The following is a 54,476-nucleotide window of genomic DNA, read 5'->3' on the forward strand; positions in this document are numbered from 1 at the left end:
GCAATCAACTGTCAGGCACAATCACGCGAGCAACTATTAAGAACAACATTGACCGCACTATCAAAGTATGCATGCATCAACTGGATTGCCGTGGCGACTTCTAGTCGAGTGCACGAAATTGAATTTATTGAATAAACGCCGGGGACGTGCATTGCTCTCATTTTGTACGGTGTTTATTTGGCTCGGGAGCCAACAGGCATATGCATATCTGTCAAATACACTCGGGTATGAAGGTAGTGGGCAGGCTTTCCCAGCAGAAATCGAAACTGGGGCACTAGCCGAGGACGCTGCTTCTGAGCAGATGATTTTAACAGCTTCTTCCAATGAAACTAATCTCGCTGAGTGTTACGGCGACGAATTGGAAGTCTCTTTGCGTACAGTGATTGATGCTGACGGTAATGTACTTGAGCGTACGGTTTTCGCGTTCCCTAACCCGAGTGGCTGGCTGGTAACTGTCCTCGGAACCGGCGGGCAGCTTTTGAATTTCCTGCCCTGCCAAATCGAACCGATAAATGCAACTGGCCTTTGGGGCGGTTTCATTGATCCTAGGCTGAGTCACGGGAAATTCAGCATAGCAGGCATCGAGGGTGTGCGCGTCAGATCTGTAAGGTTTTCCTCGCCTGGAACAAAAGCTGCCGAAGACAGCGAAACCCGGCGGAATGGCACCATTCTAGCAGAAGGTGTCGAGGTATCTGATGGGTTTGTTAGGCGTTCGGGGGAAAATGCTACTCCAATTTCCGGAGGTTGGCTCTTCCCAGAAAGCTATACATCACCGATTGGAACGCGGATAAGGATTGGCTGCGGAAGTAGGACTTGTTCTGTGCAGTACCGTATGAGGCAGAACCTTCAGGTCCGTTACGAACTTTGGATAGAAGGCAACTCCGCACCTCCAGATTGGATCTTGATCGATCAATACGTGCGCGAAGTCATAGTTAGCTGGATTGAGCAGAACTGATTGTGCCCTTTTAAGCAGACATCTGGCTCTTGAGAGTGAATGGCAGGTTTGTCCGCACAGCGACCATTCTTCAAGCCTTCCAGTATCGCTTCGCAGAAGGTGACGGAATTGTCCGCGATCCAGAATACGCTCAACAAAGCGAACCGTAGTCAAAACTCGAGTAAGAATCCTCGAAAGGCCTCTACCACACGCGCATAAACATCACGTTTGAAGGGCACGATCTCTTCGATCAGCCGGTTCGGCTCCTGCCACTTCCAATGTGTAAATTCGGGATGGTCCGTTTCAATATTGATCTGATCGTCGCGGCCGGTGAACCGCAGCAGATACCATTTCTGTTCCTGCCCGCGATAGCGACCTTTCCAGATTTTGGGTACGATATCGTGGGGCAGATCGTAGGGCAGCCAACCGTCGGTTTCGGCGACGACCTCGACCAGATCGGCAGTAACGCCTGTTTCCTCCCACAGTTCTCGCAAGGCTGCATCGCGCGTGTCTTCGCCCTTGTCCACGCCGCCTTGGGGCATCTGCCAGGCATCTTTGTGGCGGTCATTGCGCTGGCCGACAAATATCTTCCCGTCGGCATTCATCAACATCAGCCCGACGCAGGGGCGGTAGGGCAGTTTGGCAATTTCTTCGGGGGTCATGTTCGGCCTCGTGCAAGTGGGGTGGCACGTCTCTACCAAGCCCCGGGCCCGGCGCAAAGAGTTTGACGTTAGGTTTCGCGTGACAACGTTGACGCGAAGGTCAATCTAAGCGGCAAATACGCGAGGGAGAGTTCGTCATGACTGCGTACCCAAACATGCTGGCCCCGCTGGATCTGGGCTTTACCACGCTGAAGAACCGCGTGCTGATGGGCTCGATGCATACAGGCCTTGAGGAAACCGGCGACTGGAACCGGGTGGCCGAGTTTTATGCCGACCGAGCGCGCGGGGGTGTGGCACTGATGGTCACGGGCGGCATTGGTCCGAACCTCGAAGGCTCGGTTCTGCCCGGCGCGTCGATGATGACCAATGACCAAGAGGTCGCGAACCACTCCATCGTCACGCGGCGCGTGCACAAAGCAGGTGGCAAGATCGCCATGCAGATCCTGCACGCGGGTCGATATGCCTATGGTCCCAAATGCGTTGCGCCCAGCCCGGTGAAGTCTCCAATTTCGCCGTTCCCGCCGCATGAGCTGGACGAAGAAGGCATCGAAAAGCAGATCAGCGACATTGTCAACGCCGCGGTGCTGGCGCAGCAGGCCGGTTATGACGGGGTCGAGATCATGGGGTCCGAGGGGTATTTCCTCAATCAGTTCCTGGTGACCCACACGAACAAACGCGCCGACCGTTGGGGCGGGTCGTATGAGAACCGGATGCGATTGCCGATCGAGGTGGTACGCCGTACGCGTCAGGCGGTCGGCACCAACTTCATCATCATCTACCGCCTGTCGATGATTGATCTGATCCCCAACGGCTCCACCCATGACGAAGTTGTGCAACTGGCGCAGCGGATCGAACAGGCCGGGGCTACGATCATCAACACCGGCATTGGCTGGCACGAAGCCCGTATTCCGACCATCGCCACGAGCGTACCGCGTGCGGCATTCGCGTGGGTGACGCAAAAGCTGATGGGCAAGGTCGGGATCCCGTTGATCACATCGAACCGGATCAACACACCCGAAGTGGCCGAAGAGGTTCTGGCAACGGGCTGTGCCGATATGGTCTCACTGGCGCGACCGATGCTTGCAGATGCGGATTTCGTCAACAAGGCCATTGCCGGTCAAGGCGCACGCATCGCACCCTGTATTGCCTGCAACCAGGCCTGTCTGGATCACACTTTCGGCGGCAAACTGACCTCATGCCTTGTGAACCCGCGTGCCTGTCATGAAACAGAGTTGGTAATCGGCAAGGCCGAGACACCGAAGAGCGTCGCCATCGTCGGCGCTGGTCCCGCCGGATTGTCCACCGCAATGACCGCAGCCCAGCGCGGCCACAACGTGACCCTTTTCGACCGCGCGCCAGAGGTCGGCGGCCAGTTGAACATGGCCAAACAGGTGCCAGGTAAAGAGGAGTTCTGGGGCCTCGTCGACTGGTATCGCACCATGATGTCCGATCTGGGCGTGCAGGTGGAACTCAACCGCGAGGTGAAGGCCGACGACCTGACCGGCTATGACGAGGTGATCATCGCCACCGGTGTTACCCCGCGCGACCCGCAAATTCCCGGGCAAGAACGCGAAAATGTCCTCAGCTATGTCGATGTGTTGCGTGGCAAGGCTGCCGTGGGACAGTCCGTTGCCGTCATCGGCGCTGGTGGGATCGGATTTGATGTGTCGGAATTCCTGCTGGAAGACGGTCACAGCGTCACCACCGACCTGCCCGCATGGATGAAGGAATGGGGCGTCACCGACCCGGCCGAGCACCGCTCGGGCCTGGCCCCGGAAGGCCCGCAACCTCAGGCCCCGGCGCGGCAGGTCACCTTGCTGCAACGCAAGGCGCAGCGGCACGGCAAGGGGCTGGGCAAAACAACCGGCTGGATTCACCGCGCGACGCTGAAGATGAAGAATGTCGAGTTTGTCGGCGGCGTGAACTATGAGCGGATCGATGACGACGGGTTGCATATCAGTTTTGGTGAAACGCGCGAAAACCCGCAGGTGGTGGCAGCGGATACGATTGTTCTGTGCGCAGGACAGGTATCTGATCGCAGCCTTGCCGACGACCTTATCAAACTGGGGATCGAACCGCACGTGATCGGCGGCGCCGACGTGGCCGCCGAGCTGGACGCAAAGCGCGCGATCAATCAGGGCACGCGGTTGGCGGCCTCACTATAAAGCGACAACTACATTGGCATTGAGGGAAGCCGTCTCAATTGAGGCGGCTTTTTTGTGCCGCTTGACTCAAATGGTAACAATATACATATGTACGCCCATGAGACGTAATATAGAACGCACCCAGACGGGGATTCGAATCGAGAAGCGTTTGCTGAAAGTCCTCAAGGGACTGGCAGAGTCGCTGGACATGACGCTTGGCGATCTGATCGAAGGTATCGCCCTGCACAGTTTTGAAAACAAACCGGCGTTTTCCGAAGAGACGCTTAAAAAGATCAAACAGCTCAAAAATGTCTACGACCTCGACTGGACAGCGGAAGACAGCCACCGTTTCAAGGAGGACGAGGAATGAGCGCCGACATCACCCGCGCGTTCGAGGCACACGCCATAGACAACTCGACATTCGGGCATGCCGAACATGTGCGGGTCGCATACGATCTGCTGCACAAGTATGACTTCATTGATGCCGCCGCGACGTACGCCAAAGGAATCCGCGCGCTGGCTGCGAAGGCAGGCGCTCCGGACAAGTTCAACCTTACGATCACCTACGCGTTCATGAGCCTGATTGCAGAGCGCCTTGCCACTACCAAAACCGACGATTTTGAAGACTTCATTCTGGAAAACCCCGATTTGATGACCAAGACTGTGCTTAACCAATGGTATTCAAATGAGCGGTTGAACTCGGGCCTGGCGCGCGGGGTATTTCTGTTGCCCCCAGCTGCATAGTTAATTCGGCGGAACGGCCACGCAGCCTATTCCACTGTAATTGTTATCACCTCGGACACAATCGGCGTGGCGTGCGGCACGTGGCCGGCATCGCCCAGCACCAGTTGCAGCGTATGCTCGCCCGGCGCCAGGTCCAGCGTGACCTCGGTCTGACCACCGCCGAAATGAAGGTGATTGTCATCTGACGGCAACCCATAGGCGAGTTCATCCGCGCCGTCCTCACCTTCGCCCAAAGGTGGGCGGTCGACCAGAAGATGGTGGTGCCCGGTATTTTCCTTCTCGGTCCCTGCAGGGGCCACGCCCATACCGCTGAGGCCAAAGACGACTGTGACTGGCGATGTCACGGTGTCGCCGTCCGACAGGTTCACGAAATAGACCTTCGCGTCGGGGTTCGACGGTGTTTCGCCTCCGGCCATTGCAAAACCGGCCATCAGGATCATCGCCAGGGATGTCAGAATTGTTTTCATCTTCTCCTCCGTGGTCACAAAAATGCCATTCTCAACATAGCACATTTCAGGCGATTGCCTGAAATCTCAGCATTTTTATAAGCCCAAATCGTGCTGGGTCGGTGTTTTCGGCGTTTCCCAGTCGCAAACGATCCGATTCAAAACCCTGATATTATCCCATGTCTGCCCAGTTCTCGCCCAGATTGATCGCGAAAGTGAGACAACGAACAGAAGACCTGGGGAACGAGAATGGATCGACTGACCGAAATGGAGGCCTTTTCCAACGTGGTGGACCAGGGTGGCTTCACCGACGCGGCCAAGAAGATGGGCATCTCCAAATCGGCCGTGTCCAAGCACGTGTCGAGCCTTGAGGCGCGATTGGGTGCAAGGCTGCTGAACCGGACAACGCGCCGGGTATCACCAACCGAAATTGGCTTGGCCTATTATGACCGCGCGCGCCGTGTCCTGAACGATGCAGGCGAGGCTGACGCGCTAGTCACGTCGATGCAGTCGGCACCATCTGGTCTGCTGCGGATCAGCGTGGCCACGGATTTCGGGGTGAACCACCTGTCGCCGGTTCTGTCGGACTTTCTGTCCGCCTATCCCGAGATCACCGTGAATATGGTGCTGAACAACCGCTATGTGGAACTGATTTCCGAAGGGTTTGACGTGGCCGTGCGCATTGGCGAGTTGGAGGACAGCACCCTGCGCGCCCGCAAGCTGACCGAAACGGTCAAACGCATGGTCGCATCGCCGAAATACATCGAACAGTTCGGTCATCCGCAAAAGATCGACGACCTGAACGAACACAAGCTGCTGCATTACTCGAGCCAGTCGTCCGGAAATGTCTGGCGACTGACAGCCCCTTCGGGTGAAAAACGTCAGGTTCGCACCGCTGGCTGGCTGAGCGTGAATGACGGGCAATCTCTGCTGAATGCCGCCATCTCGGGCCTCGGTATCGCCTATTTGCCCAGCTATCTTTATGCCGACGCGTTGAAAACCGGCGAAGTTGTGGACGCAATGCCGTCGCTGCCGGACGAGGTTCAGGGCGTCTTTGCAGTCTACCCACCGGGGCGGTTTACTCAGCCCAAAGTACGCGCGTTCATTGATTTCCTTGTCGAGTCCTTCTCCGAAAAGGGACCGATGAACTGGTAAGATTCTCCCTACGGTAAACTAACGGCCTGCGTTGAATTTCGCGGGCCTCTTTTTTATGTGCGAAAGTTAAGCGTACAAAAAGGCGCTGCCGGGTGTCGTTCGCCTCAAGCGACCGCAATGAGCCCGCTGCGGAGGTTCAGGTAGGGTCTGAAAAGGATGTGTTGGACCCCGCACGTAAGATTGCGGATCGAAGGCACTTAATTCAATACACACGGTTGTCTTGAAAAAGCTTGCAACATTTTTTGCGCTGTAATCTGAGTTAACGGCAAGTTGCAATTGATTGTCCACCCACATCCAATGTAACCACATCGCGGATTTTGGGGAAACAACATGACCGACCGACAAGGCGATCCGCGCCACCTTGAAACGCTTGATCGTGACCTGGATCGACTATCGAGTCTTGAACGGGCCACAAGTTATGTTGGACGGCCATTGGTCGGGCCCGGTATTTCGCTGGTTTTTGTCGTCCTAGCTGGGCTGGCGGCGATGTTGTTGTTTGGACAAACCAACAACTCAATGATTGTTGTCGTGGCAGCTTGTTTCGGCGCTTATATGGCGCTGAACATCGGTGCAAATGATGTTGCCAACAACATGGGTCCGGCGGTTGGCGCAAATGCACTGAGCATGGGTGGAGCCATTGCGATAGCGGCTGTATTCGAAAGTGCAGGAGCGCTTATTGCCGGTGGAGATGTGGTTTCAACTATCGCGAAGGGCATCACCGAGCCTGAAAGCATGGCCACAGCCGAAGTATTTATCTGGGCAATGATGGCAGCGCTCCTCTCTGCTGCGCTGTGGGTGAACCTGGCAACTTGGGTTGGTGCACCAGTATCCACAACCCATTCTGTCGTTGGCGGAGTGATGGGCGCGGGCATCGCTGCGGCCGGTTTTTCCGCGGTCAACTGGTCGACCATGAGTGCGATAGCAGCCAGTTGGGTGATTTCACCTGTCCTAGGTGGCTTGATTGCCGCGCTATTCCTGGCACTGATCAAATCGCGGATCATCTATCAGGACGACAAAATTGCCGCGGCACGCAAATGGGTACCTGTACTTGTTGGCATCATGGCCGGTGCGTTTGCAACTTATCTTGCTTTGAAGGGTCTAAAGAAGATCATCAAGATTGACCTGCCAACCGCACTTCTGATCGGTGTTGTTGTCGGTGGCATCATCTGGGCGGCAATGGTCCCTGTCATTCGCAAGCAATCACAAGGTCTGGAGAATCGTAACAAGTCTTTGAAAGTCCTATTTGGGATTCCCTTGATTGTTTCTGCGGCTTTGCTGAGTTTTGCGCATGGTGCAAACGACGTAGCCAACGCAGTAGGCCCTCTTGCAGCGATCGTGCAGGCCTCAAAGTCCGGCAACTTTACCGACGCTATTACCATCCCCGTTTGGGTGATGGTTATCGGCGCATTCGGTATATCGTTCGGCTTGTTCCTATTTGGTCCGAAACTCATTCGAATGGTTGGCAGCCAGATTACGAAGCTGAACCCAATGCGTGCTTATTGTGTGGCTCTTTCAGCAGCGATCACGGTCATCATAGCAAGTTGGCTAGGCTTACCCGTAAGCTCGACCCATATTGCTGTAGGCGGTGTTTTTGGCGTCGGATTTTTCCGTGAATGGGATGCCGAGCGTCGTATTCGAAAGGCCCGAATTGCCATGCCATCTCGCCCTGTCTATGCCCCTGAAGAACGGCGCCGTCGCAAACTCGTTCGCCGGTCTCACTTTATGACCATCATTGCGGCATGGGTGGTAACGGTGCCTGCCGCCGCCATTCTCTCAGCGATTATCTTCTTTGTGATTACCTTTGGAATGGGGCTTGTTTAGAAAGCTCTGTGATTGAGCGCCTTTCGCCGCGGTGTTGATCGAACGCAGTAACTTAAGCTTCGTGCGGTTCCGCTCGATCGAATAAAGGGGTGAGACAATGACTGCACGAAAGTGCGTTTCGCCCGCAAGGAAGTCACGAAAGAATTTATGGCGAATGAGGGTGGCCTTGCCGCAATGAATGGCTGCTTTCGATGACTTGACGGTCTCAAGGTCCGACCGAGCATTTCGAAGGGCACATCACTGCATCCAAGAGGTTGAGCCTTTTTGTCCGCCTCACCGGTCGCCCCTGAATGTGAGCGGTCCAAGAAATTTGGGGAAGCGATCCGCCACCCTTCCTTTGAAAGGCAGTATCAGGGTCAGTTGACCAGCAGAACGGCCTCGACCCTACGGTTGGTATCGCGGCCTTCGGGGGTCGCGTTCGACGTGATCGGCGCCAGGTATCCAACGCCTTGCGCCTCAATGCGATCGGCGGCGATTTCATGTGCATCGATCAGTCGGGTCCGAACCGCCTGCGCACGTTTCGTGCTGACCGCAGTATTGGCCTGAAGGCTACCGGTATCATCCGTGTGCCCAACCAGAGCCAGTCTGACCTGCGGATTTTCGGCCAGGTAACCTGCGAGGAGTTTCAGCGACGCAAATGGCCCCGGACCAAGCGCTACCTCGCCTGTTGAAAAGTGCAGATCGTCCAGGATCACATGCCCGTCGCGTTGCAACACCCGCAAAACGTCGCCCGGATCGCTGACCGCGTCCTCAACCACCAAAGGCGGCGGCGCGGACGCGGCAACCGGACTCACCCGGATCAGCTGAATGAAACCATCAGGCGGGTTGCGGCTGATCAACAGGCTCAGCACATCCTCGCCGCGTGTGGCGGACAGAAACCGATAGTCCTGAATGGCCACATACATATCGGGGGTCGGAACCACCTCGGTCCCGAAGCGGAAATCGAACCCGCCGCAGGCACGCGCCTCGCATTCGAACAGAATGTCATAACCCTGCGCCTCAAGTTGGGTGCGCAGCGGGGCGAGGATTTGCAGCGTCGTGCTGGACCCGGATTGCAATCGCCAAGTCGTGCGCTCGACGCGACCTTCGACGGTGCGGGCTGGCACCGCATCGTCGGTATAAACACCCGTCGGCAGGTCGTAGCTGTCCAGCGGGCTGATCCGCTCGCTGATCTGGCGCGCGTTGTTTGGCAGGCTCAGGTCTTGCGCAATAGCCGCTTGGGCCAGCAGGACGAGGCAGAGCGACAGCGGCCGGATCATCGGGATTGCGCGTGGTATTCGGGGTTCGGCACCATGCCCGTTGCGCTGGCCACCCGGTTGGTCATGTTGAAAAATCCGACCACATTGGCGATATCCCAGATGTCGCGGCCAGAGAAACCCGCATCCCGCAGTCTTTGACGATCAGAGTCCTCAATCTCGGCACTGCCCGTTGTCATTTTGGCGGCAAAGTCCAGCATGGCACGCTGCCGCACGTCCAGAGGTGCAACGCGATAGTTCATCACCAGCATCTCACCCAATTGCGGATCACCCGACAATTGCCTGACCGCGGCGCCGTGGGCAACCAGACAATAGTAGCACTTGTTGATCGATGACACGACCACCGCAATCATCTCGCGTTCCAGTTTCGACAACCCACTGTCGGCCAGCATCAGGTCGTTATACATCGTGGTGAAAGCGTTCAGCTTGTCGATGTCGAAGGCATAGGCCTTCAGCACATTCGGCACCATGCCCAGTTTCTCGACACAGATGTCGAAATATTTCTGTGTCTCAGGCGGCAACGGATCCACCATGTGCAAATTCAGCGCGGTGGGCTTGGTCTGGTCTGTCACGGTGGCTCAGTCTCCTTTGACGCGATAGTGGTACTCTCCCACGATCCGCATGCCGAGTGAATGGTAAAGGCCGTTCGCGCCGACATTCGCCTTGGTGCAGATCACCCCAAGGGTATGAGCACCTATATTCCGCGCCCAGATGGCCGCGGTGCGCATGGCCCATTGCCCCAGCCCCTGACGGCGATGCGCAGGTAGGATCTCCAACGCGTGAACAACGGCAACACCATCGTGAATCGCGACAAATCCAGTGCCCGCCGATTGGTCTTTCGACCGCATCAACAAGCCGGTTTTTGGCCCGGGCGCACGTTCCATCACCGCCACACGTTCAGGACCAATGCCGCCCTGCGCCCATATTTCACGCATGATCGCCAGTGGCTCCCAAATGGTGAATACCGTGACGCGCGGGATCGGGATGTCAGTCAGATGTTCGACCGGGCAGGTGTAAATATTGACCGGATCCAGTATGTCGTAACCGCGCTGCGCCAGTTGCGCGTCCAGATCCTCGTCGCCCGGGCGCAAGCAGAAAATACGCCGCTGACCCATGGCCAGCATGGCCTGTTCTGCAGCCTCTACATCCTGCACCGTGAACGCCCCGACCGGATTGGCCGCGGACACGCGCGAGCCACCGCCCTGCCCTGCGCGCAACTGAAACGGGCCGAGCCTTTCATATCGCGCCGCGGGCCAGGTACCGTCGACAATATCCGCCCAGTTGGTGCTCACTGATCCAGCTCGCGGGCCAATCTGGTCATCGCCGCGTCGATGCGACCGCCTTCGGTTCCCCGGATCACGACATTGGCCCCGAAAACACCGTTGGTCTGGAACGGATAGCACCCGATAGACAGATCGCCATAATCCTCTGCCAACGACGAAAGGGTCGCCGCGATATCACCTTCGCCCCGATCCACGCGCAGGGTTTGTGACAACAATGGCGCGCCACCCGTCAGGGTCGGCAGAACACTGGCAACCATCGCCTGAAAGACCAAAGGCACCCCGGCCATGACGTGCACATTCGCAAGAGTGAAGCCCGGCGCGGTTGAGACCGGATTATCGATCAGCGTGGCGCCATCAGGTATGCGCGCCATGCGCAGGCGCGCCGCGTTCAGCTCAAGGCCCGACTTGTCGTAATGCGCCTCAAGCAGCGCGCGCGCGTCGGCGCGGACGTCAATCGCCGCGCCAAAGGCCCGCGCGATACAATCGGCAGTGATGTCGTCATGGGTCGGACCGATCCCGCCGCTGGTGAACACATGCTCGAAATTTTCGGACAGGGCTTTGACCGACGCTTCGATCGCGGGCGCGTCATCGCTGACGATGCGAACCTCTTTCAGATCGATACCGTGTTTTGTCAGTTCCTGCGCAAGAAAGTGCATGTTGGCGTCGCGGGTGCGGCCAGACAGGATTTCATCGCCAATGACCAGCATGGCTGCGGTTGGGTTCGGCATGGCGCGTGCTCCCCTTGATCGACCCTTTCCGCAGGTATAGGCCCTGAGACATGCGATTTGAAACCCCCCTTGTTCCCGCCCGCCTTGTCCGCCGCTACAAACGCTTTCTGGCCGATTGCACCCTGGAAGACGGGCGCGAAGTCACCGCGCATTGCGCCAATCCCGGCTCGATGTTGGGGCTGGCTGAACCGGGTGAGAAGATCTGGTTGGAACCCAACGACGATCCGAAGAAAAAGCTGAAATACGGCTGGCGGCTGGTCGATCACGAGAACGGCCATTTCACCGGCGTCGATACCTCGGTCCCCAACAGGGCGCTGCGCGCGGCGCTGGAGGCACGTCAGATTCCCGAATTGGCGGCTTATGAGACCGTGAGGCCAGAGGTCAAATATGGCGAAAACAGCCGTATTGATTTCCTGCTGACCCAGCCCGGGCTGCCCGACATCTATGTCGAGGTCAAAAGCGTCACCCTGTCTCGCCAGCCCGGTCTGGCCGAGTTCCCCGACAGCGTCACCGCGCGCGGCACCAAACATCTGGGTGAACTGGCAACGATGGTCGCACAGGGGCACCGTGCGATCATGCTCTACCTGGTGCAACGCACCGATTGCGACCACTTCGCGCTGGCTGCGGATATTGACCCGGCCTATGCAACGGCGTTTGACGCGGCGCAGGCGCAGGGGGTTGAGAGGTTGGTCTACGGGACGCGGGTATCGCCGGAAGGTGTTAAGCTGGGGGACCGCTTCGAATTCTAATTAGTGGAACAGTTTGATCGGCGATTAGCCTCAGCTACGCGATAAAAGGACAATCATCGACCGCCATCAGCCATTCCGGCCCCTTTGCTTTCCACAATTTTTGCTTGATCACGGCCCAGCGCGGGTGAATGTGGACCATGTGTTTGTCGCGCCGCGCTCTTCTTTGCCTTTCGCCCCAGAATGAACCCGGCTGCACAAACGCCCAAAAGAAGCAGCACCGACAAAACGACTAAAGATTGACCAAACTCAACTGAAACTCCAAGTCAAAATTGCTGCGCGGCAAAAAAACGAACTGTCTGCCGCCCTCTGATCAAGTCGTTGTGACAGTAATTCACTGGTCTTAGAACACAATATGAATCGACTTATCTGATACGCTTGACCGGTACCCTCTGGAACTTTCTGCACAAGCAGCGTAAAAGGAATGCTGCGCGCAACATTTGGAGTTCAGCGTCGATGAAGGAACATCGTGGCCGTCTGACCAAGGACGGGATCCGCATCTATGAACAAGGTGACTTTGCCGGGATGCACGCGGCAGGGGCCTTGGCTGCGCGGATACTGGATGACATTGCCGAGCATGTGTTTGTCGGCCAGACAACCGGCGCCATCGACGGGATGATCACCCAGATGGTCGAAGATGCTGGCGCGACCTCGGCCACGATCGGCTACAAGGGCTATCAGCACGCCAGCTGCATCAGCGTCAATCACGTGGTCTGCCACGGCATCCCCGGCGACAAGAAACTGAAGGATGGCGATATCCTGAATATCGACGTCACCGTCATCGTTGATGGCTGGTTCGGCGATACGTCACGCATGTACGTGGCCGGAAAGCTGCCGCGCAAGGCCGAGCGTTTGATCCAAGTGACCCATGACGCGCTGTTCAAGGGGATCGAGATGGTCAAGCCGGGCAATACGTTCGGCGATATCGGCCACGCCATTCAGGCCTATGTCGAAGCGCACCGGATGAGCGTCGTGCGCGACTTCTGCGGCCACGGGCTGGGCCGGGTGTTCCACGCGCCGCCGAATGTTCTGCATTATGGCCGCCCGGGGACGGGCGCGGTGCTGGAAGAAGGTATGTTCTTCACCATCGAACCGATGGTCAATCTGGGCCGTCCCGAAACCAAGACACTGGCTGATGACTGGACCGCCGTGACCCGCGACAAGTCGTTGTCGGCGCAGTTCGAGCATTCTGTTGGCGTGACCGCAGACGGGGTTGAGATTTTCACCCTGTCACCTGGCGGTAAATATCACCCGACTTATTCGTCCTGATCGGCAGCCTGATCACGCGACAGCTTGAGCAGTAGCGTCTCATCCCGCCAAGGGATCACCGCATCATGGATGAATACCGGCGCACGCATCGGCTTGGAAGGCGGGCCAGTGGTGGTGTCACTGTCCTTCGTAAAAGCCCAAAGTGGCAGTGTGATGGCGTGTTCCATGCGGATACCATAACATGTTTCGCGGTCAGAGTCCCAAGAGCGCGGGCACCTGTGACATATCCGTGAAAACCTCTGCGCCCAGCGCGCCCAGGCCAGCTCCGTCATCGTGGGCGGCATAGGCGAGGCACCGCATATTGGCCCGCATCGCCGCGGTCACACCGTTCTCGCTGTCTTCGATGACAACAGCGGAATTGGCGTTGAAGTGCTGCGCCGCCGTCAGAAACAGCGCCGGGTCGGGTTTGCTCGTGCCCAGCACGTAGGCCGAGAACATCACGTCGCTGAACCTGTCCCACAGCCCGTTCTGGCCCAGTGTAATCTGCATTTTTTCAGGCCGACCATTCGAGGCGACGCAGTAGGGAATGCCGTTTGCATCCAGATGCGCCAACAACTCGCGGATACCTGCGACCAGTGGCGTACCAGCTTTCAGTCTCTCGTAGATTTCCGCGTAAATCTGATCGGTCCAGTTATCCGGAAGGTCCGCCCCCAGACCGCGCGCCTTGTCGCGTACACCGGTCATGGTGCCGCCGACAAACATCGACATGCATTCTGTCAGGGACAGATGCAGACCGTAGCCCGCCAGATTATCGACCATGACCTGATTGGACAGAACCTCGCTATCGACCAGCACGCCGTCGCAATCGAAAATCACCAGATCATGCATCCGGGGCACCCTTCCACATCAAAGAGATATGCGTGTCGCCATATTTCCGCGCGCTGTGCAGGTTGAAACCGTCGGGCGTGGCCATGGGTGCGTTTTCTTCCCAAACCAGCAGTGCGGTTTCAGCGACCCATCCACCGGCTACTGCGGTTGCAACCGCCTTTTGCCCAAGGTTCTTGCCATAAGGCGGGTCCAGAAAGATCAGATCAAACGGGTCGTCGGAATTCTCGGGCAATCGGGTGGCATCCCGGCGGATCAGGGTGGTGCGATCGGTGCTGCGGGTCAGGTCGATATTCTTGCGGATCAGACCCTGCGCGATACGACCGTCATCCACAAAGGTGACATGGGCAGCCCCGCGCGACAGCGCCTCGAGCCCCAGCGCGCCGGTGCCCGCGAACAGATCCAGCACGCGCCGCCCTGCAAAGTCGATCTGATGGGTCAGAACGTTGAACAGGCTTTCGCGCACGCGGTCGGTGGTGGGGCGCAAATGCGCGCCCGCGTCCCCCTTTCCGACCGGGGCCAAGGCCCGTCCCCGGAACTCTCCGGCGATAATCCTCACGCCTTGAGCAACGGTTTCAAATCCGCATCCGGATCGGCCACCACTGCCGGATCGGCGGTCTTGCCGGCCTCGATCAGGCGTTTGCCGACCATATAAGCGCGAGGGTCGTTCATGGCATCCACGGCAATCAGCTTATCGCCGCTGTAATACCAGAACGATACGGTCGCGCCTTCGCCCTGACGGGTCACGACGCGGTCATATCCGGTGTTCAGACCGGCGATCTGCAATTTGACGTCATACTGATCCGACCAGAACCATGGCGTCGCGACATAGTCCTTTGCCGCGCCCAGCATATTCTGCGCCACGATCTCGGCCTGATCAATGGCGTTGGGTACACTTTCCAGACGGATGCGGTCGCCCTTGTGCGGGAACGAGGCGCAATCGCCCGCCGCCCAGATCGAGGGGTCTGAGGTGCGGCCATGGGCGTCGGTCTTGATGCCGTTGTCCAGCTCAAGCCCGGCCATCTCGGCCAGTTGGGTCGAGGGTGCAATGCCGACGCCGACAACGACGAAATCAACGTCCACCTCGCTGCCATCGGTCAGAACCGCGGCAACCACCTTGCCGTTGTCGCCGATCAGGCGGTCGAGCCCGACGCCTTCGCGGATGTCGGCACCATAATCCGTATGCAACGTGCGAAAGTAATCACTGGTCTCGGGCGCGGCCACCCGTTGCAGGATACGCTCGGCCATTTCTACCAGCGTCACCTTGACGCCACGCTTGGCACAAACCGCTGCAGCCTCGAGGCCGATATACCCACCCCCCACAATCAGGGCGCGCGCGCCCTCCTTCACACGCGGCTCCATCTCGTCGATATGGGCAAGATCGCGCACCACATGGACGCCGCCAAGGTCCCCACCGATTGCTGCGGGCAGGCGGCGCGGATCAGACCCGGTGGTCAAGGCAAGTTCGTCATAGGAGATCACATCATCGCCAACCGTCACTGTCTTGGCTTGCGGATCGATCGCCGTCACACGCTGACCCAGTCGGAGGGTGATGTTGTTTTCGGCATAGAAACTCTCGGGCCGCAAAAACAGGCGGTCCAGCTCCATCTCGCCCAGCAGGTAGGCTTTGGACAAAGGCGGGCGCTGATAGGGCAAATGCGGCTCGGCGCCGATCAGAGTGATGCCCCCTTCAAACCCGTCCTTGCGCAGTCTGGCGACAAGCGAGGACCCCGCCTGCCCCGCGCCAATCACGACAATATGGCTCATGTTTCTCCTGCCCTGTCGAATTCCCGTGGTCTCCTCCACGCGACCACCTATATTGCGGATAAGCCCGACTCTGCAAATCCTAACGACAGGAGCTAATAACTATGATTTCAACAGGTGATACGCTGCCCGACGCCACGCTGACCCAATTGGGCGCGGAAGGCCCAGAAGAGGTGCGGGTTTCAGACAAGACCAAAGGGCGCAAGGTCGTTATCTTTGCAGTTCCCGGCGCTTACACGCCAACCTGCCATTCGGCCCATGTGCCCAGCTTCATGCGCACCAAGGACCAGTTTGCCGCCAAAGGTGTGGACGAGATCATCTGTGTCTCGGTCAACGACCCATTCGTGATGAAAGCCTGGGGCGAGGCCACCGGCGCAACTGATGCAGGCCTGACCATGCTGGCCGATGCCGCATCCGAATTCACCAAAGCCATCGGCATGGATTTTGACGCACCACCCGCCGGTCTGATCGCGCGATCCAAGCGCTATGCGATGCTGGTCGATGATGGCAAGGTGGTTGCGCTGAACCTCGAAGAAAGCCCAGGCGCATGCGAGATTTCCGCAGGCGAAGGTCTGCTCGAGGTGATCTGAGTTCGTCGGGTCCCGGTCCATCCGGGACCCGTCATTTTGCAATTCACTTGATAGAGCACCCCGTTCAGCCAATAGTTGAAGCATAGAAATGGGGAGAAGTATTTATGAACGCCAAGTTATTCACATTGACCCTGACCGGCGCCGGCCTTCTGGCCGCTTGCGGACCGGCCCCGACGCCTCAGCAACAAGCCGCCCGACAGCATGAGATCGCCTGCATGGCCGGTACCCTGGGCGGTGCCCTGATCGGCGGCGCGATTGGCAATCAGTTTGGCGGTGGTTCCGGCAAGACCATCCTGACCGCTGCAGGGGCTGCGGCAGGCGGATTTGAAGGCCAAAGATTCGCGTGCTGAGGAGAAACGGTATGAAACCTGCAATATTCATGATTGCCGCGATGGTCCTGACTGGCACCGCCAGTGCCGAAACCGTAGCGGAGCTGAACGAGAAAGAGCTGAACGCGATCGACGCCAACAATGACGGCTTCTTGTCCCGTGACGAATTCAATGCCTTTTCCGACTATGCGTTTCAGGAAATGGATGAGGACAAAAACGGGACACTCGGTCTGAACGAGGCAAAACCGTTTCTGGACATCAAGCAGTTCCAGGATGTTGACCGAAACGGCGATAGCCTTATTTCACGAGGAGAGTATGACGCGCAGATGTCGGATGACTTCGACGCGGCAGACAAGAATGGAAACGGCCAACTTGATTAAAGCCCGGAGATTGGCATGAACAAGTGGATTGGAATAGGCGCTTTGGCGCTGGTTGCGGCCTGCGATGTACCGCAAGCGCCGGTGGTTACGGGCCCGGACGGGCAGCCGCGCATTCAGATCAACCCCAATGGCCTGACCTGTTATGAAAACCGGTGCCTCGAGATTAACCCGGCGGCGCGTTCGGTTCGGTCCGTCGGCACCCGCACAATTCGCATTCCCGGCGACATCAATGTCAGTGATGGGACGGTGACGCCCGCGCAGTTCAGGCAGATGGGCGCTGCGACATTGCTGGCTGGCGGGACCGGATCGCGGGACGATCGCGACTAAAGAAGACTGTCCATCTTGCGCGCCAGCTTGGCATCCAGCGCAGACAGCCCCCCGACATCATGGGTCGACAGCACCACCTCGACAGTGCGGTAGACGTTGGACCATTCTGGATGGTGGTTCCATTTCTCGGCCCAGATCGCCACCTGCGTCATCCACCCGAATGCGTGGACAAAATCGTCAAAGATGAAGGTCTTGGTGATCGCGTCCCGCTGTTCCGCCATGGTCCAGCCGTTCTTGAACAGCGGGTCCAGCAGTGGCCCTCGGGTCTCGGTCGACAAAAGTTCGGTCATTGCTGTTCCTCCGGGTTCGATTTTCTGAACGGGCCGTAATCCGTCAGAATCTCGATCTCTTCTCCCACTGCGCGGGCCTCGGCGTCCAGAAATTTCTGAACCGCGTCCGCAAAACCGGGATCTGCGACCCAATGCAAGCTATGCGTACGTGTCGGCAAATAGCCACGCGCCAGTTTGTGTTCGCCCTGCGCGCCAGCCTCGACACGGTTCAACCCGTTGGCAATGGCAAAATCAATCGCCCTATAGTAGCACAGTTCGAAATGCAGGCAGGGGTGGTGCTCGGTGCAGCCCCAATATCGGCCAAATAGCGTTTCGCGCCCAACAAAGTTGAGCGCACCCGCCACCGCGTACCCGTTCCTTTCAGCCAGAACCAAAGCCATGTCGTCAGCCATGGTTTCCTGTGCGATATCAAAGAATTGACGCGTCAGATAAGGTGAGCCCCATTTGCGCGATCCTGTGTCCTGATAAAACTGCCAGAACGCGTCCCAATGCTCGGGTCGCAGTTCATCGCCGGTCAATGTGCGAATTTGGCCACCGAAGGCGCAGGCTTGGGCACGTTCCTTGCGGATATTCTTGCGTTTGCGCGACGATAGTGCAGTTAGGAAACCGTCAAAATCTGCATAAGCGTCGTTCAGCCAGTGAAACTGCTGCGTGTGGCGCACCATCAGCCCCATCTGTTCACCCGCCTGCGCCTCATCCTCGGTGCAGAATGTCGCGTGCAAGGATGAGACCCGGTTGTCGGCGGCCAGTTGCACGGCTCCTTGCACCAGCGCGGACATGCCGATTGCCTCATACCCGGGCCGCACAAGAAACCGGCGCCCGGTGGCCGGCGTAAAGGGGACCGAGATCTGGAGCTTGGGATAATACCGTCCACCTGCGCTTTCGTAGGCATGCGCCCAGCTATGGTCAAAGATGTACTCGCCCTGACTGTGCGATTTGGCATACATTGGCGCTGCCCCGATCAGCACGCCGTCCAGATAGGCCGTCAGATATTGCGGCTGCCACCCCGTGCCACGCCCGACCGAACCGCTTTCCTCAAGCGCCGAAAGAAACCGGTGCGTTGTAAAGGGATCAAAGGGACGGCCACCCTCGGCCGCCTCGGGACAGGCACAGGCATCCCACTCGACCGCAGAGATCTGTGAGAGCGATCCCAGAACCTGAACCTCGATCTGTGCCTGATCCATTTGCCCTCCGCGTCTGACCCTTATCTGTGATTGCACAGGGCGGGATCAAGCCAGGTAGCCCTCAAATGTCACGTTATCAGCGATCTTGCGCGCTTTGGCCTCTTGTTCGGCGGACCGAATCGTCCATGTCAGGATCGGAACCCCGCGCGCCTTCAATTCTGCCACGCGAGGACGGTCGAGGTCGGCGGCCTCGTGACTGACAAAACTCGCGCCGACGCGATCGAAATCAGGTATTTCCCGCAGACGGTCGCATACGTTCTGCGGCAGCAGTTCCACCTTGGGCTGATAAGCCCCGGTTACAAGTCCGCGCGGCAGGTGCGGTGCCAGCCGCGCCAGTTCCGCTACGGAATGCGGATTGAAGGACATCAAAGCCACAGGCCCGTCATAGCCCTGCAACGACTGCACCGCATCCTGTTCCAATTGTCCGATGGCTGACCCCATGGCCCCGTCCTGATCCTTCAGCTCGATCAGCAGCGGAACCCGACCTGCCACCATATCAAGAACCTCGTCCAGCGCCGGGATGCCGTCATCTGCATGCAACAACGCCGTCTCGGCCGCCTGCGCCGCGGTGATCTGCCGAATCGGACCTTGCTGACCGGTCAGGCGCTGCATGTCGTAGTCGTGAAACACAACGGCCCGGTTGTCCGAGGTCAGTTGCAGATCAAGTTCAATCCCATACCCGGCCTCGACAGCGGCGCGGATCGCCGCCCGGCTGTTTTCCGGGCGGTTCTCAGACTTGTCGTGCAGCGCCCGATGCGCGATCGGAATTTGCAGAAACGCATCTGGCAGGGGCGGTATCATTGAACTTCGAAGATGCCTTCGATTTCGACGGCCACACCCAAAGGCAGCGACGCCGCGCTGACGGCAGAACGCGAATGACGACCGGCGTCACCCAGCACCTCGACCAGAAAATCCGAGGCTCCGTTGATCACCTGCGGCTGCGCGGTGAAATCAACAGTCGAATTGACGAACCCGGTCAGCTTGATCACCCGAACCAGTTTGTTGATGTCGCCCTCACAGGCGGCTTTGACCTGCGCCAGCAGATTGATGGCACAGACCTTGGCAGCCGCCGCGCCAGCGTCCACATCCATATCTTCGCCCAGCTTGCCGGTGATCAGGTCATCCGTCTTTGAGATCTGGCCCGAAACATAGACGATATTGCCCATACGGACGAAGGGTACGTAGTTGGCTGCCGGTGCGGGCGCGTCCGGCAAGGTGATGCCCAGGCTTTCCAGTTTATCGGCGATGCTCATGTCATGATCCTCAGCTAAATGCGACTCGGGCGGACGCTAACCGGGAACGGCGGTGCCGAAAAGCGTTAATACGGCAAATCGCTACCATATGCAGGGTCGGCGTTTCTTCTCTTGTTCAGAATGTGTTGATGTGGTGCCACTTTACCTTCCACTAACAAGCAGGTTAAACGCGAGGAGTTTCAAAAATCGGTCGAACCGTTTATGTGAGATCGAATGGCGCCACCACAGCGCATCGGATGTATTGATTTTGACCCCGGCGACATTGCCGGGCGGTATTTGGAGTAACGAGACCCGTGCCCAGCCGAATTCGCCTGAAACATTTGATCGTACTGTCGTTGCTGACGGTCTTGTCGGCCTGCGCGACGCAACCGGCAGACGAGGCAGCGCGGGGTGAGGTCTTTGACCCCTACGAACGAACCAACCGCGGCATTCACAGCTTTAACCTCGGTGTGGACCGGCTGTTGTTCCGCCCGGCCTCGAAGGGCTATGTAAAGATCGTTCCCGACCCGATGGTGACCAGTTTCAGCAATTTTGCCGAAAACCTGACGATGCCCAGCCAGGCGCTGGACTACCTGTTGCAAGGCAACCTCAAGCAATCCGGCAACGCGCTGCTGCGTTTTGTGATCAATTCGACCGTAGGCGGGTTCGGGCTTTCAAAACCTGCTGACGAACTGAACCTGCCGCCTGTCGACACCGATTTCGGCGAAACCCTGCATGTCTGGGGTGTCGAAGAAGGCGCCTATATCGAGCTGCCGTTTTATGGCCCATCGACGGCGCGCGACGCGGTGGGCGTCGTGTTCAACCTGTTCTCGAACCCGATCAACTTTTCACCAGTGCGCCCGGTGGACAACATTGGTGTCTATGCCGAGATCGTGCGCCGCATGGGCGACCGGGGCAGGTTCTCGGATACGGTGGATTCGATTCTTTACGAAAGTGCCGACAGCTATGCGCAGGCACAGACCATTTACCTGCAAAATCGCCGCTTTGAACTGGCACGCGACGATGAGGGCGCCTATCTGGGTCTGTATGATGACCCCTATGCCGAAACCGGGACCGACCCAGTCAGGGACCCCTACCTAGACCCCTACGAGGACCCCTATGCCGAATAACCCCCTGAATCGACGCGAATTTGTCGCCACCGGCATTGCCGGATTGGCGCTGACCGCGCTACCCGCCTTTGCCCAGACCGAAGCCAGCGCAAAAGCGTTGGTTGTCAGCGTCGTGGACGAAATCAACCGCGTGATCGCCTCGGGCAAATCCGAAAACGCGATGATCCGCGATTTCGAGAAGATCTTTGTGAAATATGCAGATGTGCCGATCATGGCACGCTATGTGCTGGGTGCCGACGGGCGCTCGGCCAGCGCCTCACAGATCAAGCAGTTCACCAGGGCATTCCAAGGGTATATTGCCAGCAAATATGGCCGCCGCTTCCGCGAATTCATCGGTGGGCAGGTAACGGTGCGCAATGCTCGCAAGATCAAGGCAGGTTACGAGGTCCGCACCTCGGTCAAACTGCAAGGCTCCTCACCGTTCGAGGTGACATTCCTGGTGTCGGACAAATCGGGCCGCGACAAGTTCTTCAACATGTTCATCGAAGGGGTGAACATGCTGCTGACCGAGCGTACCGAAGTCGGAGCAATGCTGGATGCGCGCGGCGGCGACCTGAACCGTCTGATCAAGGATATGAAACGGACCAGCTAAGGCCCGTAGCATCTGAACAAGAAGCGCCGCGCGACCCGGTCGCGCGGCGTTTTTCGTCAGTTCAGCCGTTCGCCGGTTTCCTTCGCGAAATACGATACCTTACTCATGTCGAAGGCCAGGTTCAACACCTTGCCTGCCTGCGCGCTGGTTTCTGCGTGCAACCGCGCCGTGACATGTTTGCCGCCCAGTTCGGAAACGACATAGGTGTCGGCACCAGCGGGTTCGACCATGTCGATGAGGCACTCGGCCTCTTGCACGCCAGCACCGGCGCGGAAACCGGCCTCGGCAATGTCTTCGGGGCGCAAGCCGAGGATGACATCCTGCGGCAGCGACAGGTCTCGGGCATCGTTCAGCACCAGCGTGTCACCGGTTTCGCGGGCGATTGAGATCTGCGTTCCCGATCCATTGTTCGACGCCTGCGCGGGGATCAGGTTCATCGCGGGCGAGCCCATGAAGTCGGCCACAAACAGGTTGGCGGGATTGTTGTAGATCTCGGCCGGTGTTCCGATCTGCTGCACGATGCCGCCTTTCAGAACCACAATCTTGGTTGCCAGTGTCATCGCCTCGATCTGGTCGTGGGTCACATAGACGATCGAAGCGTCCAACGTCTGGTGAAGCTTCTTGATCTCGGTCCGCATTTCAACCCGCAGTTTGGCGTCGAGATTCGACAAGGGCTCGTCAAACAGGAACAGTTTGGGGTCACGCACCAGAGCCCGGCCCATGGCCACGCGCTGTCGTTGACCACCGGACAACTGGCTGGGGCGGCGGTTCAAAAGCGGTTCGATCTGCAGCAGCGCGGCGACCTCTTTCAGCTTTGCGTCCTGCGTAGCCTGATCGACGCCTCGCACCTTCATGCCGAAGGTGATGTTCTTGGCGACGGTCATGGTCGGGTAGAGCGCATAGGACTGGAACACCATAGCGATGTCGCGGTCCTTGGGGCTGACATGCGTCATGTCATTACCACCGATGGACAGGGTGCCACCGGTGATCTCCTCCAACCCCGCGATACAGTTCAGCAGGGTGGACTTACCGCAGCCCGAAGGGCCGACCAGCACCAGGAAATCGCCCGGTTCGATCGAGATGTTGATGTCTTTCAGAATTTCGACAGGGCCGTAATTCTTATAGAGTTTGTTGATATCGAGGATGGGAGCCATTGGTCTATCCCTTCACTGAGCCAGCGGTCAGACCGCGAATGAAATACTTACCGGCAACGACATAGACGAGCAGCGTCGGCAGCCCCGCGATGATCGCGGCAGCCATGTCGACGTTGTATTCTTTGACGCCGGTGGTGGAGTTAACGATGTTGTTGAGGGCCACGGTCACGGGCTGTGTCCCCGCCTGGCTGAACGACACGCCGAACAGGAAGTCATTCCAGATCTGCGTGAACTGCCAGATCACGGTCACCACGATGATCGGCAGCGACAGCGGCAGGAAAATCGACCAGAAAATCCGCAGGAACCCGGCCCCATCAACCCGCGCGGCCTTGGTCAGCTCGGACGGAATGGTGACATAGTAGTTGCGGAAGAACAGCGTGGTGAAGCCCAGTCCGTAGATGACGTGGACGAAGATCAGACCCGGAATGGTTCCGGCGATCCCCATCATGCCCAGAAGGCGCGCCATGGGCAGCAGAACCACCTGAAACGGAATGAAGCAACCAAACAGCATCAGCGAGAAGATGATGTTCGCGCCCTTGAACCGCCATTGCGCCACAACATAGCCGTTCAGAGCACCCAACAGGGTCGAGAGAGCCACCGCAGGCACCGCGATCAGGACCGAGTTCCAGAAGTAGGGCCGCAGGCCTTCGCACTGGATGCCGGTACAGGCGCCGGACCATGCCGTTTTCCACGCGCCGAAACTGACTTCGCGTGGAAGCGAGATCAGCGACCCGGTGCGAATTTCCTCAAGGCTTTTCAGCGATGTGGTCAACATCACGAACAGCGGCATCAGGTAATACAGCGCAAACAGGCCCAGCAGGACATAAAGCAACCAACGCAGGGCAATCTTGCCAGTAGCGCTTTGGGTGCGGGTTTGGGTTTGGGGCATCGACAGATCAGTCATTTTTCGCCCTCAGCTCTGAGTAAAGATAGGGAACCACGATGGCAAAGACGACCAGCATCATGATCATCGCGGACGAAGCCGCCTGACCGATATCGCCGCGCGAAAACGCCATGGCGTACATGTATGTGGCCGGCAGATCGGTCGCGTAACCCGGACCGCCACCGGTCAGGGCGATGACAAGGTCAAAGCTCTTGATTGCCAGGTGCGCCAACACGATAAAGGCCGACAGAAAGATCGGGGCCATCGAGGGGATGATGATCGCCGTGTAGATGCGCCAAGTGGGGATGCCATCGACCTGCGCGGCCTTGATGATCTCACCGTCCACCGACCGCAGACCGGCCAGAAACAGCGCCATGACAAAGCCCGAGCTTTGCCAGATCGCGGCCATCACGATGGTGTAGATGGCGTAATCTGGATTCACCAGCCAGTCGAATTCGAAGTTCGTAAAGCCCCAACCCTGTACCATGGATTCAATGCCCAGACCCGGGTTCAAAATCCACTTCCATGCGGTGCCGGTGACGATCATCGACAGCGCCATGGGGTAGAGGTAGATCGTACGGATCGCTCCTTCGACGCGTATCTTCTGATCCAGCAGGATGGCCAGCAACAGGCCCAGCACCATCGCGATCACGATGAACAGCGCGCCAAAGATATACAGGTTGTTAATTGCCGTGTCCCAGCGGGGTGAGTCAAACAGGCGTTCATATTGGATGAAGCCGTTAATCTCGTATTTCGGCAGTAGTTTCGATCGGGTCAGTGACACCCAAGCCGTCCATCCGATAAAGCCGTAGACAAAAATCAATACGGCAATGAACGACGGTGCCAGCACCACCTTGGGCAGGTGGTTTTCCAGCCATTCGGACATTTTAGCCTCCGGGGAAAGATGCTCTGCCCCTCAGTATAGGGGGCAGAGCGTATTGGATCAGTAGCTGTTTGCTACCGCGTCCGCCAATTGCTGAACCGCGTCAGCCGAGGACATATCCGAGTTGAAATGTGCGGTCACAACATCGGTGATCGCACCGGACTGCGAACCGCGCAGCGCCATGCCGTGGGCATAGGACGGCAGCAGCGAACCCGCAGCAGAGGTCGAGCCCATATCTTCAGCCGACAGGTTGGCACAGATGTCGAAGTCTTCCAGACCCACATCGGTCCGCGCCGGGATCGAGCCTTTGTTCAGGTTGAACACCTTCTGGAAGTTCGGCGCCACGATCAGCTTGGCAAGTAGGTCCTGACCGGCTTTCTTGTCGTCGCCTTCCACGTCGAACATGGCAAAGCTATCAACGTTGTAAAGATAGCCATCACCGGGGGTCGAGGCGCACAGGAAGTCCTCGCCGGGCTTCTTGCCCGCCGCCAGGAATTCACCCTTGGCCCAATCCCCCATGATCTGGAATGCCGCTTCGCCATTCATCACCATCGAGGTCGCCAAGTTCCAATCGCGGCCCGAGAAGTTCTCGTCCACGAAACCGCGCAGGGTGCGCATCTGATCAAAGGCCTGCACCATCGTGTCCGAGGTCAGCGCCTCGGGGTCCAGATCGACCAGCGCCTTCTGATAGAATTCCGGTCCGCCGATGCCAAGCACAACCGCTTCGAACACGGTGGCGTCCTGCCAAGCCTGACCGCCATGTGCCAGCGGAATAACTCCAGCGGCCTGCAGTTTCTCGGCGGCGGCGTTGAACTCGTCCCAGGTGGTCGGCATTTCAATGCCGTTTGCCGCCAGAACATCAGCATTGGCCCAGATCCAGTCAACACGGTGCACGTTGACAGGTGCTGCACACCATGTGCCTTCGCATTGCATGTGACCAGCAATCGAGGCAGGCAGAACATCTGCCCAGCCTTCGGCCTCGGCGACTGCCGAGATATCGGCCAGAACGCCCTCTTCATACCATTCCTGGATCGCAGGGCCTTTCAGCTGAACCGCAGTCGGCGCGTTACCCGCCAGAACCCGGGCGCGCAGCGCGGTCATCGCCGCGTCACCGCCGCCACCAGCAACCGGCATGTCAGTCCATGTACCACCGTTCGAGGCGAACTCTTCCTGCAGCACGGCAACCGATTTCGCCTCGCCGCCCGAGGTCCACCAGTGCAGAACTTCGGCCTGCGGCTCGGCCACAACCGACGACCCGGCCACAACGGCCAGTGTCGACACCGAGGCCAATGCAAAACGTTTCATTATTTTCTCCTCCCTAGAGAATTCAGTGACTGCCCAAACAGCAGCGATGGCCGCCATACTGGCTTTTGGAAGCATTCTGGCAACGTGTAATCCGCTGCAAATCCCTGACGCAGCGTTAATTTTCGCCGCTTTTGTTACAGCGTGTTACTTTGGCATTGAATCTGTTTCCGTTCGTTACAATTGACGGGACACTGCGGCAGAGATTGGGAGGATCAACACCATGAGCATACCACGCCTGCTGGTGGTGGATGACGACCCCGAGATGCGGTTGATGATGACGCAGTTTCTGCAGCAAAACGGTTTCATCGCCCTGCCCGCCAGTTCCGAGAACGAGATTCGCACCCATCTGTCGTCGGGGCGTATCGATCTGGTCCTTCTGGACGTGATGCTGGGGGATGAGAACGGGGTCGAGATCTGTGCGCGCCTGCGGTCCGAACAGGACGTGCCGATCATTCTGGTCTCGGCGCTATCCGCCGATCATCAACGGATGGCCGGATACGAGGTTGGCGCTGATGACTACATCGCCAAACCCTTCAACCCGCAGCTTCTGTTGGCCCGGGTCCGGGCGGTAATGCAGCGGGCGCGCCGCACGCCCTCGCTGGCGTACCGCCGTCGCACCCAGTCCTTTCGCTTTGATGGCTGGTCGTATGACGGCAAGCAGGACGAGGTGTTCTCGCCCGAGGGGTATCTGGTGTCGCTGTCTCAAAGGGAAAGCGCGCTGCTCAAGGTTCTGCTGGCCAATCCGCATATCCCACTGACCCGGGATGAGATCGCCGCTGCGCTTGATGTGACCGGAGACGGAGACAAGCCCGAGGCGCAGGGACGCGCCATTGACATGTTGGTCGGGCGGCTGCGGTCCAAGATTGAGGTGAACCCGAAAGACCCGCAGATGCTGCGCACGGAACGCGGTGTCGGCTATCTGTTTACCGCCGACGTTTCGGTGGAAGAGGACGCATGACGCTGCGATTGCGCAGTCTGGGCATTTTGTGGACCTTGGGGGCCTTCGGCGCCGGTCTTTTGGCCGCCGGTCTGTGGTTCGCCTCGGCCCGTGCCTGGGACCAGTTTCTAACGCGCGCTTACGTGGCCGGTTTTGCCGTTTACGAAGAACTGCGCACCGGTAAAGCGCCTGCCGCAGGCATAACAATTGCCCCGCTGTCTGCCGAGTCCGCAGCATTGGCCGATCTGGGGCTGTTCGAACAGGTGCCGGGGTTTTCAAACCGCAGCTTCGTCACCAACCTGTCGATCCTAACGGACAGCTCCGCCCCCCTCAGCGCGCGCGAGCTGACGCTTGCGGTCATGTCTGACCGGTTGGTCTATCCCGTCTCGGGTATCATATCCGGCATCGATCAGACAGCGCCCGAGAAGATGGGCAACCTGACCCGTTTGCTGGCGACCTATTGCAGCGAACCGATTTTGATCGCACGGTTTGGACGCGGTGCCTGGCAGCAGGTGGACGGGACCGATACCTGGGGGTGCCACGCCAAGCCGGTCGATCTTCGGCTGCCGGCGATCCTTGCCGCTATTGTGGCGATTGCGATCATCCTGACCTCGGTCAGTAATGTCGCCGACACGCTAAGCCGATTTGCGCAAGCTTTGCGCGACCGAAAGCGGCGCGGCGGGCCCGACGCCTATGACACCGAAGGCCCGACCGAGCTGCGCGAAATCGTATCGGCGGTCAACGCGCATCTGGATCAGGAACGCGCCCAACTGGAAAAGCGCGCAACCGTCTTATCAGGCGTCAGCCACGATCTTGGCACACCTGCCACCCGAGTCCGCTTGCGCGCAGCCCTGATCCCCGATGCCGAATTGCGCGAAAAGCTTGAGGCAGATGTGGATCAGATGACCGGCATGATCGAAAGCGTACTGACCTATACGCGGTCCGAACTCAGCGTCGAAGCGCCCAGGCAAATCTCGCTGACCGCCTTGGTCGAGGCATTGGTCGCCGACTATCAGGACATGGACCTGCCAGTCACGCTCAGACAGATCGCGCCGGTTGCGGTTCAGGGCGCACCATCTGTTTTCATGTCGCGCCGAGGCCATGGCATGTTGCCGGAAACCCGGCGCATTCTTGTAATGGCACGCCCGATTTCCCTGAAACGGGCTCTGACCAACCTGATCGACAACGCGCTGAAATATGGGCGGCACGCCAAAGTTGATCTCGAGACGGATGCAGAATTCGCCACCATAATTGTTGAAGACGAAGGCAATGATCTTTCCGTTTCCGACATCGAAGCTCTCCTGACCCCGTTCAAACGCGGCTCGAACACCGGGTCCTCTGACGGGTACGGCCTTGGCCTGACGATCGCGGCGACCGTCGCTGAACAGCATGGCGGCGCGCTGAGTTTCGAGGCCGGAGGGCAGGGTTTGCGCGCGCGTCTGGAAATTTGCAGGCAATAGCGCCCTACGGCACATAGCTGCGCACCAGGGCGCTGGCGATCAGGCTCCAGCCGTCCGCGATCACAAAAAAGGCCAGCTTGAATGGCAGTGAAACAGTGGCAGGGGGCACCATCATCATCCCCATCGACATCAGCACGGCCGCAACCACCAGATCGATGATCAGAAACGGAAGGAAAACAAGAAACCCTATCTGAAACGCGCGCGCAATTTCCGACAGCATGAAAGACGGCATCAGCACTGAAAGCGGTGCTTCTGGTCCGGGTTGCAGGTCGTTGCCACCCGGGCGCAGCGCTGCCATCGCCTGAAATGTATCAGCGTCCAGCCGAGCGGCCATGAATTCGCGAAACGGAATAAGCGCGCGCTCGAGCGCAGGTTCAACCGCAAGCGTTTCGTCGACCATCGGACGGATACCCGTAGCCCAAGCCTGTGCAAATACGGGCTCCATGATGAAATAGGTCAAGAACAGAGCAAGGCTTACGATCAACATATTCGGCGGCGATTGCTGCAACCCGATCCCTTGACGCAGGATCGCAAACACCGTGATCAGAAACGGAAAACAGGTGATCATGATAGCCAGCCCGGGGGCCAGGCTCAGCACTGTGATCAGCAGAATCAGCTGAATCGACCGCGCCGAGATCGATCCGCCCTCGCCGAGGGACAGCGACAGCTCCTGCGCTGACACCAAGGACGGTATCAGCAGCAGGACCGCCAGGCAGATCAGTCCGCGCATCAACCGATTCCATTTCGCAGGTCCGCGATTTCGGTCAGACGCACGGCGAGCTGCCCGGGTTGGTCACCCTCGACCTCTTCCAACGTGCCGCGCGCCACAAGCTGATCGCCGACATAAAGTTCAACGGGGTCCTCGACCCTTTTGTCCAAGGTCAGAACGGCGTTTTCTCCCATGTTCAGAAGGTCGCGAACAAGCGGCCGTGCCCGCCCGACTGAAACGGTCACCTCAATCGGGACAGAGTCGAACGGGTTGGATTTTTCGGGACTTGCCTGGGTCGTATCAGTCATTGGACAATGCCTCTTTCGCTTCAAAGATATACGCGTCAAAGGCGCCGCTGACCGAGGCCAGCAAGGCGCTGCAATCCACCTGGCGTCGGGACGTGCCGACCTGAATGCGCGCCTGCCCCGATTGCAGCGACGGGTCTTCGACCACTTGCACGGGTGGGGACAGATCAGGCGGCAGGACAGCTTCGACGCCGCTCGCCGCGCCTGCGGGTACGATAAGCTGCATCTGTTGGCCGATTTGATCGCGCGCCATCTTGTTCAGTTCTGCGGTCAGGCGGGTGGCAAAACCCTTGTCGATGATCTCGGGCAAAACGACGCGGGACAGGCTGTCAAACATGGGTTCAAGCGACAGCGACATGCGCGTCATTGCCTCGTGATAGGTGAATGAAAGATCGGACAGAGTGGCTGACAGGTCAGCGCCCAACTGGTCATTCTGGGTCTGTTGCGCCGCTATCGCATCTTCCCAACCGGCCCCGTATCCGCGTTCGAACGATGCAAGCCGCTGCTCTTCCAGCGCATCATCGTCCAGCAAATGGACACCGGTGCTGCTGGCGCTTGCTGCGAAATCCTCAAGAAGATGGGCAATCGACATCACACCTTCTCCTCGCTTTCCTCAAGCCAGCTGCGCAAAATCTCCACTGTTTCCTCCTGCTTGTCGCCGATCATCGAACGCAAGCGGTCGACCGCGTCCGAGCCTGCGGGTCCGGGAAGCGTGGGTACACCCGGCTGGGCCGTATCGGCCAGCGGAGTGAACTCGGTCGCGTCGCCCGATGCCACCTCTCCCACCAGTACAGCTTGCGTATCTTCAGCAGGTGGTGGCGATGGGGGCAGCAAAGCCGGGGCTCCCGCTGGCTTCGTCAGGATGGGGCGGATCACAAACAAGCCCAGGATCAACGATACCACCGCCAGAACTGCCATTTGAATCAAAGACATCGCGTCCAGATGAATGCTCTGCCAGATGGACCCTGCGACAAGCGTTCCCTGAGGTTCAACCACGGGCAGATCCAACGACTTCAGCGTGATCACGTCGCCGCGATCTGCATTGAAACCCACTGCAGACGCGACAAGCTCTTCCAGCGCGTCAAGCTCGGCCTGCGGCATCGGTTCGAAGGTTTCGACCCCATCCGCACCAATGGTCTTGGCACCGTTTACCAAAACGGCAACGGTCAGCCGCTTGACCGCACCCGGTGCGCGATGCACCTCCACCTCGGTCTCCGAGACCTCGTAGTTCACACGCTCGCGGGTCTGGCTGGCCGTCGAGTTCGATTCGTCGCCGCCCGCGCCATCCCCGTCCGGCAGATTGGAGGCCACAGTGACATCCGCCGACTGATTGCGGGCGCTGTCCGAACGCTCTTCGACATCCGTGCTGATTGCGACGCGGCTGTCGGGGTCAAAGCGGCGCTCGCGGATCGATTCGGTCTCGGTCACGGTATCGACGCTGACCTCGACCACCGCGTTACCCATGCCCACGCGCGCCTCGACCAAGCGCAGCACCCGTTCGCGCATTTGGCGGGCCTTGTCATCCGCGCCGTCTGACGCGGCAGCACTTTCCTGCGCCCCAATCACAGCACCGCTTGAATCAATGACAGTGACATTTTCAGGCGCAAGCCCACTGACCGCCGAGGCCACCAGAAACCGGATTGCCCGGGCCTGATCGCCGGTGATCTTCGCCCCTGAGGGCACAACATAGACCGACGCGGTCGGCGTCACGCTGCGCTGAAACGGGTTGGCCGCACTGTTGGCGATATGCACGCGCGCTTGGCCAATATGCGGACTGCCAACAATCGTCCGCGCCAGCTCGCCTTCTTTCGCACGCCAATAGGCAGCGTCGAACATCTGGGAGGTGGTGCCAAACCCGCTGAGCGAATCCAACAGTTCGTACCCCTGATTTCCGTTGGCGGGCAGCCCTTCGCTGGCCAGGGTCATACGCAATTCGTCCCGCTGCGTTCCGGGCACGTAAATCGATCCGCCCCTGATTTCGTAGGGCATACCACGCTGATCCAATGCGCGTACGACGTCGCCCGCAGCACCGCTTTCCAGTCCCGCATATAGCAACGTCATCCCCGGCGCCGTCGCAATCCGCGACATGGCCAGGATACCAAGAAACACCAGCGCAACCGCTCCGACGACTATGATTTGTTTGCGCCTGTCCAAACTTGCCCAGACAGTTCCGATCTGCTGCACGCTCACCTCCGACTCGCCGACATTCTGTGCGGCTCGGACCCTGTTTGAACGATTGCCCTTAACAATCGGTTAGTCCCTGCGGGGTTATGACAGTTGCCGAACGGATCAATGAGGACATCATGACCGATACAACGGCAGTTGAGGTGGAAGCCGCTGAGAAATCAGGGAAAAAAGGCCTGGTTCTTTGGCTGATTCTGGCCGTCGCGGGGGCTGTGGGCGGGTACTTTGTAACCAGCGCCGGATTGCTTCCGATAGGTGGGAAAGCAGCGCCCCAGACCGCGCCCGAGGGCAAGGAAAACAAAGGCGTCGAGGCGATGCCCGAGGTTGCCTTTATCGACCTTCCTGCCGTGATCGTTTCGGTCAAGGCAGGCGATTCGCGGCATCTGAAATTTCACGCACAGCTTGAAGTGCACGCCAAGTATGCCGCCGACGTGGAACAGCTGCAGCCGCGAATCATGGATGTCATGAACAGCTATCTGCGCGCGGTCGAACTGTCTGATCTGGACGATTCGCTGGCGTTGATACGCATCCGTGGTCACCTGTTGCGTCGCATCGGCATCGTCGTTGGCGAGGGCCGGGTTCGCGACGTCTTGGTGTCGGAATTCGTATTGAACTAGGAGGCAATGTTGGAACTGATCGCGGATATTCTGCTTGTCGCGGGCGCATTGGGGGCGGGTCTGTACTGTTTCGTTCTGGCGCGACGATTGAAACGGTTTACCGATCTCGAAAAAGGCGTGGGCGGCGCGGTTGCGGTCTTGTCCACACATGCGGATGAACTGAGGACCTCGCTTGAATCCGCGAAAGCGGCGTCTGACCGGTCGGGTGAGGAATTGCGAGACCTGACCCAGCGTGCTGAGGCTGTTGCGCAGCGGTTGGAGCTGATGATGGCCTCGATGCACGACGTGATCCCAAAAGATGCCGACGAACCGGAAAAGCCGGTGACGCAAACCCAAGAGGTGCCCTCTGAAACTCCGCCCAAAGAAGCTGAGAACGCCGATGCAGGCGCCGGAAAGGACGAGGACGATACCTCACCAGAGGATCCGCCCAAGGCCCCCGAAGGCGTGATGTTCCTGCGGCATGCGAGGCCGCAAAACGGTGCCGTGCGATGAGACGTGCGGCGTCAAAACCTCAAGCGCGCCCCCGGAGCGGAGTATTGACGGTGATTTCACTGTTGATGATCTGCTCGGCCACATTGCGCCTGGGGTTCGAGGCCGGACCTGTGCTGGCGCGCAGTGTCAACGACACGCAAGGTACCCAATCAAGATCAGGCTCTAACGCGCCCGATATGAACGTTCTGTTGTCGGAATTGTTGCGCCGAGAACAGGACCTGAATAAGCGCGAGAGCACTATTCAGGACATGGAAAGAGCGCTGGAAATTGCGGAGGCCGCGATCGATTCGCGGATGGCTGCGCTGCAACAGGCGGAAACCTCCCTGCAAGAGACCCTGATGATCGCCGAAAAGGCAGCCGAAAATGATCTGACGCAACTCACAGACGTGTATCAGAGCATGAAACCAAAGGACGCCTCGGCCCTGTTCGAAACGATGGATCCGGTCTTTGCCGCCGGTTTTCTTTCGCGCATGCCACCTGACGCAGCTGCTGGCGTAATGGCCGGTCTCAGCCCCGAGGCGGCCTATACCATCAGCGTCGTGATGGCCGGACGCAACGCGCGCGCGCCACAGGAGTGATTGCCTTGACCCCGAATTCATTAGCCACCGGAGATCACCCATGATCGGAATCGTAGGAATCGCCGTCATTTTTGTCATGGTTTTCGGCGGCTATCTGGCCGCAGGCGGCAAAATGACCATCATCATGAAATCGCTGCCATTCGAAATGATGATGATCGGCGGGGCGGCTGTTGGTGCCTTTTTGATCAGCAATGACATGAGCGCGGTCAAACACACGCTCAAGGACATGGGCAAGGTGTTCAAGGGAGCCAAATGGAAACCCGACGACTATCGCGATCTTCTTTGCCTGCTGTTTTCGCTGATCAGGATCGCCCGTGCCAACCCTGTCGAACTGGAACAGCATATTGAAGAGCCGGAGAACTCAACTTTGTTTTCGGCCTATCCGAAGATACAGGCGGACAAAGAGGCGGTGGATGTGATCTGCGACACTCTGCGATCTGCCGCAATGAATTATGACGACCCCCACCAGGTCGAAGAGGTACTGGAAAAACGCATGGAAGCAAACTTCCATCACGCCATGCATTCCAGCCACGCGTTGCAAACCGTGGCCGACGGGCTGCCGGCGCTGGGTATCGTGGCTGCGGTTCTGGGCGTCATCAAGACGATGGGGTCTATCGACCAGCCGCCCGAAGTGCTGGGAAAGCTGATCGGCGGCGCATTGGTGGGCACCTTCCTGGGTGTGTTTCTGGCCTACGGGCTGGTTGGTCCGTTTGCCGGAAAGCTGAAAGCGGTGGTTGAGGAAGACAACCACTTCTATCAGCTAATCAAAGAGGTTCTGGTCGCCAACCTGCATAACCATAATGCCGCGATGTGCATCGAGGTTGGGCGCCAGAACACGCCGACCCATAACCGCCCCGGGTTTTCAGACCTCGAAGACGCATTGAAGGAAATCAAAAAGGTCGCGGCATGATCCGGGGACTGCTGCTTGCAGGCGCATTTAGCGTCACGGCTTCTGGCGCAGTTGCGCAGAACCTGCGCGTCCGGTCCGGAGAACATGGCGACTATACCCGATTGGTCGTTCAGATCCCTGCGGATGCAAATTGGACTTTGAAACAGGCCCCTAATGGCGCGTCATTGAGCGTCGGGCTGAAAGATGTGGTTTTTGAAACGGATGGCGTCTTTGACCGTTTATCCGCCAACCGACTGAAAGATCTTTCTCAGGCCAAGGCTGGTGATGCGCTGGTGTTGAGCTTTGGCTGCGACTGCGTCGCGACGGCGTTCCTGCATCGCGAAACGATGGTTGTGATCGACATCGCCGCAGGCGAGATTGCGAGTTCGCCGCACGCGGATACAACCGCCCCGCTTTGGTCGTTGACGCAAAAACCCGAACAGGTACCGCCTGTGGATTTGCCCTCCGACGCGCTGGCTCTGCCCCTGTTGGAGCTGAGCAGCCGGGACCTAGAGACGCTTCTGATGTCCCGCATTTTGCACGGGATCGACAGGGATGTGGTCGATCTGACGCTCTCTGAACCCGGGCCAAGACAGTCAACCCAGCCCGGCCCGTTACGCGTTCCCCAAACGCTAACGCAAAACATACAAGTGTCGACAATTCTGGATGAATTTCAGGGTTTTGGCGGGTTTTCAGATCCCAATATTCAAAAGAAACCGGTTTGTATCACGGATGCCGAACTGGGTTTCTCGTCCTGGTCAACCGCTGAACCGTTCGAGAAACAACTCACGACGCTCCGCAACGGTCTGTTTCAGGAATTTGATCGCGTGGACTCTGACCGAGCCATTGCGTTGGCCAAGTTGTATACCTTTTTTGGATTTGGTGCCGAGGCCATACAGGTTTTGGAGCTGCCGCCCGTTCAATCATCGGAAAGCGCACGCATTTCTGCTATTGCGCACGCGATGGACAGTGAGGCGTCATCCGCTGAAAACCCCTTCGATGGACAGCAACGATGTGGCGGCGATGCGGGTCTGTGGGCGCTGTTGATCGGGCAATCGCTGAATGCGGATGCGGAACTGAACACGATCGAGCAAGCCTTCACCCGTTTGCCTGCGCATCTGCGGCGGCATTTCGGGACAGAACTCGCCGAAAAACTGGTCAGGGCTGGCAAGCTTGAGGCGTCGCGGCGCGTCCTGCGCGCGGTCGGGCGTGTGGAGAAACAAAGCAGCCCTGCTGCGACATTGGCGCAGGCAAGGATCGCCGAGGCTGAAGGCAATGATGCGCGGACCGAGCAACTCTTGTCCAAGGTGACGGATACAGCCGAAGCCAATGAAGAGGCCGCATTGGCACTGGCACGGCTGGTCGAAAAACGCTGGTCTGATCGGGGTGCGGTTTCGGCCCGTGAAATTGACCTTGTGGCAACTTATGCGGTGGAATTGCGCAGGTCGGATTATGGGCCAATGATGGCGCGTGCGCATGCTCTGGCTCTGGCTCTCGATCAGCAGTTTGAGGGTGCTTTTGACCTGATTCCGTCGTCGGCACCGGACAGGGATTGGCGCAGGACACAAGATCAGACCGCGCAATTGCTGACTGAGCGGGCAGATGATCTGACCTTTCTGTACCACATGTTGACCCTTTCGCCTGAGACGCGGCAGCAACTTGAGACTGGCACGGCGGTAACTCTGTCCGAACGGTTGGCCGCGCTGGGTTTTGCAGAACAGGCCCTGGCCCTGGCAAACCGCCCAACGGACCAAATCCAGCGCAAGACCCGGGCGCGGCTGCGGGCCCAAGCTGCGCTGCTGAAAGGTCGTCCGCGTCACGCGCTGCTTGAACTACAGAACGACGCCTCCGAACCGGCCCAACGGCTGAAGGCGCGCGCATTGATAGATGCCAAGGACTATCCTCAAGCTGCGGCTGCTTTGGCGGAGCTTGGTGAGACGGACAGCGCCGGGCGGTACTATTGGTTGTCAGGAAAATTGGAAGCGGTCAGTGCGGAGGGGTCCGGGAAATATGGCGAACTGGCGCGGATAAGCCAAAGTTTGTCACACCCGCCTCAGCGCGTCGCCGAAAAACCTTTGGCGGATGCAAAGGCTCTGCTCGAAAACAGCGCCGAAGCACGCGAATTGATTGCCGAAATGCTGGAAAAGGCGCGCGGCGGTACTTCGCAGTGAGGACCTTGCACCGCAGGGTATTGATCCGAACAAGATTCAAGGCTTCCCGCCACGTGGCAGAGCGCGACACCGCCGTTCATCGGCTTGCCAACGGCGCTTCGTATAGTAGTGACTGCAATTCGGAAAAGCGCACGTTAGGGTCGGTTAGACCCAGAACGGCGTCTCTGACAGCAGCCGCACGGGCTTGTCCAATCGTCGGCGCTGAAAAACTCATGAACTTGTCGATGATCTCCTGTCGGCTCAGCGGTGCTTCGGGGCCACCACGAGCATGGATATCTCCACTCTCCAACACTCGCCCATCCACCGTTTCGATCGTGACATCCGCCCAACGCCCCTGCGGGAAACGTTGATTGTGGCGCGGTTCTTCGGCGACAGTGATGCGAGACATAAAATCGGCGACGACCGGGTCGGTCAGACCCGCGCCCGAGATATGCTCGACACCAATCCGACCGTGAACGGCAAAAGCGGAGACCGCGAAGGGCAGCGAATACTGAGCTTGCGATGTTGTCTTGGGTATCTCGGCAAAAAGACACGCAGCCTCATGAAAACTGTTGATATGCAGGCTCGCGATCTGATCGTGGGTGAGATCATGCTCAAGCATCAAATGGCGCGCGCCGTCTATGGCCGCATGCGCCCATCGGCAAATCGGATAGGGCTTCACATATTGATGCTTCATCTGCCAGAACGTGCCCAGATCGTCCCAGTGCGGCGCAGCGCGGTCAGCTTCCACTGTCAGCGCAGGTGCTCCGGTAAAGCCCTGCTCGGCCAGGATCGCGGCAGACAAACCCACCAGCGCACCCCAGCCCGACCCATCGTGCAACATGGTGGGGTTGGCAATTTCGCGCATCATCTGGCTGCGTGGCCCATGGTATTCTGCAATCCCGAACGCATGCCTTAACTGTTCGGGGCTTTGCCCCCGCAGACGCGCCGCCATCGCCGCAACCCCCAACGCATTCCACGCGCCGGAGGCATGATAGTCACTAACAGAGGCGTGCAGAGACAGCCCCGCGCGGCCCGCAACCTCATACCCCACGATGACGGCTGCCAGCGCGTCCGGCCCGTTCAGGCCCGGGCAGTTTTCCGCCAAGGCCGCCAGCGCAGGGATCACGACCACGCCGATATGGCCCTTGGTCGGATTGTAGCCGTCATGCGCGTCCAGATTGTCGGTCTGGGTCGCGGCTGCATAGGCCGCACCCGCCAGGCTGACACGGCGGCCGTCGAACAGCATCCGCGCGCTGTAATCGGGCGAGGTGCTGCCATAAAGCAATGCCGCCGTATCCCGAGCGATGACCCCAGCCTCCATCGGGCCTGCGCCGATCAGAACACCCATCGTGTCCAGCATCATCAATGCTGCAGCGTCCTTCGCCCTGGCAGGTATCTGATCCGCAGACGTCGCGAGGGTAAAATCTGCGATGCGGTCAAAAGCGTTGGTCATTTGGCCATCTCTGGCTCAGCCGACCGAGTGCCGCGCAGGCGATGCCCGGCCGGATCAAAGGGTGGATCGGACAGGATCACCGCGCTGTGTGGCTTGCCCAGAATGAAAACCTCAACCCTATCGCCCGGCCCGGCAACCTTGGGGTCGACATATCCGATCGCCAAAGACTGGTCGACGGAATACCCGTAAGCGCCAGAGGTCACGCGCCCAACCGGTTGGCCATCCGGTGTGAATATCGGCTCGCCACCCGAGGCGTCGGCGACGGTGGCCTCAACCGCAAGCATCGACAGAACCTCACGCGGTGCGCTGTCTTTGATCGCCAGGTAAGCGTCCTTGTGCAGGAAGTCCTTTTCCAGTTTGATCAGACGCTCCAGCGCAACCTCCTGCGGCCAGTATTCCTGCGAGTATTCGCGCCCCCAGGATCCATAGCCCTTTTCGATCCGCAAAGACCCCAGCGCGCGGCCACCGACGGGCCCACCGCTCAATGCGCGCGCAGCGTCCAAAAGCGCTTGATAGAGCCTGATCTGGTCGGATTCGGCGCAATGCAACTCCCACCCCAGATCGCCGGTAAAGCTGACGCGGATCGCCAGGCAAGCTACTCCAGCGACTTCGATCGTGGCCGATCGCATAAAACGGAACGCATCGTTCGACAGGTCCGCATTGGTTAACCGTTGCAACACGTCCCGAGATTTTGGGCCAGCCACATTGAACCCGGCGATGCGGTTGGTCGCGACCTCGAACGTCGTTCCTTCGGGCAGGTCCACCATGTTGAAGAACCGCTGATGATAGCGCTCTGCCATGCCCGAACCGATCATCATGTATTCATCTGCGGCGGTTTTAGTGATCGTGAAATCACCGGCCACGCCACCGCGCGCCGAGATTAACGGCGTCAGGCACGAGCGGCCAATTTCAGACGGAACCCGATTGGCGACCAAACGATCCAACCAGACCTGCGCCCCCGGGCCCTTGATGACGTAGTTGGCGAAATTCGAGATGTCGATGACGCCAACGGTATCGCGCAGCATCCGAACTTCGCGCCCAACCGGCTCCCACCAGTTCTGACGAGTAAAGCCGTTGGTTTCGACCTTTCCGGGCTGATCAGCGAACCATAGTGGGTGTTCCCACCCGCAGTTCAGACCAAAGACCGCGCCCATGTCCTTTTGCATCTGATAGGCTGGGCGCACACGGGCCGGACGCCCGGCGCTGCGTTCTTCGTTCGGGAAATGAATGGCAAAGCGATGCGTATAGACGTCTTCGACCCGCGCCTTGGTAAAGGCCTTGTCTGCCCAGTCGCCAAATCGTGCGAGATCCCAGGCGAACATGTCATACTGCGGCTCACCCTCGATCATCCATTGCGCCGACAACAGCCCCAGCCCGCCGGATTGAGAGAACCCGGGTATGATCCCGGTGCAACAGAAATAGTTCCTGAGTTCCGGCACCGGCCCCCAGATCGCGTTACTGTCCGGAGACCAGATCATCGGCCCGTTGATCACCCGTTTGACGCCTGCTGTGGCAGCGACCGGCACGCGTTCAGTGGCGCGGATGACGTTTTCCATGATCCGGTCCAGATCGTCGGGGAACAGGTCGTGGGCGAAATCCAGCGGCGTGCCGTTTTCGGCCCAGAACCGCATGTCTTTCTCGTAGGCCCCGATCAGCAGGCCGTTGCCTTCCTGCCGAAAGTAATACTCGCCGTCGCGGTCCGCAATCGAGGGCAGGCGTCGACCCAACGCTGCAACCTCGTCGATTGCCTCGGTGACGAAGTACTGATGCTCGGTCGGTTGCAGCGGCAGCTCTATTCCGGCCATCGCCGCGACCTCGCGCCCCCACAGCCCACCGGCGTTCACCACCCATTGTGTGTGAATCTCGCCCTTCTCGGTCCGGACGATCCACGAGCCATCAGGCTGTTGTTCAGTCCCTATTACAGGGCAAAACCGTTCAATCGTCGCGCCCATGGCGCGGGCGCCAGCGGCGTAGGCGTGGGTTACGCCTGACGGGTCGACATTGCCACCATCGGGTTCAAACATGATGCAACGGACGTCATCAAACTGTGCCAGCGGGTGCAGTTCTTTAGCCCGGTCACGGCTGACTTCATAGAAGTTCAGCCCATAGAACCTGGCTTTGGCCTCTTGCAGACGCAGCTGGTGCTCACGATCTTCGGTCTGAGCGAGGTACAGCGAGCCGGATTGAAACACGCCGCAGCCTTGCCCGGTTTCCTTCTCCAGTTCCTTGTACAGGTTCATCGTATAGTGCTGGATGCGGGTGATGTTGTTGTTGTCGTGCAGCCCATGGATGTTGGCCGCCGCATGCCAGGTGGATCCGCTGGTTAGTTCGTCGCGCTCCAGCAGCACCACATCGGTCCAGCCCAGTTTGGCCAGATGGTACAGGATCGAGCAGCCAACAAGCCCGCCTCCGATCACGACGGCCTGGGCGTGGGTTTTCATCGTCTCTCTCCAATGCGCAAATTCGGTGCCTCATCGAAGTCAGCCATAGGTCCGGGGTCGCTGATACTCCGTTCCCGACGCGAAATGTCGGTAACGGGTCGTGAAGTGCCGTTTCAGCCTTGCCCTGGCCAAAACATGCGCGGGATTCCGCGCCTTTGCCGCCTGCCCGCGCGGATGTGAATCGACGTGTATTGAAATGTGAGGCCGTGATTCTTTGATTATTCAGGAAAGCGCAGAAAAAGCGTTGCAAATAGGCGTCAAGCGACGGGACAGGCTGGGCAAAGACAGGTGCACCAAGCACCTCGGCCAGCAGAAATGTTGAAAAAGTTCCTAAAATGTTCTATATATGTTCTCAAGTGGAACGGAGGTTTTCGAGCTATGACCAACGCTGCCCGTCAAAGCTGGTTCGATGCGCCCAGCAACGATTACCACATGCTGCCGGTGACCGACCGACAGATGAGATATGCCCGCGCAATCGCCGAGAGGTCCGCAATGGAGATCCCGGTAGAGGCGCAGCGGGATCGCAAATCCCTGTCTGACTGGATTTCCGCGCATAAACCGCAGGATCCGTCGCCCTTTGCCAACTATCCGACCGGCAAGCAGGTCGCCTTTGCCGAGCGAATCTCGCGCAGCAAACGTCGCCCCATTCCGTCCGAGTGCTTTCGCGACAAACAGATGATGTCGCAATGGATCGACCGGAACAAATAGCGCCGGTCAGTGACCGTGGTTGCGTGAATACAGCGCGACTGCGGCGGCAACGAACATGCCCAGCAGAATGTAACCTGTCACCGCTTCGGCCACCGCCAGCCCACGGCACAGGCCCGTGGGGGCCATGTCGCCATATCCAACGGTCGTGAAGGTGACATAGGAAAAATACAGGATATCCGCAGGCCCGTTTGCTCCGATGACGCAAATATCGTTGTATCCGAACGCTCCATAGACGGCTGCGAACAAGAACGGCACGACCTGAATGAACGACACACCCATTAGGAACAAAAGACGCTTGGGGGACTTTACCTGCGTCATGTAGAACCACGACTGCGAGACAATCCAGATCACCAGGCCGACGGCAGCGAAGGTTCCGATCGTGTCCCCGGCGGTGGCTTCGCTCAGGCGTGACAGCCCGTACCAGGCCAGAAAGCTGGCGATTGCAAGACCCAACGCGGCATAGAGGGTCGATTTCCATTCATCCAGAGTTCTGGGTTCGCGCGACATGGGCACTCCGATTTCCTGCCTGAGAGAGATCATTCCGGCTCGGGCGCCCGCCTGCAAGCCCTGATGGAGGCAGGATCAGTTGGACCCCAGATGTTCAACACCCCTGCCGCGGGCCAAAAGAATCTGTTTCTGGCGTTCACGAAAGCGGGCTTTGTCCTGTTCCGAGGTTTCGTCGATGCAGCGATGGCACGAGACACCATGCTCGTATTCCGGGCGTTTCACGTCCTCGGGCAAGATCGGGCGGCGGCACCCGTGGCACAGTCGATGCGGTCCCTCGACGAGACCGTGACCGACCGACACGCGATTGTCGAAGACAAAGCACTCGCCTTGCCACGTGCTGTCTTCGGCGGGCATCTCTTCGAGATAGCGCAGGATACCACCTTTGAGGTGATAGACATCCTCGACCCCCTGCCCCAGCAGATAGTTGGTGGATTTCTCGCAGCGGATACCGCCGGTGCAGAACATGGCTACGCGTTTGTTGTGGAAACGGTCCTTGTTCTGTTCCCACCAATCGGGAAATTCGCGGAAACTGGCAGTTTCAGGGTCTACTGCGCCTTCAAACGTGCCAATCTCAACCTCGTAGTCGTTGCGGGTGTCGATCACAACCACGTCGTCCGCCCGGATCAGATCGTTCCAGTCCTGCGGTTCCACATAGTGCCCGACACTGGCGCGCGGATCGACATCGGGCTGGCCCATGGTGACGATTTCTTTTTTCAGGCGCACCTTCATCTTGCCGAAAGGCGGATGGTCCGAGGTCGCCTCTTTCCACTCCAGTTCGGCGCAACCGGGCAATGCCCTGATATGGGCAAGCACCGCATCAATACCGGCGCGCGGTCCGGCGATCGTGCCGTTGATGCCTTCCTGCGCCAGCAACAGCGTACCCTTGACCGAATTGGCACGGCAGATCTCTTGCAGCGCAGGGCGCAGGGCATCGGGGTCCGAGAACCGGGTAAAGTGATACAGGGCAGCGATTGTGTACATGCGCGCGATCTACTGCGCACGCGACAAAGACGCAAGAGACCGCATTGACGCCCTTCGCCGCGCCCCATACCGATAGGACATCCAAAGGAGGCCCCAATGACCCATGCGCTGCTTGTCATCGATGTCCAGAACGATTTCTGCCCCGGTGGTGCCCTGGCCGTCCCCGGAGGAGATGAGATCGTCGCCCCCATCAACGCGATGATGGACGAATTCGATGCGGTGATCCTGACGCAGGATTGGCACCCGGCGGGCCATTCTTCCTTTGCCAGCGCGCATCCGGGGCTGTCCCCCTTCGAGACAACCCAGACGCCTTATGGCCCGCAGGTTCTGTGGCCGGATCATTGCGTGCAAGGCAGCAACGGCGCAGCATTCCACCGCGATTTGCGCACCGATGGCGACCTGATCCTGCGCAAAGGGTTTCGGCGCGCCATCGACAGCTATTCGGCGTTTTTCGAAAACGACAAGACCACCCCGACCGGTCTGAAGGGCTATCTGGACACGCGCGGGATCACGGCACTTACGCTGGTCGGCCTCGCCACGGATTTTTGCGTCCACTACTCGGCCGTCGATGCCGCCGGGCTTGGGTTCGACGTCACTGTCAGGACCGCTGCCTGCCGCGCCATCGACATGGACGGGTCACTGGCAGCAGCCGAACAAGCGATGACAGCGGCGGGCGTCAAGCTGGACTGACGTTCAGGGCGTCGCACCCTGCTCGGCCAGAAATTTCAGCGTGACAAACAGAATGACCGCGAGCCCCAGCGCGAATCCAATCCGCCCGGGCACCGTTTGACGGTTCGGGCGGTTCGGATCCGCCGTCGGGCGTCGCACCAGCCTCTGGCGCGCGCGCACCTTGTTCGCCGCCCCACCCGGTTGCGCCGTCCTGACTTGATCCAGGAACTGCCAGAAATCAAATTCGCCGCAATACTCGCCCTGAACACCCATGTTCCGGATGTTCGAGAACAGCCGCCCCAGTATGCGATGGCGATCCGCCTCTTCATCCGAGGCGTAAAACCCATGCGCCAATCCGCTTTCCCCCGTTTCCAGACTAAAGCCGGACTCGGTGAAAATTCGCCGTATCTTTGGCGACGCTCCCCGCAGCGCATCTGCTGTCTTGATGTCCCGGAACTGCGCCCGCACCGCAGGCGCTCCGGTCACCGCTGTCATGGCATGCTCAGGATCAACCGCGTCCTGCGCGACCGCCACTATATCAAAGTCGTACTCCAGACCCATTCACCAATTTCAACCTTCTAACCATCCCCACCCCCTCACTAACGCGCGAGGAGTACACACATTTTGCCGGCATTGTGACGTGACCTTGTCATTGTCATCAGATCGGTGACTCTTGCCATTCAGCGCGCCGATTGATCTAACAGCGGAAATGGCAGGAGCGTCCCATGGTCGACATTGCAACGCGCGTCTACAATCACAAATGGAAGATCGACCCAATTGTAAGGTCTTTGATCGACACGGATTTCTACAAACTGCTGATGTGCCAGTCAGTGTTTCGAAATAAGCCCCAAACAGACGTCACCTTTTCCCTGATCAACCGGTCGAATCACGTTCCGTTGGCCCGTTTGATCGACGAAGGCGAGCTGCGCGAGCAGTTGGATCACATCCGGTCCCTCAGCCTCAGCCGGGGCGAAAGCACATGGTTGCGCGGCAATACTTTCTACGGAAAACGCCAGATGTTCCGGTCGGATTTCATGGAGTGGTTCGAGAATCTGCGTCTGCCGCCCTACCATCTGGAACGCAAGGGCGACCAGTACGAGCTGACATTCGAAGGCAAATGGCACGAAGTCATGTTGTGGGAAATTCCCGCCCTGGCGGTGCTGATGGAGCTGCGGTCGCGCGCGGTTCTGAATGACATGCGCCGGTTCGAATTGCAGGTGTTATACGCGCGCGCGATGACGCGGGTCTGGGAAAAGATCGAAAAGCTGCGCCACATAGACGGGCTGGGCATCGCGGATTTCGGTACGCGGCGGCGACATTCGTTTCTGTGGCAGGACTGGTGCGTTCAGGCAATGATCGAAGGGTTGGGCGAGTCCTTCACCGGCACGTCAAACTGCCTGATCGCGATGCGGCGCGAGGTTGAGGCAATCGGCACCAACGCCCACGAATTGCCCATGGTCTATTCCGCACTGGCCACCACGGATGAAGAATTGGCTCAGGCCCCCTACGACGTGCTCAGTGACTGGCACGAAGAACATGACGGAAATCTCAGGATCATTCTGCCCGACACCTACGGCACCAAAGGTTTTCTGGATCACGCGCCAAACTGGCTGGCAGGGTGGACCGGCATTCGCATCGACAGTGGCGATCCCGCCGCCGCGGCCGAGATAGCAATCGATTGGTGGAAAGCGCGCGGCGAGGACCCGAAACAGAAACGCGTCATCTTCTCGGACGGGTTGGACGTGGACAAGATCGGCGAGCTTCATACGCAATTCGCCACGCGGACCAATGTGTCATTCGGCTGGGGCACGTTGCTGACCAATGATTTCCGCAACCTGGTGCCCCAGGATGCGCTGGCCCCGTTCTCGTTGGTCTGCAAGGCTGTCTCGGCCAATGGTCGCCCAACGGTCAAACTGTCCGACAACCCGGAAAAGGCCATGGGCCCTGCCGATCAGATCGATCGCTACAAACGTGTCTTCGGCGTCGGTGCACAGAAGCCGATTGAAGTGATTGTCTGACGGTCAGCCGTGATAGGCCGCAACTGTTTTGAGTTGTGAAAAGCCGTAAAGGGCCTCGAACCCTTTTTCCCGGCCATGCCCGGATTTTCCGACCCCTCCAAATGGCAGCTCGACACCGCCACCAGCACCATAGTTGTTGATGAAAACCTGCCCGGAACGCAGCTGCTTGGCCAGGCGCATCTGGCGCGCGCCGTCGCTGGTCCAGATACTCGCGACCAGCCCATATTCGGTGCTATTGGCTATGGTTAGAGCCTGTTCTTCGGTTTCAAACGGGATCAGAACCTGCACCGGACCAAAGATCTCATCCCGCGCCAATGCATGATCCGATGGCACATCACAGAACAAAGTCGGTCGCACATAGGCCCCGTTAGGCGGCGCGTCTGATGCGATCTGACCCTGCGCCGCAATGGTCAGGTCCTGACCCTGTGCAAGAAACCCGCTGACAATCTGTTTCTGCCTGTCGGATATAAGCGGGCCAACCCGCAGGTCCTGCAAGGCCGGACCAACGGCCAATTGTGTGTAGGCATCCGCCATGCGCGCTTTGACCTGCTCATAGACCCCGTGCTGCACAAGAATGCGTGACGACGCTGAACAGGTCTGGCCTGCATTCTGAATACCCGCGTTGACCAGAAAGGGCAGCGCCGCGTCCAGATCGGCATCGTCAAACACAAGTTGCGGGGATTTTCCGCCCAACTCCAACGTGACGGGAACCACGTTGCGGCCCGCCGCTTGCTGTACCAACGCACCGGTGGCCACGGATCCAGTGAAGGATATGTGATCGACACCGGGATGCGCGGACAACGCCGCCCCGGCCTCGGCTCCAAGACCCGGCACCACGTTCAACGCGCCTGCGGGCAAACCCGCCTCGATTGCCAAATGCGCAAAGGCCAGCGCCGTCAGGCAGGCCTCTTCCGCCGGTTTCAAAACGCAAGCGTTGCCCATGGCCAATGCTGCCCCGACCGAGCGCCCAATGATCTGCATCGGGTAGTTCCACGGAACGATATGGCCGGTCACTCCATGCGGCTCGCGCAGAGTGTAAACCGTGTACCCGTCCAGATATGGGATGGTCTGGCCCATCACCTTGTCCGCTGCCCCGCCGTAGAATTCGCAATAGCGCGCCAGCGCCACCGCGTCAGCGCGCGCCTGCGTCAGTGGTTTGCCCACGTCCAGCGCCTCAAGCTGCGCAAGATCGTCGACACGATCCAGAACCAGTTGGCCAAGGCGGGTCAGGATACGACCACGTTCAAATGCCGGAACCTGGCCCCAATCTCCGTTTCGCGCGTTTTCAGCCGCACGCACGGCTGCATCAATATCCGGCGCATCGCCTCGCGCGATCTGACACAGCTCAGACCCATCTGACGGGTTGATGAGCGTCAACGTCTGCCCGGACGCCGCCGAATGCCATCTGCCTGCCGTCAGCATCAGGCTTGGATCGAACCAAAGAGATTGAGACATGATTTCCTCCGAACTAAGGCTCTAATATGGGGGATATCGCGATATCTGGCCGAATTGCCGGCAATTGCGGCGCTGCTGCGATCAGATCGCGCGTATAAGGATGTTGCGGATTGGTGAACACCTGTTCGGTCTCTCCGCGTTCAACGATCTTTCCTGCCTGCATCACCATGACCCGATCCGTAATCGTACGTACCACGCTCAGATCGTGGCTGATGAAAAGATAGGTCAAACCAAACGCGGCACACAGCTCTGCCAGCAGATCAAGGATCTGTGCTCGGACCGAAACATCAAGAGCCGAGACCGCCTCGTCAAAGATGACGAGCTCGGGCCGGATGATCAGGGCGCGGGCAATGGCGATGCGTTGCCGCTGACCGCCCGAGAATTCATGGATGTATTTACCCGCGTCATCCGGGCTCAAACCCACGGCGGTCAGCATTTCGGCTATGCGATCGCGCCGCTCAGTCCGCGTCGGAGGTGTGTCCAGTAAATGAAAGGGCTCGGTGATCAGTCGGTCAACCCGGTGGCGCGGATTGAAACTGCCGAACGGGTCTTGGAACACGACCTGCATCTTGCGTCGCACAGCCAAGTCGGGCCGATGGCCTGACAGGATCGGTTGACCGTCGAGCAGAATCTGACCGCCCTGAATGCGCTCTAGTCCCAATATGGCCCTTGTTAGGGTCGATTTTCCACAGCCGGACTCGCCGACAAGACCCATTCGTTCGCCCCGGTTCACGTCGAAACTAACCTGATCGACCGCCCGGTGATGGTCCGGACGCTCAAACAAACCGGTGCGCGGCAACCGATAGTCTCGAACCACATCCCGGACCTCGAGCAGCGCCCGAGGCGGCGGTGGTTTCGGAAGCGAAACCTGATGCCCGGATGCCTCAAACAGCATACGGGTATAGGGGTGCTGCATGTGGCGCAGCAGGTGTTGGGTTTGCCCGGCTTCAACCACCCGGCCATGCCGCATCACGACGATTTCATCCGCCATCTCCGCGACGACCGCCAAGTCATGGGTGATCATCAAAAGACCCATTCCGTATTCAGTGACTAGGCCCCGCAGTAGCGCGAGTATTTGCGCCTGCGTCGTGACGTCCAATGCTGTCGTCGGCTCGTCCGCGATCAACAATTTGGGCCGCAATGCGATTGCCATCGCAATCACCACACGTTGGCGCTGACCACCGGACAACTCGTGCGGATAGCGTGTCAGAGGAAACCGGTCCGGTGGCAGGCCAACACGGGTCAGAACCTCTTGCGCCCGATGGCGGGCTTGGGCGGGCGCCATCGCCTTGTGAATCAGGATGGTTTCGGCCACCTGATCGCCAATCGTTCGCACCGGGTTCAGGGCGGTCATAGGTTCCTGAAATACCATGCCCAGCGCCGCACCCCGAAGGGCACACATCTGCGGTTCCGTCCGCTCCAACAGCTCTTGCCCGTCCAGCCGGATCGATCCGCTGCATTCTGACCCATTGGGCAACAACTGCATGGCGGCCAGCGCAGTCATCGACTTGCCCGACCCGCTCTCGCCTGTGACTGCCACGATCTGGCCGGGCGCAATGGACAGGCTGACCCGGTCCAGTATTGGCTGGCCATGGATCGCCACCGAGAGGGTATCGATGTCCAGCAAGCTCATGCGCGAGCCACCCTGATCCGAGGGTCCAGCCAATCACGCAATCCGTCGCCCAGCAGGTTCAGGCCCAGCACCGTCACGATGATCGCCAGGCCCGGGATCAGAGCCAAATGCGGGGCAAAACTGACCATAGTCTGTGCATCCGCCAGCATTCGCCCCCAACTGGGCGTCGGCGGTTGCGCCCCCAGACCCACATAGCTCAGCCCCGCTTCGGCCAGAATACCCAGCGAGAACTGGATGGTGCCCTGAACGATCAGCAGATTGGCGACATTGGGCAGGATATGTTCGACTGATATCCGCGCAGCCCCCTTGCCCGAGACACGGGCAGCGAGGATGAACTCACGCTCCCACAGGGACAGGGCGGCGCCCCGCGTGATGCGAGCGAAGACCGGGATGTTGAAGATGCCAATGGCGATGATGGCGTTGACCGCGCCAGCTCCGAATACGGCGGTGATCAGTATGGCAATCACCAGCGAGGGGAAGGCAAAGACAAGATCGTTGCCGCGCATGATCACTTCGTCCAGCCACGACCCTTTGCGCGCTGCCGCGGTCAGACCCAGTGGCACGCCCAGCGCCATGCCGATCCCGACAGCCACAAGCGCGACGGCGATGGATGTCCGCGCGCCGACCATGATCATCGAAAACATATCGCGCCCGAAATGGTCGGTGCCGAACCAATTCAGCGCGTTGGGCGTTCGCAACTTGTCGGGAATGCTGAGAGCGGCGTGGTCATAGGGTGTCCAGACGAACGAGATCAGCGCCGCCAGCAACACAAGGGACGACAACGCAGCGCCGAGGATCAGATTGCGCGTCATGTCCGATCCCTCAGCCTTGGGTCAACTGCCGCATAGGCCAGATCGACCAGAAAGTTGACCGTGATGACAGCAAAGACCAACAGCATCACCACCGACTCGACCACGATCAGATCGCGCGCGGAAATGGCCTGAAACACCAGCCGCCCAAGACCCGGCAGGTAAAACACCTGTTCGATGATGATCGACCCTGCCAGTAGGAAGGAAAATTGCAGCCCGATGATGGTTAGTACGGGGATCAGCGCATTGCGAACCCCGTGCCGCCACAGCGCCTGACGCGGGCTGAGCCCTTTGGCGCGGGCGGTGCGCATGAAGTCCTCGCCCAGAATGTCCAGCAACGAAGACCGCATGACTCGCGCCAGGATGGCGGCTTGCGGCAGCGCCAGCGCAATTGCTGGCAGGGTCAACGACTTGAGCCCGGCCCAAAGCCCGCTGTCCCAGCCCGCAAACCCGCCCGCATTGAACCAGCGCAGGTTGATGGCGAAGATCAGCACCAGCATCATGGCGAACCAGAAATTTGGCACCGCGATGCCCAGTTGCGTTGCCCCCATCACCGCCAGATCACCCGGTTTTCCGCGACGCGCGGCGGCATAGATCCCGGCGGGAAAGGCGATCAGCGTCGACAGGATCAACGCATAGAGCGCCAGCGGCAGCGAAACCCACAACCGGTCTGCGATCATCTGCGACACTGGTGTACGATAGGTATAAGAGGTCCCGAAATCCCCGCGCAGCATCCCCCCGACCCAGTTGGCGTATCGCTGAACCTTTGGAACATCGAGACCAAGTTCCGCCCGCAGCGCTGCCAGCGTGTCAGGCTGCGCGTTCACGCCCAGCATGAACGAAGCCGTGTCGCCCGGCGCGATCTCGATCACCGCAAAGATGACAACCGATGCCACAGCAAGACTGAGGATCAGCGACATCAGGCGTTTGAGAATGTAGCGCAGCATCGTCAACACGTTAGGGGCGCAGTTACGCCCGGTCCAGCACCTAACGGTATTTGCGCCGCTCGGCCTGAATCAAATTGTCCGCGCAGCTTGAGATCTCGGCGAACCCTGCTGTGTCCGCCAGCCAGTTCTGGTTGGCCTCATCCCGCGCCAGAGTCGCGCGACGCAGGACCATCAATCGGGCACGAGGGCTGTTCAGAAATTGGTCCTGCGGGATCACCGACTCGAGCGGACTGTCATAGCGGATGGCCTCAAAGTACCCTCCTGACGCCGCCAGAAAAGCAAAAGCACAGGCCCGGGCCTGTGATGAGCACTGCGTTGTACATAGATCAGCAATAGGTTTCGCGGAAGGCGCTGACATCAGCCAGTCTTCGACCGCGCCACGCCAGGCGTTCTCGGGCGATATGTCCCCAAAACCCAACCCCAACGCCAGCGTGCCAGCCATGCCCAGCGCGTCGGACTGCGTCGCGTCGACCGGCGCAGTTTGGATGTGGCGCAGCACCGCCATGCCGTCGCCACGATGCTCAGAAGGTCCAGATAAATAGGTCAGGTAAGGCAGCAGTTCCTGCATCACCGACTCGTCTGCCGAAAGTTCGTCGCGCAATTCCTGACTGCCATAAAGTGCGACAATCCGAGTGGGGCGATCCGTCGCCTGATGCTCACCCAACTGGTTCAACCGGTCAATCAGTCCAAGGTCTGGCTCTGCCCCCTTGGCCTGCATCAGAGCCTGAGCCAAAGGGTTCCCGGCCTGTGCTTCGACAAATAGCCATGACCGACCGAATGTGCTGAGATCCTTGTATCGGAACAGATCATGCGCGTCCACCCGGTCCAGCGATTGCCGGAACGGCGAGGGTCCGAGATCGGACGTCTCGATGCGGGCCAGCAACAGACGCGCATCGGAATCACCTTCGTTCGCAAGATCAGCCAGCAACTGCAGGCTTTCTGCGTCATCGCCCTGCAACCAAAGGTCGACGGCAGACTGCAAGCGCGAATTGGCCTGAGCCGCCGGGGCACAGACACATCCGATTGCCATGGCCAAAGCCCCGATTAGCCTTTTTAGCATCCGTCCCCACTTTGTTGCGTCGATGCGCCGTGCCTATTCGCTCCAGCGGATCGCAGTCAAATCGATTGCAGCCGTTGGCGCGTTTTCCCACAGGCCCTCAACACCAGCCTTCGCCACGCCCAGCTTGGCCAACTGAAACAGATAGCCGTTGACATAGTCGTTCGCGATCAGCCGCTGCGCTTCTCCCAGCAGTCTGGTGCGTTCTTCAGGATCGGTGGTTTCGTCCAGAGTATCCATCAATGCCTGGAAGTCCGTGCTGTCATACTGAAAGTAATAGTCGGGGCGCGCGTAGATGCCGATATCCATCGGCTCGGTATGGCTGACGATCGTCAGGCCAAAATTCTTGCCCTTGAAGACCGATTCCAGCCACTGGGCCCATTCGACGTTGATAATCTCGGCCTTGATCCCGATCTCGGCCAACTGAGCGGCGACGATCTCGCCACCGCGCCTTGCATAGGATGGCGGCGGCAGATGCAGCGTCGTTTCGAACCCGTCGGGATAACCCGCTTCGGCGAGCAAGGCCTTGGCTTTATCGGGGTCATAAGCGGCTACGCCGGTCAGATCGACATAGGCCGGATTGTGAGGTGCAAAATGGCTGCCGATCGGAGTTCCATAACCGAACATTGCCCCATCAATGATGGCCTGCCGGTCGATTGCATGAGCCAGCGCCTGCCGGACCAGAATATCGTCGAACGGAGCCTGCTTGTTATTGGTCGACAGGATCGTTTCGCCTTCGGTCGACCCAACCAGAATCTGAAATCGGGGATCTGCATCGAACTGAGGCAGATTCTCGGGCGCCGGGTAGTTGTCGAATGCGTCCAGGTCCTCGGCCATCATCGCAGCAAACGCCGCTGTGGGATCCGAGATGAACTTGAACGTAGCCGTCTCTAACGCGGGCTGATCGCCCCAATAGTTGGGGTTGCGATTCAGGGTGATGCTGTCGCCCTGTACCCAGTTGCCAAAGGTGAATGCGCCTGTTCCCACCGGGTTGGTCTTGATGGTCTCGATGCTTTCGGGCGCAACGATGACCGCATCGCCCCAGGCCAGATTGAACAGAAAGTTCCCGTTGGGCTCTTTCAGGGTAATCTTCACCGTCAGCGGATCGACAACCTCGACGCTTTCGATCCCTGCAAACAGGGCCTTCTGCGCGTTTGCGCTGTCATCGGCCGTAGCGCGGTCCAGGCTGAACTTGACGTCTTCGGCATCCATCGTCGTGCCGTCGTGAAAGGTAACGCCGTCGTGCAGCTTGAAGGTATAAACTGTACCGTCGCCGGAAATCTCCCAACTTTCCGCGAGGGCTGGTACAATTGATCCATCGCCCTCAAAGCGGGTCAGACCTTCGAAGATATTGTTGTAGGTCACCGAATCGATGATCTGCGCAGCGGCACTGGTCGGGTCGAGATGCGGCGGTTCAAGCTGAACGCCGATGGTAATGTCAGATTTCGCCAGTGCCTGAGACGCAACCAGGCTGACCCCAAGGGCCGCCGCAGTTACGAAGGGCCGAAACAGTTGCTGTGTCATTGAAATCTCTCCCCATTGGAAAACGTTCCACGCGTGGTTCAACGGTCGTACAGCTGCCAATGTCCCTTTAAACCTCAGGTCAATCAAGGAAATGTTCGCGCAATCGGGGTTTCTATGTCCTGCCGCAATCTGTTATGCCGCACCGTAGCATAAATCCCGGAGGAGCGTGCCATGAGCGCCACCGCCCGCAAGACAGCCCCGAACGCCGAGGATATCCGCGCACGCAAAGGGGGCGAACCTCTGGTCAGCCTGACCGCCTATACGACGCCGATGGCGCGGCTGATGGATGCGCATTGCGACTTTGTTCTGGTCGGCGACAGCGTGGGCATGGTGTTGCACGGGCTGGAATCGACGCTGGGCGTGACGATGGAGATGATGATTCTGCACGGGCAGGCCGTCGCACGCGGGCTGTCCAGCGCGATGATGGTCATCGATATGCCCTTTGCCAGCTACGAACACGAACCACCCGAGGCGTTTCGCAACGCCGCCCGTCTGATGGCGGAAACCGGGGCCGGTGCCGTCAAGCTGGAGGGTGGCGTCGAAATGGCCGAAACCATCCGCTTTTTGGTCAAGCGCGGCATTCCGGTGATGGCGCATATCGGGCTGACGCCACAATCGATCAATACGCTGGGCGGCTATAAGGTGCAGGGCCGCGACGAACAGGCCGAGGCGGTGCTGGCCGATGCTCGTGCCGTAGCCGACGCTGGCGCGTTTTCCGTCGTGTTAGAGAAGGTTCCGCAAAAGCTGGCCGATCGGATCACCGCCGATATTCCGATACCGACCATCGGTATTGGCGCTTCCGCCGGATGTGACGGGCAGATTCTGGTTGTCGACGACATGGTGGGCTTTTTCACGGCCTTCAAACCGAAATTCGTCAAACGCTATGCCGAGCTTGGGCCGCAGGCCGAGGCCGCCATCGCCGAATACGCAGCCGAGGTTCGCGCGCGCGCCTTTCCCGCAGACGAACACGTGTTTGCCGATCAGGCACCGGCCAAAGGGGCCAAATCATGACACCAAGGATATTGCGGCATTTGGCCGACCTGCGCGCGTTGACCTCGGATTGGCGCAGCAATGGTGAAATCATCGGCGTCGTGCCAACAATGGGGGCCTTGCATCAAGGCCACCTGTCTCTGGTCGAGGCAGCCAAGGCTGATTGCGACCGCGTGATCGTGACGATCTTCGTGAACCCCAAACAATTCAACAACCCCGAGGATCTTGCCAAATACCCGCGGACCGAGGTTGAGGACGCCGAGAAGCTCGTCCCTTACGGTGTCGATGTGATTTACGTCCCCGAGCCGCAGGAGATTTATCCAGATGGGTTTGCCACCGGCGTTTCGGTCACCGGACTGACGGATATGATGGAGGGCCTCGGCCGTCCCGGGCATTTCGACGGGGTCGCAACGGTGGTGACAAAACTGTTCCTGCAAACGCAGGCAGATCGGGCCTATTTCGGACAGAAAGACTATCAGCAGCTTATGGTCGTTCGCCGCATGGCGCGCGACCTTGATATCCCGATTGCGGTGATCGGCTGCGAAACGGTGCGCGAAGCCTCGGGCCTGGCCATGTCGTCGCGCAATCTGCGGCTTTCGCCCGAGGCACTTGAGGTTGCGGCAAACTTGAACCGGACCATGCGGGATATTGCGGAAAAGCTGGCCGCCGGCGGTGAGATCGCACCCTTGGCGACCGAAGCGCAGGCTGCGCTTTTGGATGCTGGCTTCAGTGAGGTCGGCTATATCGAATTGCGTTGTGCCGCGACACTCGACCCTCTGACCCATGCCACGCGACCGGCGCGCCTGTTCGCGGCAGCATTTGTGGACGGGATTCGCCTGATCGACAACATCCCGGTGCCGTCGGCCTGATTTCTGCACTGGAACGCCCGCGACTGTTTGCGCTA

At 59.0% G+C, this 54,476-nt stretch carries 59 protein-coding genes; 26 read left to right on the top strand and 33 right to left on the bottom strand.

Features of this window, described 5'->3' with window-relative positions; all coding sequences use genetic code 11:
• Window positions 1-118 precede the first annotated feature (118 nt).
• Window positions 119-955, top strand: a complete 837-nt coding sequence (locus ACR0JA_RS17895; protein ID WP_480577997.1) for a hypothetical protein — start codon at window positions 119-121, stop codon at window positions 953-955.
• Window positions 956-1,104: 149 nt separating this feature from the next.
• Here ACR0JA_RS17895 and ACR0JA_RS17900 read toward each other — a convergent pair whose 3' ends face one another.
• Entirely contained in the window at window positions 1,105-1,596 is a 492-nt protein-coding gene (locus ACR0JA_RS17900) for an RNA pyrophosphohydrolase (RefSeq protein ID WP_480578000.1), read from the bottom strand.
• Window positions 1,597-1,733: 137 nt separating this feature from the next.
• Here ACR0JA_RS17900 and ACR0JA_RS17905 point away from each other — a divergent pair, with 137 nt between their 5' ends.
• From ACR0JA_RS17905 to ACR0JA_RS17915, 3 genes are all read left to right on the top strand, one after another.
• Entirely contained in the window at window positions 1,734-3,761 is a 2,028-nt protein-coding gene (locus ACR0JA_RS17905) for an FAD-dependent oxidoreductase (protein WP_480578002.1), read from the top strand.
• A gap of 97 nt (window positions 3,762-3,858) precedes the next feature.
• Window positions 3,859-4,110 carry a hypothetical protein gene (locus ACR0JA_RS17910; protein ID WP_480578005.1) on the top strand — a complete coding sequence of 84 codons (252 nt, stop codon included), beginning with the start codon at window positions 3,859-3,861 and terminating at the stop codon, window positions 4,108-4,110.
• Complete coding sequence (locus tag ACR0JA_RS17915) at window positions 4,107-4,484, top strand: hypothetical protein (protein ID WP_480578008.1); 378 nt, start codon at window positions 4,107-4,109, stop codon at window positions 4,482-4,484. The genes ACR0JA_RS17910 and ACR0JA_RS17915 overlap by 4 nt, the downstream gene beginning before the upstream one ends.
• A 26-nt stretch (window positions 4,485-4,510) precedes the next feature.
• Here ACR0JA_RS17915 and ACR0JA_RS17920 read toward each other — a convergent pair whose 3' ends face one another.
• Entirely contained in the window at window positions 4,511-4,951 is a 441-nt protein-coding gene (locus ACR0JA_RS17920; protein ID WP_480578011.1) for a DUF4399 domain-containing protein, read from the bottom strand.
• Between the two features lie 228 nt (window positions 4,952-5,179).
• On the opposite strand from ACR0JA_RS17920, the gene ACR0JA_RS17925 reads away from it, so the two are divergent.
• Window positions 5,180-6,085, top strand: coding sequence for a LysR family transcriptional regulator (locus ACR0JA_RS17925; protein WP_480578014.1), 906 nt, complete (start codon window positions 5,180-5,182; stop codon window positions 6,083-6,085).
• A 330-nt stretch (window positions 6,086-6,415) separates the two neighbouring features.
• Window positions 6,416-7,906, top strand: coding sequence for an inorganic phosphate transporter (locus tag ACR0JA_RS17930; RefSeq protein ID WP_480578017.1), 1,491 nt, complete (start codon window positions 6,416-6,418; stop codon window positions 7,904-7,906).
• 356 nt (window positions 7,907-8,262) lie between these two features.
• Here ACR0JA_RS17930 and ACR0JA_RS17935 read toward each other — a convergent pair whose 3' ends face one another.
• From ACR0JA_RS17935 to ACR0JA_RS17950, 4 genes are read right to left on the bottom strand one after another with little or no spacing between them, the layout of a single operon-like run.
• The gene (locus tag ACR0JA_RS17935; RefSeq protein WP_480578020.1) at window positions 8,263-9,165 is read right to left on the bottom strand and encodes an OmpA family protein; all 903 of its coding nucleotides are present in this window, start codon (window positions 9,163-9,165) and stop codon (window positions 8,263-8,265) included.
• Complete coding sequence (locus ACR0JA_RS17940; RefSeq protein ID WP_480578273.1) at window positions 9,162-9,695, bottom strand: peroxidase-related enzyme; 534 nt, start codon at window positions 9,693-9,695, stop codon at window positions 9,162-9,164. The genes ACR0JA_RS17935 and ACR0JA_RS17940 overlap by 4 nt, the downstream gene beginning before the upstream one ends.
• Before the next feature lie 45 nt (window positions 9,696-9,740).
• On the bottom strand, window positions 9,741-10,454 hold the full coding sequence (locus tag ACR0JA_RS17945; RefSeq protein ID WP_480578023.1) for a GNAT family N-acetyltransferase: 714 nt from the start codon (window positions 10,452-10,454) through the stop codon (window positions 9,741-9,743).
• On the bottom strand, window positions 10,451-11,173 hold the full coding sequence (locus ACR0JA_RS17950) for a competence/damage-inducible protein A (RefSeq protein WP_480578025.1): 723 nt from the start codon (window positions 11,171-11,173) through the stop codon (window positions 10,451-10,453). The genes ACR0JA_RS17945 and ACR0JA_RS17950 overlap by 4 nt, the downstream gene beginning before the upstream one ends.
• 50 nt (window positions 11,174-11,223) lie before the next feature.
• On the opposite strand from ACR0JA_RS17950, the gene sfsA reads away from it, so the two are divergent.
• Window positions 11,224-11,922, top strand: coding sequence for a DNA/RNA nuclease SfsA (sfsA, locus tag ACR0JA_RS17955; RefSeq protein ID WP_480578028.1), 699 nt, complete (start codon window positions 11,224-11,226; stop codon window positions 11,920-11,922).
• Between the two features lie 453 nt (window positions 11,923-12,375).
• Window positions 12,376-13,188 (top strand): type I methionyl aminopeptidase, encoded by an 813-nt coding sequence (gene map, locus ACR0JA_RS17960; protein WP_480578031.1) that lies wholly within the window; start codon window positions 12,376-12,378, stop codon window positions 13,186-13,188.
• Here map and ACR0JA_RS17965 read toward each other — a convergent pair.
• Genes ACR0JA_RS17965 through ACR0JA_RS17980 form a run of 4 tightly spaced genes read right to left on the bottom strand, consistent with a single transcriptional unit; the run spans window position 13,176 to window position 15,780 of the window.
• Entirely contained in the window at window positions 13,176-13,355 is a 180-nt protein-coding gene (locus ACR0JA_RS17965; protein ID WP_480578034.1) for a hypothetical protein, read from the bottom strand. The genes map and ACR0JA_RS17965 overlap by 13 nt on opposite strands.
• Before the next feature lie 25 nt (window positions 13,356-13,380).
• A complete protein-coding gene (locus ACR0JA_RS17970) occupies window positions 13,381-14,016 on the bottom strand; it encodes an HAD family hydrolase (RefSeq protein ID WP_480578037.1) in 636 nt (211 codons plus the stop codon).
• The gene (gene rsmD, locus ACR0JA_RS17975; protein WP_480578039.1) at window positions 14,009-14,572 is read right to left on the bottom strand and encodes a 16S rRNA (guanine(966)-N(2))-methyltransferase RsmD; all 564 of its coding nucleotides are present in this window, start codon (window positions 14,570-14,572) and stop codon (window positions 14,009-14,011) included. Before rsmD ends, ACR0JA_RS17970 begins: the two co-directional genes overlap by 8 nt.
• Window positions 14,569-15,780, bottom strand: a complete 1,212-nt coding sequence (locus ACR0JA_RS17980) for an NAD(P)/FAD-dependent oxidoreductase (protein ID WP_480578042.1) — start codon at window positions 15,778-15,780, stop codon at window positions 14,569-14,571. Before ACR0JA_RS17980 ends, rsmD begins: the two co-directional genes overlap by 4 nt.
• Before the next feature lie 101 nt (window positions 15,781-15,881).
• Between ACR0JA_RS17980 and ACR0JA_RS17985 the strand changes: the two genes are divergently transcribed.
• The 4 genes from ACR0JA_RS17985 to ACR0JA_RS18000 all read left to right on the top strand — a co-directional run bounded on the left by ACR0JA_RS17985 (window position 15,882) and on the right by ACR0JA_RS18000 (window position 17,403).
• Window positions 15,882-16,367 carry a redoxin family protein gene (locus tag ACR0JA_RS17985; protein WP_480578045.1) on the top strand — a complete coding sequence of 162 codons (486 nt, stop codon included), beginning with the start codon at window positions 15,882-15,884 and terminating at the stop codon, window positions 16,365-16,367.
• A 104-nt stretch (window positions 16,368-16,471) separates the two neighbouring features.
• Entirely contained in the window at window positions 16,472-16,717 is a 246-nt protein-coding gene (locus tag ACR0JA_RS17990) for a glycine zipper 2TM domain-containing protein (protein ID WP_480578048.1), read from the top strand.
• A gap of 11 nt (window positions 16,718-16,728) precedes the next feature.
• Window positions 16,729-17,076: an EF-hand domain-containing protein gene (locus tag ACR0JA_RS17995; RefSeq protein ID WP_480578050.1), complete on the top strand. Its 348-nt coding sequence runs from the start codon at window positions 16,729-16,731 to the stop codon at window positions 17,074-17,076.
• A 15-nt stretch (window positions 17,077-17,091) separates the two neighbouring features.
• Window positions 17,092-17,403, top strand: a complete 312-nt coding sequence (locus tag ACR0JA_RS18000) for a hypothetical protein (RefSeq protein ID WP_480578053.1) — start codon at window positions 17,092-17,094, stop codon at window positions 17,401-17,403.
• Here the strand turns inward: ACR0JA_RS18000 and ACR0JA_RS18005 are convergent.
• From ACR0JA_RS18005 to ACR0JA_RS18020, 4 genes are read right to left on the bottom strand one after another with little or no spacing between them, the layout of a single operon-like run.
• Window positions 17,400-17,693 carry a 4a-hydroxytetrahydrobiopterin dehydratase gene (locus ACR0JA_RS18005; protein WP_480578056.1) on the bottom strand — a complete coding sequence of 98 codons (294 nt, stop codon included), beginning with the start codon at window positions 17,691-17,693 and terminating at the stop codon, window positions 17,400-17,402. The genes ACR0JA_RS18000 and ACR0JA_RS18005 overlap by 4 nt on opposite strands.
• Window positions 17,690-18,877 (bottom strand): GNAT family N-acetyltransferase, encoded by a 1,188-nt coding sequence (locus ACR0JA_RS18010; RefSeq protein ID WP_480578059.1) that lies wholly within the window; start codon window positions 18,875-18,877, stop codon window positions 17,690-17,692. The genes ACR0JA_RS18005 and ACR0JA_RS18010 overlap by 4 nt, the downstream gene beginning before the upstream one ends.
• Before the next feature lie 45 nt (window positions 18,878-18,922).
• On the bottom strand, window positions 18,923-19,678 hold the full coding sequence (locus ACR0JA_RS18015; protein WP_480578062.1) for a glycerophosphodiester phosphodiesterase family protein: 756 nt from the start codon (window positions 19,676-19,678) through the stop codon (window positions 18,923-18,925).
• Window positions 19,675-20,130 carry a RidA family protein gene (locus ACR0JA_RS18020; RefSeq protein WP_480578065.1) on the bottom strand — a complete coding sequence of 152 codons (456 nt, stop codon included), beginning with the start codon at window positions 20,128-20,130 and terminating at the stop codon, window positions 19,675-19,677. The genes ACR0JA_RS18015 and ACR0JA_RS18020 overlap by 4 nt, the downstream gene beginning before the upstream one ends.
• A gap of 293 nt (window positions 20,131-20,423) precedes the next feature.
• On the opposite strand from ACR0JA_RS18020, the gene ACR0JA_RS18025 reads away from it, so the two are divergent.
• Window positions 20,424-21,239, top strand: coding sequence for an MlaA family lipoprotein (locus ACR0JA_RS18025; protein WP_480578066.1), 816 nt, complete (start codon window positions 20,424-20,426; stop codon window positions 21,237-21,239).
• Window positions 21,229-21,831 carry an MlaC/ttg2D family ABC transporter substrate-binding protein gene (locus tag ACR0JA_RS18030; RefSeq protein WP_480578069.1) on the top strand — a complete coding sequence of 201 codons (603 nt, stop codon included), beginning with the start codon at window positions 21,229-21,231 and terminating at the stop codon, window positions 21,829-21,831. Before ACR0JA_RS18025 ends, ACR0JA_RS18030 begins: the two co-directional genes overlap by 11 nt.
• A 56-nt stretch (window positions 21,832-21,887) precedes the next feature.
• Here the strand turns inward: ACR0JA_RS18030 and ACR0JA_RS18035 are convergent, their stop codons facing one another.
• From ACR0JA_RS18035 to ACR0JA_RS18050, 4 genes are read right to left on the bottom strand one after another with little or no spacing between them, the layout of a single operon-like run.
• Complete coding sequence (locus tag ACR0JA_RS18035) at window positions 21,888-22,985, bottom strand: ABC transporter ATP-binding protein (RefSeq protein WP_480578072.1); 1,098 nt, start codon at window positions 22,983-22,985, stop codon at window positions 21,888-21,890.
• A 4-nt stretch (window positions 22,986-22,989) separates the two neighbouring features.
• Window positions 22,990-23,889 carry a carbohydrate ABC transporter permease gene (locus ACR0JA_RS18040; RefSeq protein ID WP_480578075.1) on the bottom strand — a complete coding sequence of 300 codons (900 nt, stop codon included), beginning with the start codon at window positions 23,887-23,889 and terminating at the stop codon, window positions 22,990-22,992.
• Window positions 23,882-24,754 (bottom strand): carbohydrate ABC transporter permease, encoded by an 873-nt coding sequence (locus tag ACR0JA_RS18045; protein WP_170622510.1) that lies wholly within the window; start codon window positions 24,752-24,754, stop codon window positions 23,882-23,884. The genes ACR0JA_RS18040 and ACR0JA_RS18045 overlap by 8 nt, the downstream gene beginning before the upstream one ends.
• Window positions 24,755-24,811: 57 nt before the next feature.
• Entirely contained in the window at window positions 24,812-26,056 is a 1,245-nt protein-coding gene (locus ACR0JA_RS18050; protein ID WP_480578078.1) for an ABC transporter substrate-binding protein, read from the bottom strand.
• Window positions 26,057-26,276: 220 nt separating this feature from the next.
• On the opposite strand from ACR0JA_RS18050, the gene ACR0JA_RS18055 reads away from it, so the two are divergent.
• Both ACR0JA_RS18055 and ACR0JA_RS18060 read left to right on the top strand, forming a co-directional pair.
• Window positions 26,277-27,014 (top strand): response regulator transcription factor, encoded by a 738-nt coding sequence (locus ACR0JA_RS18055; protein WP_480578081.1) that lies wholly within the window; start codon window positions 26,277-26,279, stop codon window positions 27,012-27,014.
• The gene (locus ACR0JA_RS18060; protein ID WP_480578084.1) at window positions 27,011-28,453 is read left to right on the top strand and encodes a sensor histidine kinase; all 1,443 of its coding nucleotides are present in this window, start codon (window positions 27,011-27,013) and stop codon (window positions 28,451-28,453) included. The genes ACR0JA_RS18055 and ACR0JA_RS18060 overlap by 4 nt, the downstream gene beginning before the upstream one ends.
• Window positions 28,454-28,457: 4 nt before the next feature.
• Here ACR0JA_RS18060 and fliP read toward each other — a convergent pair whose 3' ends face one another.
• Genes fliP through fliF form a run of 4 tightly spaced genes read right to left on the bottom strand, consistent with a single transcriptional unit; the run spans window position 28,458 to window position 31,651 of the window.
• On the bottom strand, window positions 28,458-29,183 hold the full coding sequence (gene fliP / locus ACR0JA_RS18065; RefSeq protein ID WP_480578087.1) for a flagellar type III secretion system pore protein FliP: 726 nt from the start codon (window positions 29,181-29,183) through the stop codon (window positions 28,458-28,460).
• Window positions 29,183-29,470: a FliM/FliN family flagellar motor switch protein gene (locus ACR0JA_RS18070; RefSeq protein ID WP_480578090.1), complete on the bottom strand. Its 288-nt coding sequence runs from the start codon at window positions 29,468-29,470 to the stop codon at window positions 29,183-29,185. Before ACR0JA_RS18070 ends, fliP begins: the two co-directional genes overlap by 1 nt.
• Complete coding sequence (locus ACR0JA_RS18075) at window positions 29,463-30,059, bottom strand: ABC transporter ATP-binding protein (protein WP_480578093.1); 597 nt, start codon at window positions 30,057-30,059, stop codon at window positions 29,463-29,465. The genes ACR0JA_RS18070 and ACR0JA_RS18075 overlap by 8 nt, the downstream gene beginning before the upstream one ends.
• Window positions 30,059-31,651: a flagellar basal-body MS-ring/collar protein FliF gene (fliF, locus tag ACR0JA_RS18080; protein ID WP_480578096.1), complete on the bottom strand. Its 1,593-nt coding sequence runs from the start codon at window positions 31,649-31,651 to the stop codon at window positions 30,059-30,061. Before fliF ends, ACR0JA_RS18075 begins: the two co-directional genes overlap by 1 nt.
• A 119-nt stretch (window positions 31,652-31,770) precedes the next feature.
• On the opposite strand from fliF, the gene ACR0JA_RS18085 reads away from it, so the two are divergent.
• From ACR0JA_RS18085 to ACR0JA_RS18105, 5 genes are read left to right on the top strand one after another with little or no spacing between them, the layout of a single operon-like run.
• Window positions 31,771-32,268 carry a flagellar basal body-associated FliL family protein gene (locus tag ACR0JA_RS18085; RefSeq protein ID WP_480578099.1) on the top strand — a complete coding sequence of 166 codons (498 nt, stop codon included), beginning with the start codon at window positions 31,771-31,773 and terminating at the stop codon, window positions 32,266-32,268.
• 9 nt (window positions 32,269-32,277) lie between these two features.
• Window positions 32,278-32,760, top strand: coding sequence for a hypothetical protein (locus ACR0JA_RS18090; protein ID WP_480578102.1), 483 nt, complete (start codon window positions 32,278-32,280; stop codon window positions 32,758-32,760).
• The gene (locus tag ACR0JA_RS18095; RefSeq protein WP_480578104.1) at window positions 32,757-33,338 is read left to right on the top strand and encodes a MotE family protein; all 582 of its coding nucleotides are present in this window, start codon (window positions 32,757-32,759) and stop codon (window positions 33,336-33,338) included. Before ACR0JA_RS18090 ends, ACR0JA_RS18095 begins: the two co-directional genes overlap by 4 nt.
• Before the next feature lie 40 nt (window positions 33,339-33,378).
• On the top strand, window positions 33,379-34,248 hold the full coding sequence (gene motA, locus ACR0JA_RS18100) for a flagellar motor stator protein MotA (RefSeq protein ID WP_480578107.1): 870 nt from the start codon (window positions 33,379-33,381) through the stop codon (window positions 34,246-34,248).
• Entirely contained in the window at window positions 34,245-36,398 is a 2,154-nt protein-coding gene (locus tag ACR0JA_RS18105) for a hypothetical protein (RefSeq protein ID WP_480578110.1), read from the top strand. Before motA ends, ACR0JA_RS18105 begins: the two co-directional genes overlap by 4 nt.
• 76 nt (window positions 36,399-36,474) lie before the next feature.
• Here the strand turns inward: ACR0JA_RS18105 and ACR0JA_RS18110 are convergent, their stop codons facing one another.
• Both ACR0JA_RS18110 and ACR0JA_RS18115 read right to left on the bottom strand, forming a co-directional pair.
• Window positions 36,475-37,833 carry an MmgE/PrpD family protein gene (locus ACR0JA_RS18110; protein WP_480578113.1) on the bottom strand — a complete coding sequence of 453 codons (1,359 nt, stop codon included), beginning with the start codon at window positions 37,831-37,833 and terminating at the stop codon, window positions 36,475-36,477.
• Window positions 37,830-40,274, bottom strand: a complete 2,445-nt coding sequence (locus ACR0JA_RS18115; RefSeq protein ID WP_480578116.1) for a GcvT family protein — start codon at window positions 40,272-40,274, stop codon at window positions 37,830-37,832. The genes ACR0JA_RS18110 and ACR0JA_RS18115 overlap by 4 nt, the downstream gene beginning before the upstream one ends.
• 378 nt (window positions 40,275-40,652) lie before the next feature.
• Here ACR0JA_RS18115 and ACR0JA_RS18120 point away from each other — a divergent pair, with 378 nt between their 5' ends.
• A complete protein-coding gene (locus tag ACR0JA_RS18120; protein ID WP_480578119.1) occupies window positions 40,653-40,982 on the top strand; it encodes a hypothetical protein in 330 nt (109 codons plus the stop codon).
• A gap of 6 nt (window positions 40,983-40,988) precedes the next feature.
• Here ACR0JA_RS18120 and ACR0JA_RS18125 read toward each other — a convergent pair whose 3' ends face one another.
• Together ACR0JA_RS18125 and trhO are read right to left on the bottom strand one after the other, a co-directional pair.
• Window positions 40,989-41,489, bottom strand: a complete 501-nt coding sequence (locus ACR0JA_RS18125) for an ion channel (RefSeq protein ID WP_480578122.1) — start codon at window positions 41,487-41,489, stop codon at window positions 40,989-40,991.
• Window positions 41,490-41,564: 75 nt separating this feature from the next.
• Window positions 41,565-42,470: an oxygen-dependent tRNA uridine(34) hydroxylase TrhO gene (gene trhO / locus ACR0JA_RS18130; RefSeq protein WP_480578125.1), complete on the bottom strand. Its 906-nt coding sequence runs from the start codon at window positions 42,468-42,470 to the stop codon at window positions 41,565-41,567.
• A gap of 96 nt (window positions 42,471-42,566) precedes the next feature.
• On the opposite strand from trhO, the gene pncA reads away from it, so the two are divergent.
• Window positions 42,567-43,160 (top strand): bifunctional nicotinamidase/pyrazinamidase, encoded by a 594-nt coding sequence (gene pncA, locus ACR0JA_RS18135; protein ID WP_480578128.1) that lies wholly within the window; start codon window positions 42,567-42,569, stop codon window positions 43,158-43,160.
• A 3-nt stretch (window positions 43,161-43,163) separates the two neighbouring features.
• Here the strand turns inward: pncA and ACR0JA_RS18140 are convergent, their stop codons facing one another.
• Window positions 43,164-43,700 carry a hypothetical protein gene (locus ACR0JA_RS18140; RefSeq protein WP_480578131.1) on the bottom strand — a complete coding sequence of 179 codons (537 nt, stop codon included), beginning with the start codon at window positions 43,698-43,700 and terminating at the stop codon, window positions 43,164-43,166.
• 164 nt (window positions 43,701-43,864) lie between these two features.
• Between ACR0JA_RS18140 and pncB the strand changes: the two genes are divergently transcribed.
• Window positions 43,865-45,157, top strand: coding sequence for a nicotinate phosphoribosyltransferase (pncB, locus tag ACR0JA_RS18145; protein ID WP_480578134.1), 1,293 nt, complete (start codon window positions 43,865-43,867; stop codon window positions 45,155-45,157).
• Window positions 45,158-45,160: 3 nt separating this feature from the next.
• Here pncB and ACR0JA_RS18150 read toward each other — a convergent pair whose 3' ends face one another.
• From ACR0JA_RS18150 to ACR0JA_RS18175, 6 genes are read right to left on the bottom strand one after another with little or no spacing between them, the layout of a single operon-like run.
• Entirely contained in the window at window positions 45,161-46,612 is a 1,452-nt protein-coding gene (locus ACR0JA_RS18150) for an aldehyde dehydrogenase family protein (RefSeq protein WP_480578137.1), read from the bottom strand.
• A gap of 13 nt (window positions 46,613-46,625) precedes the next feature.
• The gene (locus tag ACR0JA_RS18155; protein ID WP_480578140.1) at window positions 46,626-48,245 is read right to left on the bottom strand and encodes an ABC transporter ATP-binding protein; all 1,620 of its coding nucleotides are present in this window, start codon (window positions 48,243-48,245) and stop codon (window positions 46,626-46,628) included.
• Window positions 48,242-49,057 carry an ABC transporter permease gene (locus ACR0JA_RS18160; protein ID WP_480578143.1) on the bottom strand — a complete coding sequence of 272 codons (816 nt, stop codon included), beginning with the start codon at window positions 49,055-49,057 and terminating at the stop codon, window positions 48,242-48,244. The genes ACR0JA_RS18155 and ACR0JA_RS18160 overlap by 4 nt, the downstream gene beginning before the upstream one ends.
• The gene (locus tag ACR0JA_RS18165) at window positions 49,054-50,001 is read right to left on the bottom strand and encodes an ABC transporter permease (RefSeq protein ID WP_480578146.1); all 948 of its coding nucleotides are present in this window, start codon (window positions 49,999-50,001) and stop codon (window positions 49,054-49,056) included. Before ACR0JA_RS18165 ends, ACR0JA_RS18160 begins: the two co-directional genes overlap by 4 nt.
• A gap of 40 nt (window positions 50,002-50,041) precedes the next feature.
• Window positions 50,042-51,061, bottom strand: coding sequence for a hypothetical protein (locus ACR0JA_RS18170; protein WP_480578149.1), 1,020 nt, complete (start codon window positions 51,059-51,061; stop codon window positions 50,042-50,044).
• Between the two features lie 33 nt (window positions 51,062-51,094).
• Window positions 51,095-52,582, bottom strand: a complete 1,488-nt coding sequence (locus ACR0JA_RS18175) for an ABC transporter substrate-binding protein (RefSeq protein WP_480578152.1) — start codon at window positions 52,580-52,582, stop codon at window positions 51,095-51,097.
• Window positions 52,583-52,753: 171 nt separating this feature from the next.
• On the opposite strand from ACR0JA_RS18175, the gene panB reads away from it, so the two are divergent.
• Both panB and panC read left to right on the top strand, forming a co-directional pair.
• Window positions 52,754-53,593, top strand: a complete 840-nt coding sequence (gene panB, locus ACR0JA_RS18180) for a 3-methyl-2-oxobutanoate hydroxymethyltransferase (RefSeq protein WP_480578155.1) — start codon at window positions 52,754-52,756, stop codon at window positions 53,591-53,593.
• The gene (gene panC, locus ACR0JA_RS18185; protein WP_480578158.1) at window positions 53,590-54,441 is read left to right on the top strand and encodes a pantoate--beta-alanine ligase; all 852 of its coding nucleotides are present in this window, start codon (window positions 53,590-53,592) and stop codon (window positions 54,439-54,441) included. Before panB ends, panC begins: the two co-directional genes overlap by 4 nt.
• Window positions 54,442-54,476: the final 35 nt, after the last annotated feature.

Source organism: Ruegeria sp. AM4, assembly GCF_056540665.1.

What these genes read in the sequence shown, in the direction of transcription:
- ACR0JA_RS17970 (WP_480578037.1), bottom strand. Translation starts at nt 14,016, where the DNA reads ATGCATGATCTGGTGATTTTCGATTGCGACGGCGTGCTGGTCGATAGC.
- ACR0JA_RS18050 (WP_480578078.1), bottom strand. Translation starts at nt 26,056, where the DNA reads ATGAAACGTTTTGCATTGGCCTCGGTGTCGACACTGGCCGTTGTGGCC.
- ACR0JA_RS18060 (WP_480578084.1), top strand. Translation starts at nt 27,011, where the DNA reads ATGACGCTGCGATTGCGCAGTCTGGGCATTTTGTGGACCTTGGGGGCC.
- ACR0JA_RS18110 (WP_480578113.1), bottom strand. Translation starts at nt 37,833, where the DNA reads ATGACCAACGCTTTTGACCGCATCGCAGATTTTACCCTCGCGACGTCT.
- fliP (WP_480578087.1), bottom strand. Translation starts at nt 29,183, where the DNA reads ATGCGCGGACTGATCTGCCTGGCGGTCCTGCTGCTGATACCGTCCTTG.
- ACR0JA_RS17935 (WP_480578020.1), bottom strand. Translation starts at nt 9,165, where the DNA reads ATGATCCGGCCGCTGTCGCTCTGCCTCGTCCTGCTGGCCCAAGCGGCT.
- motA (WP_480578107.1), top strand. Translation starts at nt 33,379, where the DNA reads ATGATCGGAATCGTAGGAATCGCCGTCATTTTTGTCATGGTTTTCGGC.
- ACR0JA_RS17965 (WP_480578034.1), bottom strand. Translation starts at nt 13,355, where the DNA reads ATGGAACACGCCATCACACTGCCACTTTGGGCTTTTACGAAGGACAGT.
- ACR0JA_RS18005 (WP_480578056.1), bottom strand. Translation starts at nt 17,693, where the DNA reads ATGACCGAACTTTTGTCGACCGAGACCCGAGGGCCACTGCTGGACCCG.
- ACR0JA_RS17930 (WP_480578017.1), top strand. Translation starts at nt 6,416, where the DNA reads ATGACCGACCGACAAGGCGATCCGCGCCACCTTGAAACGCTTGATCGT.
- ACR0JA_RS18035 (WP_480578072.1), bottom strand. Translation starts at nt 22,985, where the DNA reads ATGGCTCCCATCCTCGATATCAACAAACTCTATAAGAATTACGGCCCT.
- ACR0JA_RS18120 (WP_480578119.1), top strand. Translation starts at nt 40,653, where the DNA reads ATGACCAACGCTGCCCGTCAAAGCTGGTTCGATGCGCCCAGCAACGAT.
- ACR0JA_RS17950 (WP_480578025.1), bottom strand. Translation starts at nt 11,173, where the DNA reads ATGCCGAACCCAACCGCAGCCATGCTGGTCATTGGCGATGAAATCCTG.
- ACR0JA_RS18015 (WP_480578062.1), bottom strand. Translation starts at nt 19,678, where the DNA reads ATGATACCGCCCCTGCCAGATGCGTTTCTGCAAATTCCGATCGCGCAT.
- ACR0JA_RS18140 (WP_480578131.1), bottom strand. Translation starts at nt 43,700, where the DNA reads ATGGGTCTGGAGTACGACTTTGATATAGTGGCGGTCGCGCAGGACGCG.
- ACR0JA_RS18055 (WP_480578081.1), top strand. Translation starts at nt 26,277, where the DNA reads ATGAGCATACCACGCCTGCTGGTGGTGGATGACGACCCCGAGATGCGG.
- ACR0JA_RS17995 (WP_480578050.1), top strand. Translation starts at nt 16,729, where the DNA reads ATGAAACCTGCAATATTCATGATTGCCGCGATGGTCCTGACTGGCACC.
- ACR0JA_RS18115 (WP_480578116.1), bottom strand. Translation starts at nt 40,274, where the DNA reads ATGAAAACCCACGCCCAGGCCGTCGTGATCGGAGGCGGGCTTGTTGGC.
- ACR0JA_RS17905 (WP_480578002.1), top strand. Translation starts at nt 1,734, where the DNA reads ATGACTGCGTACCCAAACATGCTGGCCCCGCTGGATCTGGGCTTTACC.
- ACR0JA_RS18085 (WP_480578099.1), top strand. Translation starts at nt 31,771, where the DNA reads ATGACCGATACAACGGCAGTTGAGGTGGAAGCCGCTGAGAAATCAGGG.
- panB (WP_480578155.1), top strand. Translation starts at nt 52,754, where the DNA reads ATGAGCGCCACCGCCCGCAAGACAGCCCCGAACGCCGAGGATATCCGC.
- ACR0JA_RS17985 (WP_480578045.1), top strand. Translation starts at nt 15,882, where the DNA reads ATGATTTCAACAGGTGATACGCTGCCCGACGCCACGCTGACCCAATTG.
- ACR0JA_RS18045 (WP_170622510.1), bottom strand. Translation starts at nt 24,754, where the DNA reads ATGTCCGAATGGCTGGAAAACCACCTGCCCAAGGTGGTGCTGGCACCG.
- ACR0JA_RS18040 (WP_480578075.1), bottom strand. Translation starts at nt 23,889, where the DNA reads ATGACTGATCTGTCGATGCCCCAAACCCAAACCCGCACCCAAAGCGCT.
- map (WP_480578031.1), top strand. Translation starts at nt 12,376, where the DNA reads ATGAAGGAACATCGTGGCCGTCTGACCAAGGACGGGATCCGCATCTAT.
- ACR0JA_RS17920 (WP_480578011.1), bottom strand. Translation starts at nt 4,951, where the DNA reads ATGAAAACAATTCTGACATCCCTGGCGATGATCCTGATGGCCGGTTTT.
- ACR0JA_RS18105 (WP_480578110.1), top strand. Translation starts at nt 34,245, where the DNA reads ATGATCCGGGGACTGCTGCTTGCAGGCGCATTTAGCGTCACGGCTTCT.
- pncA (WP_480578128.1), top strand. Translation starts at nt 42,567, where the DNA reads ATGACCCATGCGCTGCTTGTCATCGATGTCCAGAACGATTTCTGCCCC.
- ACR0JA_RS18170 (WP_480578149.1), bottom strand. Translation starts at nt 51,061, where the DNA reads ATGCTAAAAAGGCTAATCGGGGCTTTGGCCATGGCAATCGGATGTGTC.
- sfsA (WP_480578028.1), top strand. Translation starts at nt 11,224, where the DNA reads ATGCGATTTGAAACCCCCCTTGTTCCCGCCCGCCTTGTCCGCCGCTAC.
- ACR0JA_RS18125 (WP_480578122.1), bottom strand. Translation starts at nt 41,489, where the DNA reads ATGTCGCGCGAACCCAGAACTCTGGATGAATGGAAATCGACCCTCTAT.
- ACR0JA_RS18030 (WP_480578069.1), top strand. Translation starts at nt 21,229, where the DNA reads ATGCCGAATAACCCCCTGAATCGACGCGAATTTGTCGCCACCGGCATT.
- ACR0JA_RS18175 (WP_480578152.1), bottom strand. Translation starts at nt 52,582, where the DNA reads ATGACACAGCAACTGTTTCGGCCCTTCGTAACTGCGGCGGCCCTTGGG.
- ACR0JA_RS18070 (WP_480578090.1), bottom strand. Translation starts at nt 29,470, where the DNA reads ATGACTGATACGACCCAGGCAAGTCCCGAAAAATCCAACCCGTTCGAC.
- ACR0JA_RS18165 (WP_480578146.1), bottom strand. Translation starts at nt 50,001, where the DNA reads ATGCTGCGCTACATTCTCAAACGCCTGATGTCGCTGATCCTCAGTCTT.
- ACR0JA_RS18095 (WP_480578104.1), top strand. Translation starts at nt 32,757, where the DNA reads ATGAGACGTGCGGCGTCAAAACCTCAAGCGCGCCCCCGGAGCGGAGTA.
- ACR0JA_RS17915 (WP_480578008.1), top strand. Translation starts at nt 4,107, where the DNA reads ATGAGCGCCGACATCACCCGCGCGTTCGAGGCACACGCCATAGACAAC.
- ACR0JA_RS18010 (WP_480578059.1), bottom strand. Translation starts at nt 18,877, where the DNA reads ATGGATCAGGCACAGATCGAGGTTCAGGTTCTGGGATCGCTCTCACAG.
- ACR0JA_RS17900 (WP_480578000.1), bottom strand. Translation starts at nt 1,596, where the DNA reads ATGACCCCCGAAGAAATTGCCAAACTGCCCTACCGCCCCTGCGTCGGG.
- ACR0JA_RS18000 (WP_480578053.1), top strand. Translation starts at nt 17,092, where the DNA reads ATGAACAAGTGGATTGGAATAGGCGCTTTGGCGCTGGTTGCGGCCTGC.
- ACR0JA_RS17940 (WP_480578273.1), bottom strand. Translation starts at nt 9,695, where the DNA reads ATGGTGGATCCGTTGCCGCCTGAGACACAGAAATATTTCGACATCTGT.
- ACR0JA_RS18075 (WP_480578093.1), bottom strand. Translation starts at nt 30,059, where the DNA reads ATGTCGATTGCCCATCTTCTTGAGGATTTCGCAGCAAGCGCCAGCAGC.
- trhO (WP_480578125.1), bottom strand. Translation starts at nt 42,470, where the DNA reads ATGTACACAATCGCTGCCCTGTATCACTTTACCCGGTTCTCGGACCCC.
- pncB (WP_480578134.1), top strand. Translation starts at nt 43,865, where the DNA reads ATGGTCGACATTGCAACGCGCGTCTACAATCACAAATGGAAGATCGAC.
- ACR0JA_RS18150 (WP_480578137.1), bottom strand. Translation starts at nt 46,612, where the DNA reads ATGTCTCAATCTCTTTGGTTCGATCCAAGCCTGATGCTGACGGCAGGC.
- ACR0JA_RS17990 (WP_480578048.1), top strand. Translation starts at nt 16,472, where the DNA reads ATGAACGCCAAGTTATTCACATTGACCCTGACCGGCGCCGGCCTTCTG.
- ACR0JA_RS17925 (WP_480578014.1), top strand. Translation starts at nt 5,180, where the DNA reads ATGGATCGACTGACCGAAATGGAGGCCTTTTCCAACGTGGTGGACCAG.
- ACR0JA_RS17980 (WP_480578042.1), bottom strand. Translation starts at nt 15,780, where the DNA reads ATGAGCCATATTGTCGTGATTGGCGCGGGGCAGGCGGGGTCCTCGCTT.
- ACR0JA_RS18160 (WP_480578143.1), bottom strand. Translation starts at nt 49,057, where the DNA reads ATGACGCGCAATCTGATCCTCGGCGCTGCGTTGTCGTCCCTTGTGTTG.
- ACR0JA_RS18155 (WP_480578140.1), bottom strand. Translation starts at nt 48,245, where the DNA reads ATGAGCTTGCTGGACATCGATACCCTCTCGGTGGCGATCCATGGCCAG.
- ACR0JA_RS17910 (WP_480578005.1), top strand. Translation starts at nt 3,859, where the DNA reads ATGAGACGTAATATAGAACGCACCCAGACGGGGATTCGAATCGAGAAG.
- ACR0JA_RS18020 (WP_480578065.1), bottom strand. Translation starts at nt 20,130, where the DNA reads ATGAGCATCGCCGATAAACTGGAAAGCCTGGGCATCACCTTGCCGGAC.
- panC (WP_480578158.1), top strand. Translation starts at nt 53,590, where the DNA reads ATGACACCAAGGATATTGCGGCATTTGGCCGACCTGCGCGCGTTGACC.